Genomic DNA, 55,520 nt, shown 5'->3' on the forward strand with positions numbered 1-55,520 from the left:
GACAGTGATGTGTCCCGGGGGCTTTTTTGTGTCTGTAATCTTCGGTGTTTGTAGCGGCCCCTTCGCGAGCAGGCTCGCTCCCACAGGGGAATGCATTTCAAATGTGGGAGTGAGCCTGCTCGCGATGAGGCCATAACAGGCCAGACAAAAAAATGCCCGATCACAGGACCGGGCATTTCTTCATTCGGGCAAGCGCTTACGGATACTGCTGAACCGTACCCGGCTGCTGTTGCTGCTGACCACCATACTGCTGACCCGGAATCGCCTTCAGGTTGACTTCAACGCGACGGTTCTGCGCCCGGCCATTCACGTCACCGTTACTGGCAACCGGGTTATCCGGGCCGGCACCACGGGCGGAGAGGTTGGCACCGCTGACACCTTGCGAGGTCAGGTAGGTCGCCACGCTCTGCGCACGACGCTGGGACAGGTCCATGTTGTGCTGGCGGCTACCGGTACTGTCGGTATAGCCAACGATCTCGATCTGGTTCTGGTTGAACTCTTTCAACGAGCCCGCGAGGTTGTTCAGCGGCTGGTAGAAGCTTGGCGCGATGTTCGCCGAATCAGTGGCGAACGTAATGTTGCCCGGCATGATCAGCTTGATCTGATCGCCTTGGCGCTGCACTTCAACGCCAGTGTTGGCCATGCTCGCGCGCAGTTTCTTTTCTTGCTGGTCGGCGTAATAACCGTAACCGGCGGCGGACGCACCCACCACCGCCGCACCGATCAAGGCACCTTTGCCGCGGTTGTCGTGACCGATGGCGGCACCGGCCAGTGCGCCGGCGAGTGCACCGAGGCCGCCGTATTTGGCGGTTTTGCTCATGCCTTGCGAGCCACCGTCGGCCTGGCCCTGATTGTCATACGGGTTAGGCGAGGCGCAGCCGGACAGCAAGGCCACGGCAGTAGCGACAATAATCAAACGACGCGTGGTGAACATGGAGAGCTCCTACTTTTTTTGCATTCTGTGGTGCAGCGGCCACTAAGTAATGGACCTGTGCGGGCGTTGGATCATGACAATGCACAAAAATTCCGCGGAGCACTCGTGACAAAATATTCAGGCGCGCACAAACGGGTTTTCGCGCATTTCATCACCCAGACGCGTATCCGGCCCGTGACCGGTCACCACGGTCGCATCCTCGTCCAGCGTATATAGCCGCTGCTTGATCGAACGCACGATGGTCGCCTGATCGCCGCCCCATAAATCCGTGCGCCCTACCCCGCGACGAAACAACGTGTCGCCGGCTATCAACAGCTTAGCCTCGGAAAACCAAAAGCTCATGGAACCGGGTGTATGTCCCGGCGTGTGCAGGGCAACACCGCAACCGCAGGCCAGTTCCTCATCGTCGCTCAACCAGCGATCTGGCGATGGCACCGGTGTGTAGGGCACACCGAACATCTGGCACTGCATTTCGAGGTTGTTCCAAAGGAATTGGTCCTCCTTGTGCAAATGCAGGGTCGCGCCGGTTTTTTCCTTCATCTGCCCGGAAGCGAGAAAGTGATCGAGGTGCGCGTGGGTGTGAATGATGCTGACGACTTTCAGGCCATGGGCATCAAGGCGCGCCATGATCAGGTCAGGATTACCACCCGGGTCGACGACGATGGCTTTTTTGGTGATCGGGTCGCCGATGATGGTGCTGTTGCACTGGAGCGGACCGACGGGAAAGGTTTCGCGGATGAGCGCTGTGTTCGGGGTTTGCATGGTTTTGATCCTGATGCCAAGGCGTGCCACTGCGGTTGTGATGCGCAAAATTGATGGGGTATCCTCGCGCCGTGCCAATTTTGAAACAAGACGGCAGGAAGCCAATGCCCCACTCTATGGAACACGTGCTCGTCGATAAAAGCGTCCTTTTACTGGACCCGGACATTATCAACCGCATTCGCGCCAGGAATGGTTTGCCTTTTATCGCCCATTCCGATCTTCTGAAGCTTCAGTCACTGACCGAGGGAAAAGAGCAGGTCCACCGCAACGCACGGGATTTTTTTCGGTACTTCATCGGCAAACCGTCTCGGCCGCACCGTGCGCTCCCTAAAGGTACAGCGCTGCATCCCGGCGATCTGCTGGCCGAATGCTCGTTCAATGGCCAAGCGATCTTCGCGCTCAAACGCACGACCACGCCACTGGAGCAAAGCCCGTCGGGAGAAGTCGTCGACTTGTGCCGCCATTACGATCTGCTGCTACTGACATGCGACGAATCGCAGCTCGCGCAGTGCAAAGCCGCGCAGGCCAGAGCCCAGCGCTGGACCGGACCGGCACCCTCGCTACCACCTAAAAGTGCACCTGCACCTGCACCTGCACCGATCGTGCCTTTCGACATGCCGGCAACCCCGCTCCTCACTGCCGACATGGTTATTCGCAACCAAGGTGAACGTGTCGCGCAAGGCTCGGTGGTGACCACCTCGAGCGGTCGTCAATTGACCCTGGATAAAGCCATCAGCGCCGGCGGAGAAGGAACGATCCATGCCGTGGCTGGCAACGCAGAAGTCTGCAAGATCTATCACATTGAAAAACTCACGACCCGGCGCCGCGAGAAAATCAGCCTGATGGTGACGCGTAAAATCGCCGAACCCGGCATTTGTTGGCCGACCGAGCTTGTGTTCAATGCGCAAAAGGAGTTCGTGGGTTATGTCATGCCTCGCGCGGATGGCAGAACACTCCACAGCACGGTATTCGTCAAACAGGTACTGCTGAAGACCTTCGCGAAATGGACGCGGCGTGACCTGGTGAATGTCGCGACCGCCTTTTTGAAACAGGTGCACTATCTGCACTCGCTGAATATCATCGTGGGCGACATCAATCCGATGAACCTGCTCGTGACGGCAGACAGCAACAAGGTCTGGATGGTCGATACCGACAGCTTCCAGATTGGACATTTCCCCTGCGAAGTGGGCACGGTGCCGTTCACCGCGCCGGAAATCCAGGACGAAAAATATGGCGACTACCTGCGCACAAAAAATCACGAGCTGTTCGCCATCGCCACCATGCTGTTCATGATCCTGCTGCCAGGCAAACCACCCTATTCTCAACAGGGTGGCGGAACGGCTTCCGACAACATCAAGAACATGAACTTCCCCTACCGATTCAAAAAGGGCAGCGGCATCGGCCGGGCAAGCGTCGCGCCGGTGGGCGTCTGGCAGCATATCTGGAGTCATTTGCCGTATCCGCTTAAACAGGCATTCAGCAATACTTTCGAAGACAATCAGCGACGCCCCATCGATGACTGGCTAAAACTGCTGACTCAGTACGGCGAAGGGTTACGCAAAGGCAAACATTGCGATGATTTGTTTCCTGCCGCGTTTCATATCAAAGATCCCGTTGAAGACGTCTGTGGCAGTTGCAAAAAGCCCCACAAGGTGGCCAAGGACTGGTTTGAAAAAATGAAGGCGGCAGGCAAGCCGACCATATGCTCGGACTGCCAGAAAACAGCGAAACTGAAAAAACTGGCCAGTGAGAGCCAAAAGAAAATCGAGCAGGCCGGCCAGCGTGCGGCGCCACCTCCGGCGCCCATCGTGCCTCGCCCAACGCCGCCTCCGCCTCCCAAAGTGGCGGCACCGGCTCCGAAACGTCCTGCGCCCGCGGCTGCACCTGCAACCGCTCGCCCGACAGTGGCAAGGCCGCCGCAGCAACCGACATCCGCTCGACCGCAACCCTATCGACCATTGCCAGTGCACGCGAGCAATCCGCAAAACATCGTTTTGCGCTGGTTCAAACGACTCTTGAAGCGTTGGCTGTAACGCTCACCCCACAAGGACAATTCCATGCCAGACAACTATCTCCTCAGTCAGGAAGAACTTGCTGAGAACCCGACCACACGCGTACCCGTCTGCCTCGTGCTGGATGTCAGCGGATCAATGGAAGGCGAACCTATTGCAGAACTGCACTCGGGCGTTCAGCAGTTTTTCGAAGCAATCAAGGACGATGAAATAGCGCAATATGCCGCTGAAATCTGCATCGTGACTTTTGGCGGAACAGCGCAGAAAGTCATGGATTTCGGCTCCATCAGCCGTCAGGACGTACCGCCGCTGGTCGCTTCCGGCATGACTCCGATGGGGCACGCCGTGGGCATCGCTCTGGATTTGCTGGAAGCGCGCAAAGAGGATTATCAACAGGCTGGCGTGGATTACTTTCAGCCGTGGATGGTTCTCATGACGGATGGCGAGCCGACCGATGACATTAGCGAAGCAGCCACTCGCGTCAGCGACATGATCAGCAAACGCAAACTGACCGTGTTCCCCATCGCAATCGGTAAAGCCGCGAACGTACAATCGCTGGCTCGATTCTCGCCGTCACGCCCGCCACTGCGCCTCAAAGGCCTGCGCTTCAACGAGTTTTTTGCCTGGCTGAGCAAAAGTGTTTCCCGTGCCTCACAGTCGACACCCGGTGACGCAGTGCCACTGGATATCAAAGGCATCGAAGCCTGGGGACAGGTCTGAGCCATGTCTGACCTCCCAGACTTCACCTGTAAAACCGCTTTCGCGTCGGTCGCGGGGCGCTCGCACCTGAAAACTCAAACACCTTGCCAGGACTATGTCGCGGCAAGAGAGTCCAACGGCGTGACCTGCATAGCCCTGGCTGACGGTGCGGGCTCCAGAGCCCGGTCGGACATTGGCGCCCAGGTCGCGGTCACCGCGACACTCGCCTACGTCTGCAAGAATTTTGAAAGCCTTTGGCAAAATATGGAAAAAATCCATGCGAAGGCAGCCCAGCGTCTGGTCAATCGCTGTCTGGACGCATTCAGGCGCAAATCCGCCAAGCACGGCGGCGACATCAACGATCTGGCGTGCACCCTGTCGTTCGTTGCTTACTCGCAGGGTCGCTACATGGCCGGGCACTTGGGCGATGGTGTCATCGCAAGCATTGATTCGGACGGGCAACTCCAGACTCTCTCGCCTCCAGAAAACGGTGAATACGCCAATACCACCTGGTTTCTGACTGACCCTAAAGCGATATCGAAGCTACGGTTGTACCGCGGCCACATCGACACGCCAACCGGCTTTGCGATCATGAGTGACGGCAGCGCAGAAAGCCTTTATCAAAAATCCAGCGGATTACCTGCACCGGCAGTCAAGACACTGCTGGGGTGGAATGCGACGCTGCCTGGGAAAAAATTCAAAGCTGTGCTGAGCGAGAACCTGCAACAGTCCATCGCCAGCAAAACTAGCGATGATTGCGCCTTGGGCCTGATGTCGATTCTTGAACGTGAGGGGTCGATAAACGGCGTGGACGCTGACGAAGCGAAGTAATCGACAACCTCTGGCCCAAGGTTCGCCTTGCGCCAGAGGCATCCAGCTCCGGTTACTGCAACACCCCCAATTCTTTCGCCCGGGCCACCGCTTGCGTGCGCCGCTCGACCCCCAACTTGCTGTTTATGTGGCTGGCGTGGGTTTTCACGGTATGCAAAGAGATAAACAACTGTTCGCTGATCTCCTGATTCGAACAGCCTTGGGCGATCAGGCGTAGTACCGCCAGTTCGCGGCTGCTGAGTTGCTCAGCCACTGCGCAATCCACAACCGGGCGAGACGTCGCTGGCGGGAAGTGATCAAGCAGTTGCTGTCCTGTGAGCGCCGGCGAAGTCTGCAATTGGCTTCGCAGCCAATTCTCGTGCCCCTTCATCAAGGCATCGAACGGCTGCAGCACGCCTCCGGCGGCTGCTTCCAGCGCCTGACCCAATGCCTTGCGCGCTTCAGGCTCGCGGCCACCTGCCAGCAACAGCGCCACCTTCTGCGTCAACGCCATCACACTGAGCAACTGCCGGCCGGTTTGCTGGCCGTTTTCATGCAACACGTTCAAACGCCCTTCGGCGAGCATCGGTTGCCCCTGAATAATGTCCAGCAACGCCTGTTGCAGTTCCACATGCAGCGGCAGTTGTGGATGGAACTCCGGCGGCGCAGCGGCGCGTTCGCCGGTGTAGGTCTGGCCCAATCGCGCCAGCCACGCTTCGGCCAGATCAGTACGGCCCTGCGCCAGCCATAGTTCACATTTGACCAGCGTGATCATCGCCAGGTAGTAGATCGGCGGCACGTCCCAGATGTGCATCAGGCGTTCGGCTTCGGCGAGTTCGGCAAAAGCCTTGGCGAATTCGCCACTGCTGCCGTCCAGACGAGCGATGACACAATGGCCGATCAATACGCTGATATCGCGACAGGCTCGTGCCTCGCTGATCCCGGCCAACAACCGCACGCGTGCCGCCTGAGGCTGCAAGCGCATGGCCAACAGAAAACCCTCATACAACGTCAGCCGAGCGCGCACCGCGTACAGACGTTGTGGCGACAAACCACGCAGTCGCTCAAGGCCCTGATGGACTTCATCGAGTGCGCGCAGGATTTCGCCACGCGATTGCAACACCCGTGCACGGTCGTAATGGGCCAAAGCTTCGAACAACGGATTGCCGACCCGCTGCGCCAGCTCCAGGGATTCGCGGTTAAGACCGCGTGCACGCCACAGATCGCCATCGGCAATGGCCAGATTGGACAAGGTCGATAGACACATCAGCCGTTGGCCATAACGTTTGGCCGGCAGGCTTTCCAGGGCCTCGGTGCAATATCTGATCGTCAGCTCACGGTGCCCACGCCCTCGAGCGATAATCCCGCTCAACGCCAGCCATTGCGCCAGCATCGACTTTTGCGCGGTAGCGGAAGGCGCCGGCAGGAAACGGCTCAGATGGCTGGACAACTCTTCGGCGGCATCGAGCTGACAGGCCAGCCCCAGCGCCCAGCTGTACAACACGATCAAGCGCGGGGTGCTGATCAACAGGCTGTCTGGCAGGTCCATTTTCCAGCGCAGCAGCATGCCGACGTTTTGCTCGGCCAGCAGTTGCTCCTCCGAGAGGTTCTGTACCAGATTTGCCGCAACATCCAGGTGACCGGCGCGCAACGCCTGCTCCACGGCTTCATCCAGCAGCCCTTGTGCGTTGAACCAGCGACAGGCACGCAGGTGCAGCGTTGCAGTCGGCACCATCGCCTGAGCAATCGGCCGACTGCGCAACAAATCCGAAAATAAATGGTGATAACGATACCAGTGACCGTGCTCGTCCAGCGGCACCAGAAAGACCTGATGGGCCAACAGGAAACGCAGGATCTCGGCGCTGTCGTGGGCTTCGCGAACGGCGTCGCACAACTCGCTGCAAAAGCGTTCCTGGGGGGCGGTGTCGTACAGAAAGGCTTGCACCTCGGCCGGCAGGCAGTCGATGACCTCTTCCAGCAGATAGTCGCGGATCAGCCCTTCCCCCCCGTTCAACGCTTGCGGTAGCGCCGCATCGCTGCCGGCCTCAGACACCGCGAGCAGCCAGAACCGCAAACCGGCGACCCAGCCTTCGCTGCGTTGGATCAGGTTTTCCAGCGCTTCACCGCGCAGCGAACTGCTGTGGCGATCGAGCAAGGTCAGGGCTTCGTCGTGAGTCAGGCGCAGATCCGCTTCATGTAACTCCAGCAACTGCCGTGACAGACGCAAGCGCGCCAGATGCCAGTCCGGGCGCTGGCGACTGGTGACCATCACCAGCAAGCCATCGGGCAAATGGTTGAGGAAAAACTGCAGGCAGCGATCGAGCACCGGGCCTTGCGCAAGATGGTAATCGTCGAGCACCAACAGCAGCGGCGCATCGGGATCGAGGTGCAGGGTCAGTTCATCGAGCAGGCCGTCGAGCCATTCTTCGAAGGCGAAGGGCTGATGGCGTTGGCGCATTTTCAGCAGGCCGAGTGCGCGACTGCCCAGTTGCGGAAAGTAGTCCTGCAAGCCTTCGAGCAGACGTTCGAGAAAGCGCCCCGGGTCGCTGTCGCGAGGACTCAGGCCCAGCCAAAGGCTTTGCCAGTGTGCCGGCAGACTCTGACAGAACTCCACCGCCAGCGAACTCTTGCCAAACCCGGCAGGGGCACTGACCAGCAACAGACGCCCACCGAGCCCGGCCTGCAGGCGCTCGCAAAGGCGTGGTCGCAAGACGTAGCCGTCGGGCAGCGGCGGGCGGAAAAAACGCCCGTCCAGTGCCGCGACGGCAACACTTGCGGGACCCGGAAGTGGGGACAGATCAGTCATGGCCGGCTCTTGTTCGAATTGCTGTTGGCGGCATTGCAGATGTCCGCAGACTAGCCTTAAACGAACCGGTTATGAAGGTTGCTGCTACAAATGGCTACAAAAAGGCTACACGCAAAAAAACGCCCCGAACCAGTCGGGGCGTTTTCACGAGGATGCGGCCTCGGGTTACAGCGGGTTAGCGAACGCCATCCTGACGCAGTGCGGCCGGGGTGAAGTCGCTGGTGGTGGCGGTGAAACCGAAGTCATACGCACTCTTCTCTTCGTTCTTCATGCCCAGTGCCAGATAGCGGCCGGACTGCAAGTCGTAGAGGGTTTCCAGGGCATACCACGGCACTTGCTTGTCGTAGTAGTTCTCGGCATGCGCTTCGGCGACGCGCCACAGTTGGCCGCGACCGTCGTAGTGGTCGATCACCGCTGCTTGCCAGGTGTCTTCATCGATGTAGAAGTCACGTTTGGCGTAGATGTGACGCTGACCTTCTTTCAGGGTGGCAACCACATGCCAGACGCGGCGCAGCTCGTAACGCGCCAGATCCTGGTTGATGTGACCGGCCTTGATGATGTCGGCGTACTTCAGTTTCGGATCGTCGAGCTTGTAGCTGTCGGAGGCGATGTACATCTCTTTCTTGCCTTCGAGCTTCCAGTCGTAGCGATCCGGCGCACCGTTGAACATGTCGAGGTTGTCGGAGGTACGCAGGCCATCCGCCGCAGTACCCGGACCGTCATAGGACACTTGTGGCGCACGACGCACACGACGCTGGCCGGCGTTGTAGACCCACGCCGAACGTGGTTCCTTCACCTGATCGAGAGTTTCGTGCACCAGCAGCACACCACCGGCCAGACGTGCCGGCGCGGTCACTTTCTGCTTGAAGTAAAACAGGATGTTGCCCGGGTTCGCCGGATCGTAGTCCTTCATCTTGTCGCGGAACACGAACTGATCCTGGAAGTACACCAGGCTGTACGAGCCGTTCGGTTGCGGCGTGGCCTGAGTCACCAGACGAGTCACGCTGCCGCCGCGATAGCGGGTGATGTGGTTCCAGATGACTTCCACACCGGTTTTTGGAATCGGGAACGGTACAGCGGTATCGAAGTTTTCCAGACCGTTGCCGCCGGACACCAGGTTGGTGGTGGTGGCGTTTTTCTTGATCGCTGCGAACACGTCATCCGGCACGGTCGCACCACGATGGGACGGGTAGACCGGCATCTTGAAGGTGTCCGGGTAACGCTTGAACATCGCGTACTGACCTGGCGCCAGCTTGTCCTTGTACTTGTCGACATCTTTCGCAGTGATGGTGAACAGCGGTTGCTCACTGGCGTATGGATTGGACAGGAAACCCTTGCTGTCGACCGAGCCGGCATTCTTCGGCAGCGGCTTCCACGCCGGGATCGAACCGTCGGCATTACCGGCCATTTCCGCTCCCATCGGCGTCAGGCTCTTGCCCAGTTTGTCGGCTTCGGCAGCAGGCACGGCGGCCATGACGCCGGTCGCCAGCAGCGACAGGCCCAGAACACCGGCGTGGAACAGACTCTTTGTTATTTTCATAAATTCGTTCGTCCTGAAATGCAGTGCTTAGAAGTTCACGCCGAAGCTGAGCGCAACAAAGTCGCGGTCATCCACAGTGGTGTACTTGCCGTCGAAGAAGTTGGTGTACGCCAGGCTCGCGGTGTAGGTGTTCTGGTATTCGGCATCGACGCCCAGGCTGACCGCTTTGCGACCTTCCTCGAAGTTGCCGCCAGGGCCTGGCGAGTAACCGCTGACGTCGTGGGACCAGGCCACGTTCGGCTTGAGGTTCACACCGGCGAAGACGTCGTTGTATTCCCAGATGGCGCGACCGCGGTAGCCCCACGACATCGAGGTGGTGAAGCCGTCGTTGTCGCAATTGCGGCTGCGGTTGTTCTGCGGTGAGCCCGGCCCGGCACCATTGATGGTGCTGGCGTTGAGAATATTGGCGCAGGTATTCACACCGCCAGTGGCCGGCAACTCACCCGGGCCGTACACCGGATCGCGGCCATAGCGCTTGTCGGAACGGCTTTCCAGCCCGCCGACGTAGGTCGCGCCGACTTCGCCGACGAGGGTCAGACGGCTGGCGCCCATGACCTGATCGAAGAAGTGCGTGAACGTGGTCTGGATCTGGGTGATTTCCTTGCGCTCGTAACCGTGCAGATCCTGACCCGGCACGCCATTGAGGATCGAAGCGTTGGTCAGTGCCCCGCCGATCGGACGCACACCGGCGAACAGGATGTCGGTGGAGTTCAGTTGTACCGGCGCGTTCGGACGGTAGCTGATCTCACCGCTCCACGCGGTACCGGTAGGCAGGGTGGTGGAGAAGCTCAGACCGTAGAGGCGAATGTCTTCAGGGTACTCAATGAAGTAATTCGAGTTGCCCGCGACCAGCAATGGCGCAAGTGCCGCAAACGGCCCCGGCAGCGCGCGCGCGGTGTTGTAGACCGATTGCGGAGCACCGGTGGCGCTGAAGATCGGCGCACGGCTGTGGTAGTTCATGAAGTAGGCGCCGAACTCGGTGTCCAGCGGTTCGTACATGTACTTGAAGGACGCGCCCCACTGGCCGCTGTCACGGGCATCACGATCCGGACCGCGGCGCACCAGAACGCCTTCTTCGTTGACGTTGACACCGTTGGCCGCCAACGGCCCCAGGGCGATGGCCGGGATTTGCGAACGCTTGTTCAGCACGCGCAGGTTGTCGTTGCAACCGTCGGCAACGATGTCTGGCTGCGAGAAGAACGTGCCGCAGTTATCGACGACGGTCTGGTCCCATTCCAGCTGATAGAACGCTTCGGCCGAAAGGTTTTCGGTCAGGCTCTGGGACACGTAGAACATGTTGACCGGGATCAGGCCTTCCTTGATCTCGGCGCCCGGACGACGGAACGCGGAAACGTCGATCGGGTTGATCGAGTTGATGCCGCCACCGATGAAGGTACTTTCACCCCAGCTCACCACCTGCTTGCCCAAACGCACGGAGCCCGGCTGATCGGCGATCGCGTAGTTGTGGTAGACGAAGGCGTCGAGGATCTGCCCGCCGGACGACTTGGCGCCCTCTTTGCGGCCCGAATCGCTGATGTCCTTGAACTCGCGGCTTTCGTCCTTGAGTTCGAAGTCGTACCAGTATTTGCCACGGACAAACACGCCGGTGTCGCCGTACTTCAGTTCAAGGTCATGAATGCCCTTGAAGATTTTCGAAAAGGTTTCACCGCTCTTGAAGTTGGCGTGACCGTCATCGGACGTTTGCGACAGGCCGTGGCCGCCGTTGTTGACGCCGATGAGGTTCTTGTTCGGGCTCTGAGTAGACCAACTGGCACCGATCGACAGGGATGAGTCGAACTGGCCTTCGATTTCACCGACGTTGAAACTGACGCCGAATGCGGGCCCGGCGAGCGAAGAGGCAAGACTGACTGCCAGAGGCAGTTTCGCCCGGCGCCAGAACTGGTTTACTGAGGTCATCGACGCTACTCCATGTGCATTATTGTTATGGCAGTGAGTACTTTTAAAAACGCCTGAAGGACCGGGTGCCAGAGACAACCCGAAATCACTCCAAAAATGCATCGCCCCGTTTTGTGCGTGTGCCCCGTTCTTAAAAATCCTTGAGCGGACTATAGCCAGCAGGTGGTACTGCTTGATCCCTCTAAAGTGTGATTTGCAGCTGCCAACCACTCTGGAACAGTCCTTTCGCCAGTCCGACGCATGTCGGCACGGCAAGGATGGCTGATTTTTTCGATTTCACAAGCCAAGCGCTTGCTTGGTGGGTCTGGCGCGCCGGTTTCGGCGCGCCAGCAGACACTCAAAGTGTCGAGAGGAAGGTGCTGTTGTTGGCCTGCCATTCGGTGATGTCGAGGCGGATGCGCTTCTTGTCGAGCTTGCCGACACTGGTCTTGGGAATTTCGGTAACAAGGGCGATCTGACTCGGGATCGCCCACTTGCTCAGGTGCCCCAATTCCACGAACGGCTTGAGGTGTTCCTTGAGCTCGCGTGCCCCGATCACATGCCCTTCACGGATTACCAGCAAGGCAAACGGACGCTCGCCCCACTGCGGATCGGCGATGCCCACCACTGCTACTTCGCGTACCGCAACGTGACGGCTGATCAGGTCTTCGAGATCCAGCGAAGAGATCCACTCGCCGCCGGTCTTGATCACATCCTTGATGCGGTCGCGGATGTCGATCACGCCCATGCTGTCGAGTGTGGCAACGTCGCCGGTGTGCAACCAGCCACCAGCCCAGAGCTCGGCGCCCTTCTGCGGTTCGTTGAAATAGCCTTCGGTGAGCCATGGCGCACGCAGTACCAGTTCGCCCTGGGTCTCGCCGTCGGCCGGGAGAAAGTTACCCTCGGCATCGACAATCGCCGCTTCCACCAGCGGCCCCGGCACGCCGGCCTTGATCCGGTAGGTGGTGCGTTCGTCTTCAGTGCCGGCCATCAACTCATCATTGAGGTGCGCACAGGATACAAGCGGCCCGGTTTCCGACATGCCGTACGCAGCGGTGAGCTGAATACCCCGCGCCTTGGCGGTTTCATACAAGGTGCGATTGAGCGCGCTGCCGCCGATGACAATTTTCCAGCCGCCGAAATCGGTGCCCTGCGCGCCTTTGGCGTTGAGCAGCATTTGCAGGATGGTCGGCACGCAGTGGGAGAAGGTAACCTTCTCCTTGCGCCACAACTCGACGAGAAACTCCGGATCGTAGCGCCCCGGATAAACCTGTTTGAGGCCAAGCATGGTCGCCACATACGGCAGGCCCCAGGCGTGTACATGGAACATCGGTGTGATCGGCATGTACACGTCGTTGGTGCCGAGCAGGCGCACGCTGTCGATCGCGCCCATGATCGTCGACACACCCATGGTGTGGAGGACCAGTTGCCGATGGGTGAAATACACGCCTTTCGGGTTGCCGGTGGTGCCAGTGGTGTAGAAGGTGGTGGCGACCGAGTTTTCGTCGAAGTCCTGGAAGTCGTACTGCGGGCTCGCGGCGGCCAGCAGTTGTTCGTACTCACCGACCAGGTTCGGCAGCTCGGCGGTTTTTTCCGGCAGATCAGTCAGCAGCAGGGTTTTCTCGACCGTGCTCAGGTGCGGTGCGATTGCCTGGTAAAGACCGACGAACTCGCTGTTGACCAGCACAAAGCGGTCCTCGGCGTGGTTCATGGTGTAGAGGATCTGTTCCGGCGACAGGCGCACGTTGATGGTATGAATCACCGCGCCAATCATCGGGATCGCAAACATGCATTCCAGGTAACGATGGCTGTCCCAGTCCATCACCGCCACGGTGTCACCGGCCTTCACACCGGCCGCCGTGAGCACGTTGGCCAACCGCGCCACACGCTCGATCAGGGTCGGGTAGCTATAGCGGATCTGGTCACGGTAAATGATCTCGCGGGTTTTCTCGTAACGGGCGCCGGACATCAGCAGCCGTTTGATCAGCAATGGATACTGGTAGGCCCCATCGGCCGGGGGAATGACGCGAGTCTGCAACATAAGAATCCCTTTTCTGACTGCACGGTGTTGGCGTAGAGATCGGTACTCTAGAACCCTTATACGCCAGCCAAATCAGCCAAAGGAATGATTTGCAAAGCCGTACAAATGCTAGCTTTGCGCCAGCATTTGCCGGTTTTCGCTATTGATCAGGCTGTTTGCCCTACAGCCTCCTCGGAAGGCGTCCGTGGGAATACGACTGCTGCAAGGAAGGTCAAAGCGCCGAAACCCGCAAGAATCAAGTACAGGCCTACAAAACCATGGCGCGGTTCGACATAGGAAATCAGCGGAATCGCCGTCGCACTGGCACCGAACGATAAACAGTAACGCAGGGCGAACACCCGTGATTGCCATTGCGGGGCGACGAAGTTGGCGACCATCGCATCGTTGACGGTGACCTGACCGAAGACCACGAACATGAACGCTGCGCCGAGGGCGATCACCGCCCAGCCGTCGGCATAGGCCAGCGCAAACAGCAGCGGTGCCTGGCACAGCGTCAGGACAATGAACGGCCATTTCAGGCTGAGCCGATGCAACACCCGACCAATGCTCAACTGTGCAACCGCACCAAAGGCATAGGCCAGACTGACCACCACACCAAGGGTTTGCGGCGAGGCAAACAGCTCATGCAAACGCTCCTGAAACAGCTTCGGATAGGTCATGGTGGTGGCGTTGAACACCACGCCGCCAGTGGCCGTCGCCAGCGCCAGCACGCCGAACACCATGAGCATGGAAATACGCTGGCCAGCGGCCCCCTTGAGTGGCGTGTGCGCACGCTTCGGAATCGGCTCTTCACGCACGTGCAAGGCGAAGCCAACCCCCAGCACAATCGCCACTGCGCCCGGTATCAGAAACGCCGAGCGCCAGCCGAATTGCGCCACCAGCAAACCGGTGATCAGCGCCGAAAACGCCACACCCAGATTCCCCCACATACCGTTGATGCCGATTTCCCGGCCGCGATTTTGTGCATAAGCGACCAACATCGCCGTGCCGACCGGGTGATAAATCGCCGCAAAAATACCGATCAGGGTCAGACCGATCACCAGCATGGCCGGGCTGCTGCTCAGGCCAGTGAAAATCGCTGAAGCGCCGATGCCGAAGAAAAATACCAGCATCATCTGCCGCCGACTCCAGTGATCGCCCAGCCAACCAGCGGGTAGCGAACACGCGCCGAAGGCAATGAAGCCGCCCAGTGACAGGCCGATTAGCGTGGCGTAGTCGAGACCGAAGGCTTGCGTCATACCGAGCACGGCGGCGGGAAATATCAGCATGAACATGTGATCGATCACATGGGCGGCGTTGATATAGCGAATGACGTTTCTGGATTGATTCATGGCGGCACGCTTTACGTTGTTGTGTGGCGCTATGCTAAGTTGGCCACAAAGCGCATTCCTGCCAGACAAGTCATCGAATCAGACATGTTGATCAGCCATTTCGAACACGGCCCGGTGAGCGCCTACCCCCGGGATTATCTGGATGGCGCGCACCAGCCGCTGCACCTGCATCGTGAGGCGCAGTTGTTGTATGCCGTCAGCGGGATCATGCGCGTGGTCACGGACTCGGGTGCATGGGTGATTCCGCCAAGTCGCGCGGTGTGGATTCCGCCAGAAGTGGCGCACGAGATTTTCATGAGCGGCGACGTGCAGATGCGCTCGCTGTTCATCGCCCCAGAACTGTCACCCGCCAGCCTGCAACAGTGCTGCGTATTGGCGGTGACGCCGCTGCTGCGCGAGCTGATCCTGCGTGCCGTGCAAGGGCCGCCGCATGCCGACAATCCGCTGATTCAGCAGTTGATGCTGGAAGAGCTCGCCGGTCTGGAAAACCTGCCGCTGCACATTCCGATGCCAACCGACCGGCGCCTGCAAAACATTTGTCTGGCACTGCTGCACACCCCCGATCACACCAATACGCTGGAAGACTGGGCGCAGCAGGTCGGCGCCAGCTCACGCACGCTGTCGCGGCTGTTTCAGCAACAAGTGCAGATGAGTTTCAACGCCTGGCGTCAGCAACTGCGCCTGATGGAAGCCCTGCCGCGCCTGCTCGCTGGGGACAGCGTGCAGCGTGTGGCGCAGGACTTGGGTTACGGCAGCGCACGGGCGTTCAGCGCGATGTTTCGCCGTTTGCTGGGAGAGAATCCCCGCGACTACCTGAACACCCTGAGCAAACTCAGCGAACTTGTGTAAGGCCCTTTGGGAGCGAGCCTGCTCGCGAAAGCGGTCTTTCAGCCACCAATAATGTCGACTGACCCAACGCCTTCGCGAGCAGCCTCGCTCCCACAGATTTAAGTCGCGGTTCTGAGATCAGTGCATCTCGGTGAACGCGATTTTCACGCCGAGAGCGATCAGCACCGCGCCCATGGTGCGGTCGAACCAGTGGCCCATGCGGGCAAAACCGGCACGCACCCGCTGCTGACTAAACAACATCGCCACCAGACAGAACCAAAACGCAGTCGCGACCGCCAGGTAAATCCCGTAACCGGCCTGCACCGCCAGTGGCGTGTGCGGGTTGATCACCACGGTGAATAGCGACAGGAAGAACAGCGTGGCTTTCGGATTCAGACCATTGGTCACGAAGCCTGACGTGAACGCGCCGCGCGCCGTGCGTACGCCGGCCTCTTTGTGCAAGTCATCGGCCACGGCTTTCGCTGGTTGCGCGCGCAATGCCTTGAAGCCGATGTACAGCAAGTAAGCCGCCGCCGCCCATTTCAACGCGTTGAACAACACGATCGATTGCGACACGATCAGGCCGATACCGAGCAGCGAATAACCAACGTGCAGGAAAATCGCCGTGCCCACGCCCAGCGCGGTCCAGGTGCCGGCGCGGCGACCGTGGGTCACGCTCTCGCGCACCACCACGGCGAAGTCCGGGCCGGGGCTGGCGACGGCCAGCAAGTGGATCAGTGCAACGGTCAAGAACTCGGTCCAGTACATGGGGGCTCCTTTCGGCCAAGCGTATCAATTTGTTTCATCTGGTAGGCTCGGCAGATTACGCCCTACGCTCACAGCACGAAAGGTACAGTTGATGACCAACACGCACCGCGCGGTATTCCTTGATCACCCTTCGCTGGATCTCGGCGACCTCGACCTCAGTCCGCTGCGCGAGTGTTTCAGCGATCTGCAGCTTTTCGCCCAGACCTTGCCCGAGCAGGTTGCCGAGCGCCTGCAAGGGGCGACGGTGGCGATCACCAACAAGATCATGATCAACGCTGCCGCCATGGCCGCCAACCCCGCTCTGAAACTGATCCTGATCACCGCCACGGGCACCAACAACGTCGACCTCGTCGCCGCTCGTGCTCAGGGCATCACCGTGTGCAACTGCCAGGGTTACGGCACGCCGTCGGTGGCGCAACACACGATCATGCTGTTGCTCAACCTCGCCACGCGTCTGGCCGATTATCAAAAAGCCGTTGGCGAAGGTCGCTGGCAGCAAGCCAAACAGTTCTGCCTGCTCGACTATCCGATTGTCGAGCTGGAAGGCAAAACCCTCGGCCTGCTCGGTCATGGCGAACTCGGCGGCGCTGTGGCGCGATTGGCCGAAGCGTTCGGCATGCGCGTGTTGCTCGGGCAGATTCCCGGGCGCCCTGCTCGTCCGGATCGTTTGCCGCTGGATGAACTGTTGCCGCAGATCGACGCCCTCACCCTGCACTGCCCGCTGAACGAACACACTCGCCATTTCATCGGTGCTCGCGAGTTGGCGTCGATGAAGCCCGGTGCGTTCGTGGTCAACACCGCGCGTGGCGGTCTGATCGATGAACAGGCGCTGGCCGAAGCCCTGCGCAATGGTCACCTTGGCGGCGCGGCCACCGATGTGTTGAGTGTAGAGCCGCCGACCCAAGGCAATCCGTTGCTCGCGGCGGACATCCCACGCCTGATCGTTACGCCACACAACGCCTGGGGCAGCCGCGAGGCTCGGCAGCGCATCGTCGGCCAATTGACCGAAAACGCTCAGGCGTTCTTCAGCGGTAAGGCGCTGCGGGTCGTCAGTTGATAAACTGCGGCACTTTTTTTTGAGGAGCAGTTATGGATCCGCGCAGTGAAGTACTGCTTCGTCAGCCCGAGTTATTTCAAGGTTCGCTGTTGTTGGCCGGTTTGCCTGCCGACGATTTGCTCGGGCGCCTGCCCAACGCATTTGGCTGGTGCTGGCATGCCGGCGACCAGGCCGCGCTGGACGCACGCTTTGAAGGCCGTAGCCATTTTGGCGTGAACATACCCGAGCGAGAATTCGACAGCGCCGTGGTGTTTCTGCCCAAGTCCAAAGACCTCACCGACTACATCCTCAACGCCCTGGCTTCGCGTCTGGCCGGGCGTGAAGTATTTCTGGTCGGGGAAAAGCGCAGCGGCATCGAAGGCGCATCCAAGCAGCTCAACCCGTTCGGCAAGCCGCGCAAACTCGACAGCGCGCGTCATTGCCAGCTCTGGCAAGTCACCGTGGCTAACGCCCCTGAAGTGAAATCCCTGGAAAGCCTGGCGCAGACCTATGAATTGCCTTTGGCCGAGGGTCCGCTGAAAGTTATCAGCCTGCCGGGCGTGTTCAGCCACGGTCGCCTGGATCGCGGCAGCGCCCTGCTGCTGGAGCATCTGGACAAATTGCCGAGCGGCCATCTGCTCGACTTCGGTTGCGGTGCCGGTGTTCTGGGCGCTGCGGTCAAGCGTCGCTACCCACACAATCAGGTGACCCTGCTTGATGTCGATGCGTTCGCCGCCGCCAGCAGTCGCCTGACATTGGCGGCCAATGGTCTGGAAGCTGAAGTGCTGACTGGCGACGGTATCGATGCCGCGCCGATGGGTTTGAGTGCGATTCTGAGCAATCCACCGTTCCATGTCGGCGTGCACACCGATTATTTCGCAACCGAGAACTTGCTGCGAAAAGCGGCCAAACATCTGAAAAATGGCGGCGAACTGCGCTTGGTGGCGAACAGCTTCCTCAAGTATCAACCGCTGATCGAAGAGCATCTGGGCGTCTGTGCAATCAAGGCCGAAGGCAATGGTTTCCGGATTTACCGGGCCAAGCGCGGCTGAAAATTTGTTCTTGCTCAATCGGATTTGCGAAGGCAGAATCCGCTCCGTCCTAGGGGAGTAGTCTCCCACGAGCGCCAAGCTCGTCCGGCATACGTCAACATACTTGATCCTCAGATCATGGCGTATGCGACCCAAGCGTCCGCAGCAGACGGATCGCAGGGTTTGACAAGACCTATGACACGCACACCTTACCCGGGGCGGGAAGGCTGTACGTGTCATAGCCGTGTCGACCCGCCCCTTAGGAAATCCTGATGCTGGACTCGTTACTCGTTCCCACCGCAATCGTGGCCTTGGCCGAAATCGGCGACAAGACGCAACTGCTCGCGCTGATTCTCGCCGCTCGCTTCCGCAAACCCTGGCCGATCATTGCCGGTATTGTCGCCGCGACCCTGGCCAACCACGCAGCAGCCGGTGCGGTAGGCGCCTGGTTTGGCAGCTTCTTCTCGAATGCCACGCTGCACTGGATTCTCGCCGCAAGCTTTACGGCCACTGCGCTGTGGACACTGGTCCCGGACAAAATGGATGACGATGAAACCAGCACCGCACGCAAGTTCGGGCCGTTCTTGACCACGCTGATTGCGTTTTTCCTCGCAGAAATGGGTGACAAGACTCAGGTCGCGACGGTGATGCTCGCCGCGCAATATCCGGAACTGTGGCTGGTGATTATCGGTACCACGGCGGGCATGTTGATTGCCAACGTGCCGGTGGTGCTGGCAGGTAACTTCGCCGCAGACAAACTGCCACTGACCTTGATCCGTCGCCTCGCCGCTTCGGCATTCATGATTTTGGCGATTGTTGCGGTGTACAAGGCGATGCAGAGCAGTGGCTGGGTTTAATCCTCAGAGAAGGATCGTTCCCACGCTCTGCGTGGGAATGCAGCCGGGGACGCTCTGCGTCCCGCTTGGAACGCGGAGCGTCCCTTGAGGCATTCCCACGCAGAGCGTGGGAACGATCACCGACTCAGGATTTAGGAGCTTTTTCGTACAACGGCATAACCTTCGGAATTGCCGCCTGCAACGAGGCAATCCGGCTGGTCGAAGCCGGGTGAGTGCTCATGAACTCCGGCGGCGAACCTTCCGATGCCTTGCTCATCTTGTTCCACAAAGTGATCGCGGCGTTCGGGTTGTAACCGGCGCGTGCGGCCAGTTCCAGACCGATCAGGTCGGCTTCGTTTTCGTTGGCACGGCTGTTCGGCAGGGTCATGCCGTAGTTGGCCACGGTGTCGGCCAGCGCCAGACTGTCCTGACCCAGACCGAGCAATGCACCTGCGCCCTGCTTGGCCATTTCAATCCCGTACGCCTTGGACATCGCTTCACGACCGTGTTCGCGCAGGGCATGCGCGATTTCATGGCCCATGACCGCAGCGATTTCATCGTCGGTGAGCTTCAGGCTGTCGATCAGCCCGGTGTAGAAAATGATCTTGCCGCCGGGCCCGCAGTTGGCGTTGAGTTCATCACTCTTGATCAGATTGACTTCCCACTGCCATTGCGCCGCATCCGGACGGAAGTTCGGCGCCTGGGCGATCAGGCGGTTGGCAATCGCCTGAACCCGCTTGGCCTCGGGGCTGGTCTTGTCCAGCACACCTTTGCTGGACGCCTCGCCGACGGTCTTCTGATACGACTGGGCATACATCTGGTCGACCTCTTGCGAGGACAGCATGCTGAACATGTACTGCTTGCGCTCCACCCCCACGGCGCCGCCGCTGGTGGTGTTGACCGACTGACAACCGACCAGCAACAGCGCTGCGCTCAGTGCACTTACAACCAATGTCTTGTTCATTCAAAAGCTCCCTGAAAACCTGCGCGTATCCTAGGCGGGTAATTGTATCGACGCCAGATACAACGGACGTGTTGCAGCGACTTTCAGACGTTTCCCACCAGAGCTGTCGCAAAAAATTCACAGCGACCGCCAAGTCCCGTGCAACTGCGTCGCGCACTGATCCATTTGCGACATTAGCTTTCAATTGCTCCGGCTCGCACTCATGGCCCAATGCCCGCTGCCGATACATCAGCGCAGACGTCCTCTTGCGTGCGGAGCTCCCATGAAGTTCAAGTCGATCCAGTTTTCCGTCGCCGCCCTGGCCGGCGCCATCGTGCTCAGTGTGGTCGCCGCGCTGGTGCTGTATGCGCTGTTCTCCGGTGCGCGCACGCAAGAAATGGTGCAACAACGCACCCAGGCGCAATTCGAGCAAGTCATCGAACAGCGCCTGACCTCGCTGGCGCAAACCCAGGTCAGCCAGATCCAGCGCGAGCTCGAGGCGCCGCTGCTGATTGCCGGCGGCCTGGTGCGAGTCAACGCCCTGCTCGGCACGCCGGGCGCCGATGGCCAGCCACGCCTGAGCGTCAGCCGCGAGCAACTGATCAGCCTGATCAAAGAAAACGTCGAGAAGAACCCGAAGATTCTCGGCACTTACATCGGCTGGGAAAAGAACGCCCTGGACCACAATGACGCGGCCTACGTCGGCACCAGCGTCGTTGGCATCGATGCCGCCAACGGGCGCTTCCTGCCGTGGTGGTTCCGCAACGATGACGGCACCCTCGGCCTGGACAAACTGGTCGACGTCGACGACCAGAAAACCCTGTCCACCGGCGTGCGCGCCAGCGAGTACTACTTGTGCTCGAAGGAAACGAAGAAAGCCTGCGTGATCGATCCGGCGCCGTACAAGGTCGGCGACAAGATCGTCATGCTCGCCTCCTTTATCGAGCCGATCATGCTTAACGGTGCCTTCCAGGGCATTGTCGGCGCCGACCTGTCGGTGAACTTCATTCAGGAAATGCTCCTCGGCGCCAACCAAAAGCTGTACAGCGGCGCCGGGCAAATGGCCCTGATCGGCGGCAACGGCCGGATCGTCGCGTACACCCAAGACCCGAGCAAATTCGGCGAGAAAGTCAGCGACATCCTCGACGCCGGGCAGACCGCCAACCTGGCCAATCTCAAACGCGGCGAAGTGACTTACTCGGTCAACAAGGACAAGGGCCGCATCGAGTTGTACCTGCCGTTCGGCATCGGTCAGACCGACGCGCGCTGGACATTGATGCTGCAACTGCCGCTCAACGCCGTGATGGCGGATCTGCAAAAACTGCAGGCCGACCTCGATGCGCAACGCAAATCCGACACCTTCGGCATGGCCATGGTCGGTCTGCTGATCGCCGGCCTCGGCCTGCTGGTGATCTGGCTGGTCGGCCACGGCATCGCCCGACCGCTGAAACAGATGGTCGCGATGCTCAATGACATCGCTCAGGGTGAAGGTGATCTGACCCGACGCTTGAGCAGCGATCGCAGTGATGAACTGGGCTCGATCGCCAAGGGCTTCAACACCTTTTTGGCTAAGTTGCAGGCGATGATCACGCAGGTGGTGACGTCGGTACAGAGCGTCAGCGATTCCTCGGAACACACCGCTGACATCGCCATTCGTACCAACATCGGCATTCAAAAACAAATGGCCGAGATCGATCAGGTCGCCACGGCGGTGCAGGAAATGACCGCCACCGCGCAGGATGTCGCGCGGAACGCGACGCAGGCGGCACAAGCGGCCAGTCATGCCGACCAGGCCGCCAGCCAGGGCATGCAGATTGTCCGCGATACGTCCAATTCGATTGGCGTATTGGCAGTGGAAATCGGCAAAGCGGTGGATGTGGTACAGACCCTGGCCAAGGACAGCGAGAACATCAACGCCATTCTCACCGCCATTCGCGGCATCGCCGAGCAGACCAACCTGCTGGCCCTGAACGCGGCGATCGAGGCGGCGCGTGCCGGTGAACAGGGTCGTGGGTTTGCCGTGGTGGCCGACGAGGTGCGCAATCTGGCGCAGAAAACCCAGAAAGCCACTGAAGAAATCCAGAGCATGATCCAACAACTGCAACAAGGCACCCGCGATGTCGTGCGGGTCATGGAAGACAGCCAGAACCGCACCGATGAAAGCGTGCAGCATGCGGCGAAAGCGGCTGAGGCGCTGGAAACGATCACCCAGGCGGTTTCGGTGATCAACGACATGAACACGCAGATTGCCAGTGCGGCGGAAGAGCAGAGTGCGGTGGCCGATGACATCAACCGCAATGTGATCAACATCGGGCAAGTGGCCAATGAAGTGGCGGGGGGCGCGGATGAGTCGAGTTCGGCAAGTGCCGATTTGACCAAACTGGCAGAGCAGCAGCGGCGGTTGATCAATCAGTTCAAGGTCTGAAAAGCGAAAAGCCCCTCACCCCAGCCCTCTCCCGGAGGGAGAGGGGGCCGACCGAGTTGTCTCCCGTCATACATCGACCTGAAAAATCGTGGCGATTATGGATTCGGTGAAAAGCTTTCAAGTCGGTGTGTTTCGTCAATATCCCGCGGTCAGTCCCCTCTCCCTCTGGGAGAGGGCTAGGGTGAGGGGCTTTTGATCTGCAGGCTTTAGCCCGGGGTCAAACACTCCGGCCCGTTGAGCTTCGGATCATTGATCAGATTCGCCAACACCCGCTCACGCAGCGCCGCGGGTTCACTGGCCAGCAACCCCTGCAACACATGCAACGGCGTCTCGGGATCGAGCCACGCCGCCTGCCCCGCCTCATCGAGAATCAACGGCCGGCGCTGACTCGACGCCGGCTGAGTAATCACCGCCGTACTCAACCACACCTGTTCCTGCACCGGATAAGCCTCCCAGATCGCCGCGAAAAACAGCGAAGAACCCTCCCCCGGCGTCAGCCAGAACGGCCGCTTGCGCTGGGTCCCGCGCCATTCGTAAAAACCATTCGCCGGTAGCAGGCAACGACGCTGGCGCAGCGCCTCACGAAACATCGGCTGCTCAGCCACGGTTTCCGCCCGGGCATGTGCCGGGGTTTTCGACAGATCGGTCAGCCACGGCGGCGTTAATCCCCAACGGGCGCGGGCCAGGCTGCGCTGGCCATCTTCACTGGCACGCAGCATCAGCACCGAATCATTGGGGGAAATGTTCCACTGCGCCTGCTGATCGGCGGGAAAACCAGGCAGGGCCGCGAAGTCGCGGTTCCAGCGAAACAGGGCATAACGTCCACACATGGGGCAACACGACTCTGAAGTAATACGAAGCTCAGCCTAACAGACCAGCGTCCCGGGGAAGCTCTCCGGTTCATCGCCGGGCAGCGGCAGCGCGGCATTGTACGCGGTGATCAGCTCACGGGCGTATTCGGCCTGATCGTTATCCACAGATAAGCCCAACAGACCGAAGATCGGCAGCTCGCCCGTTCCACCGAGCAAATCGCGGCCAATCAAATGCGCCTCGATGCCTTCGCTGGCGAGCATGCCCTTGAGCATTTCACCTTCCATCAGATTTTCCGGCTCGTAGATTCGCTGCATGGGCGCCCCTTATTCGTTCTCACTGAAAACTTCCAGAAACCAGTCCTCTCCATGGACCTGCAATACGAACGTTATTGGCCGACAACACACCTGACAGTCCTCGATATAGGTCTGATCGCCGGCGGACAAGTCCACCGACGTCTCAACAAGCTCCCCACAATAAGGACATTCGTATTCAGCGGTTTCCAGCATCGCGGTCTCCCAAGTGACTTGTGCGTATAATCGCCGGTCTATTTGCAGGGCTATTTTTGTCTGGCTACTTTTTCAGACCGTGCCCCGCGGGTTTTCGATCAAAACCTTTACTTACCCTAGCCGTTTCCAACAAGAGAGCATGATGGGCGAATTCGATGCCATCCGACCTTACGACGACAGCGAAGTACCTGTGGTACTGGCAAGACTGCTCGGCGACAAGGCGTTTCTAGATATCCTCACCCACTTCCGCTTCCCGCGTTTTGCCGGTGCCTTCGGCTGGATGCTCAAACCACTTATAGCCCATCGGCTGCGTCGTGAGTTCGCCGACGTGACCTCGGTGGCGACGTTGCAGGACAAGGTCGAGTCCTACGTCGACCACACCATCGAGCGCGCCACCGACGGCGTGACCTACACCGGTGTCGAGCAATTCAAGTCCGGCAGTGCCTATCTGTTCATCGCCAACCACCGCGATATCGTCATGGACCCGGCCTTCGTCAACTACGCCGTGTACCACGCCGGCCTGCCGACGCCACGCATCGCGATTGGCGACAACCTGCTGCAGAAGCCGTTTGTCAGCGACCTGATGCGCCTGAACAAGAGCTTTATCGTTCATCGTTCGATCACCGGCCGTCGCGAGAAAATGGCCGCGTATCAACTGTTGTCGGCGTACATCAACCACTCGATCCGTAACGATTGTGCGTCGATCTGGATCGCTCAGGCCGAAGGTCGGGCGAAGGACGGCGACGACCGCACCGAGTCAGCGATCCTCAAGATGTTCCACATGAGCCGCAAGGACGAACCGTTCGGCGAAGTCATCCGCTCGCTGAACGTCACCCCGGTGTCGATCAGCTACGAATATGACCCGTGCGACCAGGCCAAGGCTCGCGAGTTGTACATCCGCGCCACCACCGGCACTTACGCGAAAGCGCCGGGCGAAGATGACGTGAGCATCGCCAAAGGCATCACTGGCTACAAGGGCCGGGTGCACGTGAACTTTGCCGCGCCGATTACCGAGCTGTTCGAAGACACCAAGCAATTGGCGATCGAGATGGACAAACAAATTCTCGGTGGCTACCGGTTGTTCCCGGTGCACTACCTGGCGTACGCCCAGTGGGCCGATGCCGATCCGCAGTTGAATGTGCCGAAAGCTGCCGAGGTGTTCCCGGCGGATGAGCTGGCCAAGGCGCAGCAAGAGTGGCAGGAACGCTTGGATGCGTGCCCTGAGGAGCATCGTCCGTATCTGGTGCTGCAATATGCGACGCCGGTGCGTAATCAATACCGGGTCAAGGCTGGGTTGCCGTTGTAAAGCAACGGCAAGATCAAAAGATCGCCGCCTGCGGCAGCTCCTACAGGGGATTCGTGTAGGAGCTGCCGAAGGCGGCGATCTTTTGCTTTTAATAGCGCGTGCTGATCCAGGAGACGATCAGGGCCAGCCCGAGGCAAGCAAAACCAAAACGATAGAAAAACCGGTTCATGCGCAAGGTCGCCCAATCAAGGATTGGTTCGGCATTCGGTTGCGCCTGGCGCTGAGCGGCAATGCTGGCCATCGCACGTTGTTCACGGCGACGAGTGGCGTGCAGCAGCCAACTCCCCGGAAACGCCAACAACAACGCGAGCAAGTTGATCAACTTGGCGGGATGGGCGGTAAACAGCGTCATCAAGTGCAGCGACATCACAGACCTCTATCTGAACCGGTGTGGCAGACGCCAGATCGACGACTGCGGCGCGGATTCTAACCAAACCTGCCGGTTCACCCCCAGTCTTTGCGACAAATAACCTGACAATCGACCGATGGCTGTCCTGTGTCACGGCATCGTCATGTGGATACACCAAGATGCGCGCCTCGAAACGCACATGGAACGCGACATGCTTCACGCTGAAAACCAGGATCGTCTGTACCTCATTAGCCCTTACGACGAGCAACAAAGCCTTGTCGGCAGCCTCGCCTTCAATGTCCAGGATCGCCATTGGCTGGTGTATTGCGCGCTGGGCGGGCATCAGCATGCGGATTTGCCGGAGACGGATTTGTTGACGGGTGTTAGCGTGCTCGACTTTTATTCCCAGGCTGCCTAAAAGCAAAAGCACCCTCACCCTAGCCCTCTCCCGGAGGGAGAGGGGACTGACCGAGGTGTTTTGTCGAGGTACATCGACCTGAAAGTCCGAGGTGAATGTAGATCTCAAGAACAACGCAAATCGACCTGAAACTCCGAGATGAATGCAGATCGCAGGCACAACACAGATCGGCTCCCTTTCCCCCTCGCCCCCTTGGGGGAGAGGGCTGGGGTGAGGGGGATCGATCTCCCATACGATACAAATCCCAAACCTGACACCCACAAAAAAGCCCGAAACCATCACTGGCCCCGGGCTTTTTCACATCCGCCGAAAACTTACTCAGCCAGAACCTGACCCACCGTCGGGTCCTTGAACAGACGCGTCAGCGCATCGCTCAAGACATCGCTGACCAGTTTGGTGTTGGTTTCCTGGTTTGGCGCCATGCCGAAACGCTGGTCCAGCGAGGCACCGTAACGGCCGCTATAACGGCGGTTGGCGTTCTGCACATCGGAGCGGAAGGTTGCGCCAATGGTCGCTTCGGTCACGTACATACCTTCTTTCGGCGACTGATACTTCAGCTCGGCCAGGGTCACGGTCAATTGCGGAGCGTTTGGCGCGTTGTTGGTCGGGGTGAAACCCAACAAGCGCACGGCAGCTTCAGCCTGAGCCTGCAACTTCGGCAGGATCTGCTCGCGCTGCACGGTGATGGCGCTGGTTTCCGGGTACAGGCCGCCACGGGTGCCCAAAGTTGGCGACGGACGACCGTCAACCACACGCACGACGACTGGCTGGCCACGGCCGACCGCTGGCAGCTGAGTGGTCAGCTTCGGCTCCGGGCTCAGTTGTTGCGGGCTGTGGGCGCAGCCGGCCAGGGTCAAACCGGCCACAGTGATCAAACCGAACAACAGGCGTTGCAACATGCTCTTCTCTCCAGAATCAGGCACAAACAGGCCGGCAGTATAGCGGTGGGCCACTGCGGGTAACCAGCGCCCGGCAGCGAATACTGAAATGTCTGACAAACCCGTGGGAAAGCGGTTCCTGTCACAGATTATTCACCCGGCATACACGTTCACGTCACGGCGCCTTGGCAACCTTGCAATCAGTCCCCCACAAGGTACTCAATCATGCGTTATCTGATCTCGTTGTTCGCGCCACGCCCGTTGCACCGCAGCTTCGCCCTGCTCGACCGCAATGGCCATTGCCAGGCATTCAAGCAGTGCAGCCTGCAGCCGATGGGCGACGGTTGGGTGGAAATCGAAGAAATCCGCCTCAACTGGTTGCACCAGCCACTGCCCGCCAGCGCCCGCGTCATAGCGTCGCAGCCCCGTGCACGGGTGCAAGCGATGTTGAGCATCTGACCGGATGCCTAATAAAAGTCATTAAACACGAGCAACTGCCCGCATTTCTTCGATACAATCTCCCCCCGATTATAAGGACGTCTCCTGATCGGGCCCCGCAACAGCGTCAATGCGCATGCATCGACACCCAAAATCGCCCACAGAGAGCCGCCCACACAGATCGAGTGAAGTTGGCGCGCTTGCCTGTTCTTCCGGCAAAAACCCCGCTTTTCGCGAATCTGCAGAGCTGTCATGACGCTCGGCCACCGCGTTGTTTTGCCTTTGCGGGCAAGGTGCCAGGCCTGGACAGCCCTTTTTTGAGGTTCACGTCTTCAAAAGAGCGTGAAAAAAACGGGTTTTCACAACTTCACAAGAGTGTGGCGAGCAAATGAAAAGTTTTGCGTCTGAACATGCACCATTAGCGTCTGAAACAGCCCAACGACACAGGACCGGGTATACCTCGAATATCGGAGCCTGAAGCCTGTCCGCTACGGATTTGGTTGCACAAAAACGGATGTCTCGACCATAAGTCGAATTGCCAGCTGCGTGCTGAAATGAGTTCATGTAGCTCTTGAAAGCCAAGCCGCATACATCCGTCGAAGTTGCGAAAAATTGCGAAGATTCGGACATGGCGAACCTGACCATGGATAGCCTGGACATCACTGACCTGTCCCGGAACGCCTGGCAGCCATGCCGACAATTTGGTGCTGCAGATTTTGGAGACGCGTTAAATGGCGCATAACGAAGCAGTCGACGTAGTTCTGGTTGGGGCGGGCATCATGAGTGCCACCCTGGCCGTGCTGCTCAAAGAGCTCGACCCCGCGATCAAGCTGGAAGTCGTCGAGCTGATGGATTCCGGTGCTGCCGAGAGTTCCAACCCATGGAACAACGCCGGCACCGGTCACGCTGGCCTTTGCGAGCTGAACTACACGCCGCAAGCCGCCGATGGCACCGTCGACATCAAGAAAGCCGTGCACATCAACACCCAGTTTGAGGTGTCGAAGCAGTTCTGGTCGTACCTGACCAAGAAAGGCACGTTCGGCTCGTGCAAATCCTTTATCAGCCCGGTGCCGCACCTGAGTTTCGTTCAGGGCGACAAAGGCGTTTCCTTCCTCAAGGAACGTTTCGACGTCCTGCACAAGCATCACGCCTTCTCCGACATGGAGTACACCGAGGACAAGGCCAAGATGGCCGAGTGGATGCCGCTGATGATGCCGGGCCGCTCGCCGGACGAAGTCCTCGCTGCCACTCGCGTGATGAACGGTACCGACGTCAACTTCGGCGCCCTGACCAATCAGTTGCTCAAGCACCTGACCAGCGCTCCCGACACTCAAGTCAAATACTGCAAGCGCGTTACCGGCCTCAAGCGTAACGGCGCTGGCTGGACCGTCAGCATCAAGGACGTCAACAGCGGCAGCAGCCGTGAAGTCGACGCCAAGTTCGTTTTCCTCGGTGCGGGCGGCGCGGCGCTGCCGTTGCTGCAGGCCTCGGGCATCGAAGAAAGCAAAGGCTTCGGCGGCTTCCCGATCAGCGGCCAGTGGCTGCGTTGCGACAACCCGGAAGTGGTCAAGCATCACCAGGCCAAGGTGTACAGCCAGGCCGCGGTGGGTTCGCCACCGATGTCGGTGCCGCACCTGGACACCCGCGTGGTCGACGGCAAGAAATCCCTGCTGTTCGGGCCATACGCCGGTTTCACCACCAAGTTCCTCAAGCACGGCTCCTTCATGGACCTGCCGTTGTCGGTTCGCGCCGGCAACATCGGGCCGATGCTGGCCGTGGCGAAAAACAACATGGACCTGACCAAGTACCTGGTCAGCGAAGTGATGCAATCGATGGAGCAGCGTCTGGATTCCCTGCGCCGCTTCTACCCTGAGGCGAAAGCCGAAGACTGGCGCCTGGAAGTGGCCGGCCAACGGGTACAGATCATCAAGAAAGACCCGAAAAAGGGCGGCATCCTGCAGTTCGGTACCGAACTGGTGTCGGCCAAGGACGGCTCCCTCGCCGCCCTGCTCGGCGCTTCGCCAGGCGCGTCGGTGACCGTTTCGATCATGCTGGAACTGATCGAGAAGTGCTTCCCGGCCAAGGCCAAGGGTGAGTGGGCTGGCAAACTGGCGGAGATCTTCCCGGCCCGTGAAAAGGTCCTGGAAACTGATGCTGCGCTGTATCGCAAGATCAACACGCAGAACAACATCGCGCTGGAACTGGTTGAAGAAAGCAGCGAAACCCCAAGCTACGCTTGATCTTGCCGCATAAAAAAACGCCCCGTACTCAGTGAGTGCGGGGCGTTTTTTTATGGCCTTGAAAAGCAAAAGATCGTCCGATCGCGGCCCGAGCCTTCGGCAGCTCCTACAGGGTAAACACAAACTCTCTGTAGGAGTTGCCGCAGGCTGCGATCTTTTGATCTTAGCTGCGGGCCTTGTCGATCAGCCCGATGTACTCGGCCGCGTTGCGCTGATCCTTGATCTGAGCAACGAACGTCTGACCGTGCTCGTCCTTGCCATCCACGTCATAACCGGCGGCAACGAAGAACGTCAGAAACCGCTCGAAATCATCAATGCGCAGGCCACGGTAAGCCTTGATCAGTTTGTGCAGCGACGGCGAAGTGGCGTCGACCGGCTCAAAATCGAGGAACAGCTTGATCTGCTCATCGCCGATCTCGTCACCAATCACTTGTTTTTTATCTTTACGCATTGCCGACTCCAGCTCGCAGACATTACACGGGGCGGGCAGTTTACCCCTGCCCGGCCGCCCGGCTCAACGCGATCGCACCGCCCCGGTGTGCAAATCGGCCCAGATATGGCCATTGGCGTAACTGAGGAACTGCACATACACAGTGTCGTTGCGCAGCAGATCGATGATCACGCGGTATTGGGCCTGTGGATAAAACAGTGTGAGGGTTTTGCTCTTGTCGTCATAAACCGGCTTTTTCAGGCTTTTGCTTTCACCGTCGAAATTGACCAACACCTGAGTAATGGTCGCGCCTTTGTTGAGGGATTTGCCCTTGAGGCGAATCATCAATGGAGACGTGACCGGAATCGGTTGTTGATTGGACTGGCGTTGCGCGCCGACGACCACGGAATAATCAGTGACCTGCAGCAATTGCTGCTGCTCGGGCTCGGCATCGCGCACGGTCAGATCGTCCGGCGGCAGGAATTGACTGTGCATCGGCGCGGCGGAAAGAGGCAGGCAGAAGATCAAGGAAAACGCGGCGAGGCTGCGGATCAAGAGGCGCATGACAGGCTCCGGAAGGCGGGGCCGAGCACTCTAGCATGGGTATCGTGCAAACAAATGTAGGAGTGAGCCTGCTCGCGATAGCGGTCTGTCAGCAACGTTGATGTTGGCTGATACGACGCTATCGCGAGCAGGCTCACTCCTACAGGGGGTAGTGCTGGGTTCTTACATGCCTTTAACGGCAAAGATCCCGTTGGCGTTGCGCCAGTAGCCTTTGTAGTCCATGCCGTAACCGAAGATGTAGCGGTCGATGCACGGCAGGCCGACGAAATCGGCTTTCAGGTCTGGACGCGCCTTGCGGTCGTGATCCTTGTCGATCAGAACGGCGGTGTGCACTTTGCGCGCACCGGCGTGTTTGCAGAAGTCGATGATCGCGCCGAGGGTGTGACCTTCATCGAGGATGTCGTCGATGATCAGCACGTCGCGGTCGATGAACGAAACTTCCGGCTTGGCTTTCCAGAACAGGTCGCCGCCGCTGGTTTCGTTGCGATAACGGGTCGCGTGCAGGTAGGAGGCTTCCAGCGGGAACTGCAGATGCGTCAGCAGTTTGCCGGAGAAAATCAGCCCGCCGTTCATCACGCAGAACACTACCGGATTGCTGTCAGCCAGTTGTTCGTTGATTTGTGCACCGACGCGGGCGATGGCGGCCTCGACTTCAGCTTCGGTGTACAGGCAGTCAGCCTCTCGCATGATTTGACGGATATGCTCGAGATCAGCGGACATGGCGCTCTCCAGGGGGGATGTTTTCGGAAAAGCGGGCAAAGGTACGCATCCATTGAGGCCGAATCAAGCCTTTATGGACTAACGTACAGAATGTCCTATAGGACATCACCCTCGGATAGATTAATCTAGGCCGGTTTTTTTGCCCGCCGCCGGAGTTTTTCCATGCCCATCCTCGAGATCCGCCATCCGCTGATCCGTCATAAACTCGGCCTGATGCGCCGCGCCGATATCAGCACCAAGAACTTCCGTGAGCTCGCTCAGGAAGTCGGCGCCCTGTTGACCTATGAAGCTACAAAAGATTTGCCGCTGGAGTCCTACGATATTGCAGGCTGGTGCGGCACCGTGTCGGTCGAGAAGATCGCCGGCAAAAAGATCACCGTCGTGCCGATCCTGCGCGCCGGCATCGGCATGCTCGAAGGCGTGCTGAGCCTGATCCCGGGTGCCAAGGTTTCCGCTGTGGGCGTTGCCCGCAACGAAGAAACCCTGCAAGCGCACACTTATCTGGAAAAACTGGTTCCGGAAATCGACGAACGGTTGGCGATGATCATCGACCCGATGCTCGCTACCGGCAGCTCGATGGTTGCGACCATTGATCTGTTGAAGAAAGCCGGCTGCAAAGACATCCGCGCCATGGTGCTGGTGGCCGCGCCGGAAGGTATTGCCGCTGTAGAAAAGGCTCACCCGGACGTGACCATCTACACCGCGTCCATCGATGAGCGCTTGAACGAGCACGGTTACATCATCCCAGGACTTGGCGACGCCGGTGACAAGATCTTCGGCACCAAGCAGAAGGACGCGTGACCATGCAGCAAGAGTTCAACGATCCGCTCTGGCGTACGGTGTTGTCCGGCGCCCAGATGCTGTTCGTGGCTTTCGGCGCCCTGGTGCTGATGCCGCTGATCACGGGCCTGGACCCGAACGTGGCACTGTTTACCGCGGGTCTGGGGACGATCCTGTTCCAGATCGTCACCGGGCGTCAGGTGCCGGTGTTTCTAGCGTCGAGCTTCGCTTTCATCACCCCGATCATTCTCGCCAAGGGCCAGTTCGGCCTTGCTGCGACCATGGGCGGTGTGATGGCAGCCGGTTTCGTCTACACCTTCCTCGGTCTTGCCGTGAAGATCAAAGGCACCGGATTTATCGACCGCTTGCTGCCACCGGTGGTGATTGGTCCAGTGATCATTTCCATCGGCCTGGCCATGGCGCCGATTGCCGCGAACATGGCGATGGGCAAGGCTGGCGACGGTTCGGAACTGATCCACTACCAGACCGCAATGATGATCTCGATGCCGGCGCTGCTCACCACGCTGATCGTCGCTGTGTTCGGTAAAGGCATTTTCCGTCTGGTGCCGATCATTTCCGGCGTGCTGGTCGGTTTTGGTATGGCGTTCTATTTCGGTGTCGTTGATACCGCGAAGATTGCCGCAGCGCCATGGTTTGCGATCCCGCACTTCACCGCGCCGGAATTCAACTGGCAGGCGATTCTGTTTATCGTTCCAGTGGCATTGGCTCCGGCCATTGAACACATCGGTGGCGTGATTGCCGTCGGTAGCGTGACCGGTCGCGACTATCTGAAGAAGCCCGGCCTGCATCGCACCCTGCTCGGTGACGGCATTGCCACCACCGCCGCCGGTCTGTTCGGCGGCCCGCCAAACACCACCTACGCGGAAGTGACTGGCGCAGTGATGCTGACCAAGAACTACAACCCGAAAATCATGACCTGGGCGGCGATCTTCGCTATCAGCCTGGCGTTCATTGGCAAGTTCGGCGCGCTGCTGCAGAGCATTCCGGTGCCGGTGATGGGCGGGATTCTGTGCTTGCTGTTCGGCTCGATCGCGGCGGTGGGGATGAACACCCTGATCCGTCACAAGATCGATCTGGGCGAGGCGCGCAATCTGGTGATCGTGTCGGTGACGCTGGTGTTCGGCATTGGCGGTGTGCTGGTCGGCACCGGCACCGGTCCAGACGACTTCGGCCTCAAAGGCATCGCGTTGTGCGCGGTGGTGGCGATTGCGCTGAACCTGATTCTGCCGGGCAATGATGGCTGGAAGAACAAGAAGGCGGATGAGCCGCTGATCTAAGCCTTTAGATCTGATCGTTCCCACGCTCTGCGTGGGAATGCCTCTAGGGACGCTCTGCGTCCAGTGACGCGGAGCGTCACGGGCTGCATTCCCACGCAGAGCGTGGGAACGATCATCACAGGGCCAGCGGCGCTCTTTCGCAGAGGGTTGCCAACGCCTTAGCCCATTGCCGGTCGTCATTCAGGCACGGCACCAGCACCAACTCTTCGCCCCCCGCTTCGCGGAACTGTTCCTTGCCGCGATCACCAATCTCTTCCAGCGTCTCGATGCAATCGGCGACAAACGCCGGGCACATCACCAGTATTTTCTTCACGCCGCTTTTCGCCAGCTCATCCAGCCGTGCCTCGGTGTAGGGTTCGATCCACTTGGCCCGGCCCAGACGCGACTGAAACGATACCGACCATTTGCCATCCGGCAGGCCCATGCGCTCAGCGAACAACGCCGCAGTACGCAGGCATTGCGCGCGATAACAGGTCGCCAATACCGCAGGCGAGGCGTTCTTGCAGCAGTCTTCATTCTTGAAGCAATGATTGCCGGTCGGATCGAGTTTGGTCAGGTGCCGCTCAGGCAGACCGTGGAAGCTCAGCAGCAAGTGATCGTAATCCTGCTGCAGATGCGGCCGGGCGCTTTCGACCAGCGCATCCAGGTATTCCGGCTGATCGTAGAACGGCTGCAGCACCGACAGTTGCACGTCGAGTTTCTTTTCGCGGATCACCCGCTTGGCTTCTTCGATCACTGTGGTCGTGGTGCTGTCGGCGAACTGTGGATACAGCGGTGCCAGCGTGATGCGCTTGTGCCCCGCCGCCACCAGTTTCAGCAGGCAGGTTTCAATCGACGGCTCACCATAACGCATCGCCAGCTCCACTGGCCCCTGCTTCCATTGCGCCTTCATCTGCTCTTGCAGGCGCCGGCTGAGCACCACCAGCGGTGAACCTTCGTCCCACCAGATCGACGCATAGGCGTGGGCCGACTGCTCCGGGCGCTTGATCAGGATCAGCGACACCAGCAAACGCCGCACCGGCCACGGCAGGTCGATCACGTACGGGTCCATCAGGAATTGATTGAGGTAGCGGCGCACATCGGCCACTGAGGTTGAGGCCGGGGAACCCAGGTTGACCAGAAGCAAGGCGTGATCGGTCATGCAACGTCCTATTTCAGAGGCGGCTGGAAAGATCGTCCAGGGCCGCGCGTAAATCCGTGAACTGGAAAGTGAAACCCGCTTCCAGCAAGCGTGCCGGCATTGCCTTCTGGCCGCCGAGCAACAGCAATGACATCTCACCGAGGCCGACCTTCAGCGCCAGGGTCGGCATCGGCATGAACGCCGGGCGGTGCAACACGCTGCCCAGTGTCTTGGCAAATTCGCGATTGCGCACAGGTTTCGGCGCGCACGCATTATAAGGACCACTGGCCTGATCACGATGCAGAAGAAAATCAATCAGGGCGATTTGATCGTTGATATGAATCCACGGCATCCACTGCCGGCCATTGCCCAAAGGCCCGCCGAGCCCGAGTTTGAACGGCAACAGCAAGCGCGACAAAAAGCCGCCCTCGGCCGACAGCACCAGACCCGTTCGCACCAGCACCACGCGAATGCCTTGTGTCTCGGCACGCTGTGCGGTTTCCTCCCAGGCAATACACAACTGACTGGCGAAGTCGTCGATCACCGGCGGCGAATCTTCAGTCAATTCGCGCTCACCGCCATCGCCATACCAGCCAATGGCTGATCCGGAGATCAGCAACGCTGGTTTCTGCGCGCGCGTGTCGAGCCAGGTCAACAGGGTTTCCGTGAGCGTGATACGGCTGCTCCACAGCAACGCTTTGCGTCGATGGGTCCACGGCCGATCGGCAATCGGCGCACCGGCAAGATTGATGATCGCGTCCACAGGCTCTTCGCCAAGGTCTTCCAGACGCGCAATACCCCGCACCTGCGCACCACAGATTTTCGCGACTTTCTCCGGTTTGCGGCTCCACACCGTCAAGCGATGCCCCTGCTCCAACCAGTATCGGCAGAGCGCACGTCCGATCAAACCAGTACCGCCGGTCAGCAATATGTGCATGACATCTTCCTCGCGTGGCGTTTAACCCGGATCACTAGTCTATTTTTAAAAGCAGGGATCTTTTCTATCGGGCAGGCTCTATTGTTTAACCATAGGCCAAGCTGTCAGATCGAGAACGCTAGAAGTTATACCAAAAAACAAAATTGTACAGGTTTCATCCACGGCGTAGTCTGTACAGAAAGGTAAACGAGGCCCCTATGACTGTACCTATCGCAATCATCGGCACCGGCATCGCCGGACTTTCCGCCGCCCAGGCTCTGACAGAGACCGGGCATACCGTGCAATTGTTCGATAAAAGTCGCGGCAGCGGCGGGCGCATGTCGAGCAAGCGCAGCGACGCTGGCTCGCTGGACATGGGCGCGCAATATTTCACCGCGCGTGATCGGCGCTTCGTCACCGAAGTGCAGCGTTGGCAAAGCCTGGGCTGGGTCGCCGAGTGGACACCGCAGCTCTACACGTATCAGGGCGGGCAACTGAATCTGTCGCCGGACGAGCAGACGCGCTGGGTCGGGACGCCACGCATGAGCGCCATCACTCGTGGACTGCTCGATGGCTTGGAAGTGCACTTTGCCTGCCGCATCACCGAGGTCTTTCGCGGTGAAGAACACTGGCATCTGCAGGACGCCGAAGGCTTCACCCATGGCCCGTTCAGCCACGTGGTGATCGCCACGCCGGCCCCTCAAGCGACAGCCTTGCTGGCCGCAGCCCCGAAACTTGCCGGGGCCGCCGCCGGGGTGAAAATGGACCCGACCTGGGCTGTCGCCCTCGCCTTCGACACACCGCTGGATACGCCCATTGAAGGCTGCTTCGTGCAGGACAGTCCGCTCGACTGGCTGGCACGCAACCGCAGCAAGCCCGGACGTGACAACAGCCTCGACACCTGGGTGCTGCATGCGAGCAGCGCGTGGAGCCGGCAGCACATCGATCTGTCCAAGGAAGCTGTGATCGAGCAACTGCACGGTGCTTTTGCCGAATTGCTGCACAGCGCCATGCCCGCGCCAACCTTCAGCCTCGCCCACCGCTGGCTCTACGCACGTCCGGCGACGGGCCACGAATGGGGGACCCTGGCCGATGCCGATCTGGGTTTGTATGCTTGCGGCGACTGGTGCCTGTCCGGGCGCGTCGAAGGCGCTTGGCTCAGTGGCCAGGAAGCTGCGCGACGCTTGCACGAACACCTGCAATGAACCGCATCAATCCGCGTAAATTGCTGCTGTCGAAATGGACAGCAGCCCACCCGCAGAATCGTGAAAAACACTTTCTGGTGACCGAGCTGTTTCGCGACGAGGAAGGCACGGTGCTGGAAGTTGAGTTGCAGGCGGTGTTGACCCAGCGTGCGGAGCGACTCGATTGGCAGACACTACAAAACAACGCTGAATGGCTGCAGGGCTGGAAGTAAATACCGTCCCCTGTGGGAGCGAGCTTGCTCGCGAAAACGGTGTGTCAATCAATGAATTTGTTGAATGTTAATCCGTATTCGCGAGCAAGCTCGCTCCCACAATGAACCGCGCTCAACCGAAAAAGTTATACAAACCATTTGACTTGTACACCCATGAATCTATGCTGAGCAAAGTTGTACAGAGATCAACCTCTGTACAGGTATGGATTCGAGGTGCCCATGTCTGACTCTTGCGCAGCCAAACCCAAAATCGCCATCAGCGCCTGCCTGCTGGGCGCCGAGGTGCGCTACAACGGTGGACACAAGGAATCCCGCCTGTGCAGCCGCACCCTCACCGAACATTTCGATTTCGTCCCGGTGTGTCCGGAAGTCGCGATCGGTATGGGCATCCCGCGCGAGCCGATCCGCCTTGTCGGCGAGGCCGAGCATCCGCAAGCGGTCGGCACGGTAAACCCGTCGATCAACGTCACTCAGCCATTGGCCGAGTACGGCACAAAAATGGCCGCCGAGCTGAATGACATCTGCGGCTACATCTTCATGCAGCAGTCGCCGTCCTGCGGCCTCGAACGGGTCAAGGTCTACCACGCCAATGGCGCCCCGGTGAACGGCGGCGGGCGCGGGATTTACGCCCAGGCGTTCTGCGCACAGCACCCGGATCTGCCCGTGGAAGAAGCCGGGCGCCTCAACGATCCGGTACTGCGTGAGAACTTCATCACCCGTGTGTTCGCCTACAGCGAATGGCAACAGGTCCTCGCCAATGGCCTGAGCCGTCGCGCCCTCACCGAATTCCATTCGCGCTACAAATACTTGCTGATGGCGCACAACCCACTGCAATACAAAACGCTGGGTAAGTTGTTGGGCAATATGGCCGACACCGATCCCGCCGAACTCGGCCCGCGCTATTTCAGCGAACTGATGGCCGCCCTGAAGAAATGTGCCACGCGCGGCACTCACAGCAATGTCCTGCTGCACATCAGCGGTTATCTGAAGCAGGCGATCAGCGCCGAAGACAAACAGGAAATGCAACACGTCATCGGCCAATACCGCCAGGGCATCGTGCCGCTGGTGGTGCCGTTGACGTTGCTCAAGCATCACTTTCGCCTCCATCCGGATTCCTACATTGCGCAACAGGTTTACCTGCAACCGCACCCGGAAAACCTCAGCCTGCGAAACGCAATCTAATGAACGACAAAATGGATACCAGCGCCCAGGAAGACCTTGGCGCGGATTTTAAGAAAGCCCTCGACGAGGGCTGGCTACCGATTCGCGAAGTCGCGCGGCAGACCGGCGTCAACGCGATCACCCTGCGCGCGTGGGAGCGCCGCTACGGGTTGGTCGTGCCACAACGCACGCCCAAGGGCCACCGACTATATTCGGCCGAACATGTGCAGCAAATCCTGACCATCCTCACCTGGCTTAATCGTGGTGTTGCCGTCAGTCAGGTCAAGCCGCTGCTCGACGCACCACAGGCGTTCAGCGAATCGGTGGAAAACGACTGGCAGCATTTGCGCCAGACATTGCTGGCGGCCGTCACGCAGCTCAATGAACGCAGCCTCGACGACAGCGTCAATCAGGCCATGGCGCTCTACCCGCCACGCACGCTGTGCGAGCAATTGCTGATGCCGCTGCTGGCGGAACTGGAGCAGCGCTGGCAAGGCCAGTTCGGCGCGCAGATGGAGCGGGTGTTCTTTTATTCGTGGCTACGCAGCAAATTCGGCACACGCATCTACCATAACAATCGTCAGCTACATGGCGCCCCGCTGTTGTTGATCAATCACTCCGACCTGCCACTGGAACCTCATCTGTGGCTGTGCGCGTGGCTGATCAGCAGCGCCGATTGTCCGGTGCAAGTGTTTGACTGGCCGCTGCCGGCCACCGAACTGGCGCTGGCGGTCGAACACCTGCAGGCCCGTGGCGTACTGCTGTATTCCAGCAAAGCCATGAACCTTGCGCAGTTGCCCAAGCTGTTGAACGGAGTCAGTTGCCCAAAAATGCTGGTCGGACCAACGGTATGCATCCACCACGCCGAGTTGTCCGTAAAAACCTCCGAGATGGCTGATGTGTTCCTGGCGGAAGACGCGCTTCTTGCGCACCAGGAACTCGTTCAGCGCGGGCTGATTTAATGGACGCCGTGAGTGCCGACATGCAATTGATCTGGCTGCGCAGCGACTTGCGCCAACATGACAACACCGCCCTCGCGGCCGCCGCAGCGCGCGGCCCGACAGTCGCCGTGTACCTGTTGAGTCCGCAGCAGTGGCTGGAACATGACGATGCGCCGTGCAAGGTCGACTTCTGGTTGCGCAACCTCGATGAGCTGAGCAAAAGCCTCGCCGCGTTGAATATTCCGTTGCTGATCCGTACTGCCGCGCATTGGGATCAAGCCCCAGCGGAACTGCTCAAGCTCTGTCGGCAACTGAAGATTGAAGCCGTCCACGTCAACGAAGAATATGGCGTCCATGAAAGCCGTCGCGATGCAGCGGTGGCGGACATGCTGAAGGCCGAGGGCATCACGTTTCACAGCTACCTTGATCAGTTGCTGTTCAAACCCGGCAGCGTGCTGACCAAGACCGAGAGTTACTTCAAGGTGTTCAGCCAGTTCCGCAAAGTCTGTTATGAACGCTTGCACCGCTCGATGCCTGCGTTGGTCAAGGCACCAGGCAAACAGGCAAAACTTGCCATCGACAGCGACCTGATTCCCGACTCCGTCAAAGGCTTCGCCACACCGAGCCAAACCCTGCGCGATCTGTGGCCGGCCGGCGAACAGGAAGCCCGGCGCCGTCTCGACACCTTCACCGACGCGCAGATCGACTACTACCAAAGCGAACGCGACTTCCCGGCCAAGCCCGGCACCAGTCAGCTCTCGGCATACCTCGCTGCCGGGGTGATTTCGCCGCGCCAATGCCTGCACGCCGCCCTGCAAAGCAATCAGGGCGAGTTCGAGAGCGGCAAGGTCGGTGCGGTTACCTGGATCAACGAGCTGCTGTGGCGCGAATTCTACAAGCACATTCTGGTCGGCTATCCACGGGTCTCGCGGCACCGCGCGTTTCGCCCGGAAACCGAAGCGCTGGCCTGGCGTGATGCACCGGACGATCTCGCCGCGTGGCAAGAGGCGCGCACCGGTCTGCCGATTATCGACGCGGCCATGCGCCAATTGCTCGAAACCGGCTGGATGCACAATCGCCTGCGCATGATCGTGGCGATGTTCCTGACCAAAAACCTGCTGATCGACTGGCGCGAAGGCGAGCGTTTTTTCATGCGTCACCTGATTGATGGCGACTTGGCGGCGAACAACGGCGGCTGGCAATGGAGCTCGTCGACGGGCACCGATTCGGCTCCGTACTTCCGCATCTTCAATCCGTTGAGCCAGTCGGAAAAGTTCGACAGCGAAGGCCTGTTCATCAAGCACTGGCTACCGGAACTGGCGGCTCTCAACAAGAAAGAAGTGCACAACCCGGCCGACGTCGGTGGTTTGTTCGGCGTGGCGGACTACCCGTCGCCGATCGTCAACCTCAGCACTTCGCGCCAGCGCGCATTGGCCGCCTTCAAGAACCTGCCTTCGCGTACGTCTTCCGGAGGCGATGATGAGTGAATTCCTGCGCCGCTTCGCCCGGCAATTTTCAGCGTTGAACAAAGACAACCTGCAAAACCTCGGCGAGCTGTACAGCGATGACATTGACTTCACCGACCCACTGCACGAGGTGCAAGGGTTGGCGCAATTGCGCGACTACTTCGGCGAGCTGTACGCCAACGTCAGCGAACTGCGTTTCGATTTTCATGGTTTCGACCAGATCGGCGACTGCGAAGGCTACCTGCGTTGGGTCATGAGTTATCGCCATCCGCGCCTAGCGGGTGGCCGTGTGATTCGTGTCAGCGGCTGCTCGCATCTGCTGTGGCACGACAAGGTTTATCGCCATCGGGATTATTTCGATGCCGGGGCGCTGCTGTATGAACACTTGCCAGTATTGGGCCGGGTCATCGCCTGGCTGAAAAGGAGAATGGGATGAGTCGTACACCTCCACGGCGCTATTGGTTGACCGGGGCCAGCAGTGGCATCGGCGCGGCGCTGGCTGAAGAGATCCTGAAAACCGGTGCGCACCTGGCGGTCAGTTCCCGTCAGATCGCACCGCTCAAGGTCTTGTCGCAACGCTATCCGGGGCAAGTTCTGGTGGTGCCGGGGGACCTGACCAACAGCCAGACGGTTCGCGAAATCGGCGAGCAGATCGCCACGGATTGGGGTTCGCTGGATTCGGTGATTCTCAACGCCGGCACCTGCGAGTACGTCGATGCCAAGCAGTTCGACGCCTCGATCATCGAGCATGTGGTGCGCACCAACCTGCTCGCCAGCAGCTACTGCATCGAGGCCGCGCTGCCGCTGCTGCGCAAAGGCACCGCGCCGCATCTGATCGGCGTGGCCAGTTCGGTCACCTACCTGCCGCTGCCACGGGCCGAAGCCTACGGCGCCTCGAAGGCCGGATTGCGTTACCTGTTCGAATCGCTGCGCATCGATCTGGCCGACGAAGGCATTGAAGTCACCGTGGTCAGCCCCGGTTTTGTGGAAACACCGCTGACCGCGAAAAACGATTTCCCCATGCCGTTGAGCTGGCCTGTGGATAAAGCCGCGCGGCACATCTTCGCCAAGCTCAAAGATCGGCCATTGGAAATCGCCTTCCCGGCGCTGTTCATGGCCGCGCTGTGGCCGCTGTCGAAACTGCCGGCACGCGTGCAACTGGCCATCGGCAAGCGCATGGTGCGCAAGTCGCCTCCGCTGACGGATCCGACATGAAAATTGCCATCGTCGGCAGCGGCATCGCCGGGCTTACCTGCGCTTACCTGCTCAATCGCCGCCATGAAGTGACGGTGTTCGAGGCGGGCGACTGGGTCGGTGGCCACACGCACACGGTAGACGTCACCGTCGCAGGGCAGCCCTACGCCGTGGACACCGGCTTCATCGTGTTCAATGACTGGACCTACCCGAACTTTATCCGCCTCCTAGGCCAGCTTGGCGTGGCGTTCAAACCGACCGAAATGAGTTTTTCGGTAACCGACCCGGACACCGGCCTGGAATACAACGGCAACAACCTCAACAGCCTCTTCGCCCAGCGCAGCAATCTGTTGTCGCCGGGGTTCTGGGGCATGTTGCGCGACATCCTGCGCTTCAATAAAGAAGCCCAGCGTGACCTCGTCGAACTGCGCATTGCCGCCGACACCACCCTCGACGAATACCTCAAGGCCGGCGGCTACGGCGAACGTTTCATCCTGCATTACATCGTGCCGATGGGTTCGGCGATCTGGTCGATGCCGATGGCGGAAATGCTCAACTTCCCCCTGCAGTTTTTTGTGCGGTTCTTCAAGAATCACGGGCTGTTGTCAGTCAGTGATCGGCCGCAATGGCAAGTCATCGAAGGCGGCTCGAGCGCTTACATCGCGCCACTGACGGCCGCGTTCAAGGACAGGATTCGGCTCAATTGTCCGGTCACCCGGGTCGATCGCGATGTGCATGGCGTAGTTATCCACAGCCCGGCAGGCCTCGAGCATTTTGATCGGGTGGTGTTCGCCTGTCACAGTGACCAGGCGCTGAAACTGCTGGCGGTGCCCAGCGAAGCCGAACGCGCGATCCTCGGTGCCCTGCCCTATGCCGACAACGAAGTAGTGCTGCACACCGACACGCGTTTGCTGCCAACGCGCAAACTTGCCTGGGCCAGCTGGAACTATCGACTCAGCGGCGCTGGCCATACTCACGCCGCCGTCACCTACGACATGAACATTCTGCAGGGCATTCAGAGCGACACCACGTTCTGCGTCAGCCTCAATCAGAGTGCCGGCATCAGCCCCGACAAAGTGCTTGCCCGCTACACCTACGCCCACCCGCAGTTCAGCCTCGCGGCCGTGGCCGCGCAGCAGCGGTGGGGCGAGCTGGATGGCGCGCAACACACACATTATTGCGGCGCCTATTGGGCCAACGGTTTCCATGAGGACGGTGTCGTCAGCGCCTTGCGCGTGGCCGCCGCGTTCGGGGAAAGCTTATGAACAGCGCCCTGTATAGCGGCTGGATCGGCCATCGGCGTTTTTCGCCGCGCCGCCATGAATTCCGTTACCGGATCGGCTTGCTCTACCTCGATCTCAGCGAACAGGACGCCGTGCTTGCACTGTCGCCGCTGGCCGGACGCAGTCGCTTTGCGCCGTTTTCATTTCGCGAGACTGACTACCTGAAGACCTTTACCGGCCGTGGCATACGCCTGATCGATGCCGTACGCCAGCAGGTCGGCATCGCCATCGGCCACGAACCGCAAGGCTCGATCTGCCTGCTGACCCAGGCGCGCAGTTGGGGGCTGTCGTTCAACCCGGTGAGTTTCTTTTACTGCCATGAGGCGGACGGGCAACTGGCGGCGATCGTCTGTGAAGTCACCAACACGCCGTGGGGCGAGCGCTATCACTATGTGTTGCCGGCGCGCCCGCCGGTCAATCTGCAGGATTTCCATCAGCACTTTGCCGTGGCCAAAGCCTTTCACGTTTCGCCGTTTCTGCCGCGCGATCTCGAATACCGCATGAGCTTCAGCCCCGCCGCGCAAAAACTCGGCGTGCACATGGCTGACTGGCAGGGCGAGCACAAACTGTTTGACGCGACGCTCAATCTGCAACGCGAAAGCCTCGACCGGCGCAGCCTGCATCGTTACCTGCGGCGCTTTCCGTGGATGACCGCGAAAACCGCCCTGGCCATTTACTGGCAAGCGCTGCGACTGCTGCTCAAACGCGCACCGATTTTTGCTCATCAGACTGCCGACGGCAGTTTTCAAACAGCCACTGTGCCTCCCAAGGAGCACCGCCATGAAATCCTCTAGTCTGTCGGTCAGTCGGCTCAGCACCAACGGTTTGACCGGGTCGCTGCTGCGCCGTGGCGTGCTGCGCCAATTGGCTCAGTTGAAAAACGGGCAACTGTTGGTGGTCGAGGACGGCGAACGCCTGATGTTCGGTACCCCGGGCAGTGCTTTGCTCGGGGAAATCCATGTGCTCGATCCGGCCGTCTGGGGCATGGTTGCCGGGAACGGTTCGATTGGCGCCGGCGAGGCCTTTATCCACGGCTACTGGAGTTCGCCGGATCTGACGGCCGTGGTCCGCGTGTTCGTCAGCAACCTCGACGTGCTCGATGCCATGGAGGGCGGTCTGGCCCGTCTCAGCCGGCCGTTGGTGCAAGGTCTGCACTGGCTCAACCGCAACACGCGCAAGGGTTCGCAGAAGAACATCGCCGCGCACTACGACCTTGGCAACGATCTGTTCGAGCAGTTTCTCGACCCGACCATGATGTATTCCGCAGCGCAATTCCTGACCCCGGAAGACAGCCTCGAACAGGCACAACTGAACAAACTGGAGCGGATCTGTCAGAAGCTCGCGCTGCAACCCAGCGACCATTTGCTGGAGATCGGCACCGGCTGGGGCAGCATGGCGCTGTATGCCGCGCAACATTATGGCTGCCGCGTGACCACCACGACCCTGTCGAAAGAGCAGTACGCGTTTACCGCGCAACGCATCGAACAACTGGGTTTGCAGGATCGCGTCACGCTGTTGCTCAAGGACTACCGCGACCTGACCGGCGAATACGACAAACTGGTGTCGATCGAGATGATCGAAGCCGTCGGCCACCGCTTCCTGCCGACCTACTTCAAACAGTGCGCGCAGTTGCTCAAGAGCAACGGCCTGATGTTGATCCAGGCGATCACCATCCGCGAGCAGCGTTACGAACAGGCCAAGCGCGGCGTCGATTTCATCCAGCGCTACATCTTCCCCGGCGGCGCCCTGCCTTGCGTGCAGAAAATGCTCGAAGTGGTCGGCCGCGACACCGACATGAACCTGCTGCACATGGAAGATTTCGGCCTGCACTACGCCCGCACCCTGCGCCTGTGGCACGAGAACTTCCGCCGCGCCCATGGCCGCTTGAGCGAACTGGGCTATGACGATTATTTCCTGCGGCTGTGGGAGTTTTACCTGTGTTACTGCGAGGGCGGTTTCCTCGAACGCACCATCGGCACCGCGCAGTTGCTACTGGCCAAACCCGCCGCAATGACTGCGCCGCTGCTCGGACGCTTCGATGCTTGAGCGTGTCGCCAATGCCGTACTGTTCCAGATCGGCTGGCTGACTTGCGTGCTCGGCGGCAACAGCCTGTGGTTGCTGGTCGCGCTGGCGGTGCTGGTGATCCATCTGTGCTGGGTCAGCAGTTGGGCGGCTGAGGGGCGTTTGATCCTCAGCGTGGTGATTGTCGGCACCGCTGTCGACAGTGTGTTGCGCGGTGCCGGGGTGTTCGCGTTTCAGGATCAGTCGCCGCTAATTCCGTTGTGGCTGATGTTGCTCTGGGCGTTGTTGGCGACCACCTTGCGCCATTGCCTGGCTTGGAGCGCGCGGCCCTGGTGGCTGGCGAGCTTACTCGGCGCTGTCGGCGGCGCGCTGTCGTATTACGCTGGCGGGCGCCTGGCCGGGGTGCAATTTCCCTATGGCGAACTGCCGACGCTGATCGGTATCGGCCTGCTCTGGGCGCTGCTGTTTCCGTTGCTGCATACGATGGCTCGGCGGCTGGCGCACTGAGCGTCTGTCAGACCTTTCACACGTGTGCCGGCCACTGCCTTACACTGCCGACCATGAAGACCATTCCCCACCAACAAATCACGGAACCGGCGGTCACTTGCTCGACCTGCGCGGCGTGTTGTTGCCAGCTCGAAGTGATGCTGATCACCGACACTGGCGTGCCTGATCGCTTTATCGATACCGATGAGTGGGGCGGCGAAGTGATGCTGCGTCTGGATGACGGCTGGTGCGCGGCGCTGGATCGCGACACGATGATGTGCACGATCTATGAGAAGCGTCCGCTGATCTGCCGCGAGTTCGAGATGGGCGCGCCGGAGTGCATTGAAGAACGCAAAGGCATCACGACTGCCTACCGCTGATCACAAGAACACCCCAAAACAAATGTAGGAGTGAGCCTGCTCGCGATAGCGGTCTTTCATTCAACATCTTCGTTGAACATGAAACAGCTTTCGCGAGCAGGCTCGCTCCCACAGGGGTCAAGCGTTTAGCCGTTAGAGCGGCATCGTGTAATGCAGCGAGTAACTTTCTACACCGTCGTTGTCACTGGCCAGACCGGCGTTGGAATAGTGTGTCGCACGAATCCCGACTTCATGCCCGCCATTGAAACGCAGACCAAAACCGAAACGGTCTTCGAACTGGAAAGAGCCGCCGAGATTGTTGGATTCGTACTTGGTATTGGAGAAAGCCGCGACACCAATCCCCGCCTCCACATACGGTTTGACCGATTGACCGGCAAACTCGTAAACAAATACCGGCGAGAACGACAGGCTGTTGTTACTGGAGGTCTTGTCACCTTCCCAGTAAGTGTAAGCCCCGCTCCAGTAACCGGTCAGGCGACCGACGTCACTTTGCAGCCAGCTCTTGTCCCAGTCGAAATTCATGCCCAAGCGGTACGTCATGGTCGAGTCGCTGGTGGCCCCCACCGCAAACTCAACACCTGCCGCTTGTGCAGTAATACTTTGCCCCATCAGTGCGGCCGCAATCGCGGCCAAGCAGAATAGTCGCTTCACGTTGAAACTTCCTTTTCCGGAACGATCGTTTGGTTTTCTAGATAACTCTTCGCTATAGAAGCTGGCGCCTACTTAGAAGTTCAGCTGATTTTTTAGTTATTTCACAATTTTTTTACAAGTCGAAGTTTTGCACTTCGCCAGCGTTTTGTCCGAGCAGTGGCAGGATGTTTTTGAAGTACTCAGGATCGGCGCTGGTCCAGAATCTGACCGGTTGGTTCGGGCCGACAGCGAGCAAATCGCGCTCCGCCAAAAGCCGCTGAAGTTGCCGCGCCACAGCAGCGCCAGTATCGATCAGGCTAATGTCCGCGGGGATCATCGACTTGAGCATCGGCTTGAGAAAGGGATAGTGGGTGCAGCCCAAAATGATCGTGTCGCAACCGCTGGCCAACAGTGGCTCGACATACCCTTGCAGCAACTGGCGCAACTCGGCGCTGTGCAGATCGCCGCTTTCAATCAGCTCGACCAGACCGGGACATGGCTGAGTAATCACACGCACGTCGGTGGCAAAGCGATCAAGCAGTGCGGCGAACTTGGCGCTCTGCAACGTGCCGGTGGTGGCGAGCACACCGACCACTCCGCTGCGGGTCGCGGCAGCGGCAGGTTTGACCGCAGGCTCCATGCCGACAAGCGGCCAGTCAGGGAAATCACGGCGTAGATCGGCGACACCCGCGACCGTCGCAGTATTGCACGCGATGACCAAGGCCTTGGCGCCTTGCTCGCGGAAAAACCCGGCCATCACGCTGCAGCGCTGGCGAATGAATTCAGGGGTTTTCTCACCGTAGGGAATGTGCCCGCAATCAGCGACATAGAGCAGCGATTCATTGGGTAGCAAACGCTGGATTTCCGCCAGCACCGACAAGCCGCCGACGCCGGAGTCGAACACGCCGATCGGCGCTTCACGCATGGCGCGGACCACAGACGCTGCAACCCGGATCGCGTTTGACCCGCAACTCGCGGAAACGCGAACCGAGGGCATCGATCAACAACAAGCGCCCCACCAGTGGTTCGCCAAAACCGACCAAAACCTTCAAGGCTTCCAGTGCTTGCAGGCTGCCAACCAGGCCGACCAGCGGCCCGACCACACCGGCTTCGCTGCAAGTCAGTTCGGCTTCGCTGCCGTGCCCATATAAACAGTGGTAACACGGACTCTCGGCACGACGCGGGTCGAACACCGACAACTGCCCTTCCAGCCGAATCGCCGCGCCACTGACCAAAGGTTTGCACGCCGCCACACACACGGCGTTGACCGCTTCGCGGGTGGAAAAATTATCGGAACAGTCGAGCACCAGATCCACCGCCGCCACGGCAGCAGCGAGAGAATCCTCGTCCAGTGCCTGACGATGAGCGATCAGTTGGATTTCTGGATTGATCGCCGTCAAACGCTTGAGCGCCGAGTCGACCTTGCTCATACCGACGCTGTCGGTGTCGTGAATAATCTGGCGTTGCAGGTTGGTCAGATCGACCGTGTCGAAATCTGCCAGATGCAATTCACCGACACCCGCCGCCGCGAGATACAAGGCAACCGGTGCACCGAGACCGCCGAGGCCGACGATCAACACGCGACTGTCCTTGAGCTTCAGTTGCCCATCGATGTCGATGTGTTGCAGCAGAATCTGCCGGCTGTAGCGCAGCAATTCCTGATCATTCAGCACGGCAGGCGCCCCAGACTGATGCGTTGATGGCCGCCCAGATCGGTGCGGCTGTGGACCTCTTCAAAACCGCGCGTGAGCAGCAAATCGCGCACGGCTTCGGCTTGATCATAGCCGTGTTCGAGCATCAGCCAGCCAGCGGCCTCCAGATGTTCCGGAGCCTGCGCGACGATCAAACGCAGATCGTCGAGTCCATCCTCACCGGCAACCAGCGCACTGGCCGGTTCGAAGCGCACATCGCCCTCGACCAGATGCGGATCGGCCGCAGCGATGTACGGCGGATTGCTGATGATCAACTGGAAACGCTGACCTTCCAGCGCGCTGAACCAATGACTGCTCAGCACCGTGGCGTTGTTCAAATGCAGACGCTGACGATTGCGTTCGGCCAAGGCCACGGCTTCGAGTACGCGATCCACGGCAGTGACTTTCCACGCCGGACGTTCGCTGGCCAAGGCCAACGCAATTGCGCCACTGCCAGTGCCGAGGTCGAGCACTTTGGCCGGCGTCGCGGGGAGCAACTCCAGCGCCGCTTCCACCAGCAATTCAGTGTCAGGACGCGGAATCAGCGTGTGCGGCGCGACTTCAAGATCGAGTTTCCAGAAGCCCTGCTGCCCGAGAATATAAGCCACCGGTTCACCGCTACGGCGGCGTTGCAAGTACTCGGCAAAAGTCAGCGCCGCTTCGCTCGGCACGATGCGCTCGGGCCAGGTGTGCAGAAAACTGCGCGATTTGCCCAGTGCAGCGGCGAGAAGCAACTCGGCATCCAGACGCGCAGTCGGTGAATCCGGCAATTCCGCGGCACGCAACAGGCTGGCAATGATGGTCATTTATTCACCTATCGCTGCGAGTTGGTCAGCCTGGTATTCGGCCAGCAATGGCTCGATCACCGCTTCAACGCCACCGGCAAGAATTTCGTCAAGGGAGTACAGGGTCAGGTTGACGCGATGGTCAGTGACCCGGCCCTGAGCAAAGTTGTAGGTACGAATTCGCTCGGAACGGTCGCCCGAGCCAACCAGCAATTTACGCTCGCTGGCGATCGCGTTGGCCGCCGCTGCGGTTTGCTGATCGTTGAGTTTGGCCGACAGCCAGGCCATCGCCCGAGCGCGGTTCTTGTGCTGGGAACGTTCTTCCTGACACTCGACGACAGTGCCGGTCGGTATGTGCGTGATGCGGATCGCCGAGTCGGTGGTGTTAACGTGCTGACCGCCGGCCCCGGAGGAGCGGAACGTATCGACGCGCAAATCCGCCGGGTTGATCTCGATGGCTTCGCGCTCGTCCGGCTCGGGCAATACCGCCACGGTGCAGGCCGAGGTGTGGATACGGCCCTGTGATTCGGTAGCAGGCACGCGCTGTACGCGGTGCGCACCGGATTCGAATTTCAGCTTGCCGTAAACGTTGTCGCCTTCGATGCGGGCGATGACTTCTTTATAGCCACCGTGTTCGCCTTCGTTTTCCGACAGGATCTCGACACGCCAGCCGCGCCGCTCGGCGTAACGCGAGTACATGCGGAACAGGTCGCCGGAAAAGATCGCCGCCTCGTCGCCACCGGTGCCGGCACGGATTTCGAGAAAGACGTTACGGCCGTCGTTGGGATCCTTGGGCAGCAACATGCGTTGCAGGTCGGCTTCCAGGGTGATCAGCAATTCCTTGGCTTCGCGGACTTCTTCCACGGCCATTTCACGCATGTCCGGGTCGCTGTCCTTGAGCAGCGCCTGCGCGCCTTCAAGATCGCTTTGTACGCTGAGCAGCTTTTTATAGCCTTGTACCACCGGCTCAAGTTCGGCGTATTCCTTGGAATAAGCGCGGAATTTGGCCTGATCGGCAATGACTTCGCCGTCGCCGAGCAGCGCGGTCAGTTCCTCGAAACGGTCCTGGAGGATGTCCAGCTTATTGAGCAGTGACGCTTTCATTGCGGTTTTTTATCCGAAAAGCTATCCGGTGAGCCCTCGAGGGCAAAGAGTTCCTGGGCCATGGCCAGCGCATCGAGGCGGCCTTCGGCAGAAAGCTTTTTCAGTTGCACACTGGGCGCATGCAACAGTTTATTGGTCAGGCCACGGGCCAGTTGTCCGAGCACGTCTTCGGCGTTGCCGCCATTGGCCAGCAGGCGCAGGGCTTTTTGCAGCTCCTCGTCGCGCAGGCGTTCGCTTTGTTGACGATAGGCCTTGAGCACGTCGACCGCCGCCAGTTCGCGCAGGCGCACCATGAAATCGTCAGCGCCGACCGAGACCATCTCTTCGGCGGCTTGCGCTGCGCCTTGGCGGCTCTTGAGGTTTTCGGCGACCACTTCGTGGAGATCGTCAACGCTGTAGAGGTAAACGTCGTCCAACTCGCCGACTTCCGGCTCGATATCCCGGGGAACGGCGATGTCGACCATAAAGATCGGTTTGTGCTTGCGCAGTTTCAATGCGCTTTCCACCGCGCCCTTGCCAAGAATCGGCAACTGACTGGCGGTTGAACTGATGACGATATCGCTGCGCACCAGTTCGGCCGGGATGTCCGAGAGCAACACCGCGTGAGCACCGAACTGCTCGGCCAGCAGACTGGCCCGTTCCAGAGTGCGGTTGGCAACGACGATGCGCTTGACGCCCAGTTCGTGCAAATGGCGGGCGACCAAAGTGATGGTCTCGCCGGCGCCGATCAACAAAGCCTGACTGCGCTGCAAATCACTGAAAATCTGCTTGGCCAGGCTGACGGCGGCAAACGCCACTGATACCGGGTTTTCACCGATGGCGGTGTCGGTGCGTACCTGTTTGGCGGCATTGAAGGTTGCCTGAAACAGCCGCCCCAGCAGCGGCCCGATGGTGCCGGCCTCGCGGGCCACGGCGTAGGCCGATTTCATTTGACCGAGAATTTGCGGCTCGCCCAGCACCAGCGAGTCGAGCCCGGAGGCGACGCGCATCATGTGACGAACTGCCGCATCATCTTCATGCACATAAGCACTCGCGCGCAGCTCATCGAGGCTTAAATGGTGATAGTCGGCCAGCCAGCGCAGCACGATATCGGCCGAAAGCTGATCCTGTTCTATATAAAGCTCACTGCGATTGCAGGTGGAGAGGATCGCAGCTTCGCGGCTGTCGGTCAGTCGGCAGAGCTGCTGCAAGGCCTCCACCAGCTGTTCAGGAGTAAAAGCCACGCGCTCGCGGACGTCTACTGAAGCAGTCTTGTGGTTGATACCGAGTGCAAGGAAGGCCATTCAAGGTCGCTGATGGTGACGTGAAGCCGGCAATTGTCCACCTTCGAAAGATTCAGAACAACTACCGCTGACTATTGTCCCAATCGTCAGCCCCTATAATGGGCACAATTGAGTCTCGGTTATGTTTGGCCGAAGGCTTGTGTCATGATGATCCGACCGCAGGTTAGTCGTCCTCTTCCTATATGAATAGATCTTCCGCGTTGCTCCTCGCTTTTGTCTTCCTCAGCGGCTGCCAGGCCTTGGCGCCCGTTTCGCCGGACGGTACGCCTTCGGTCGAAGACACCACGCCCGCGCCTGAAAAGCCCAAGGTTTACAGCTCGTTCAGCGAGGAAACCGTTTTCAGCCTGTTGAGCGCCGAACTCGCCGGCCAGCGCAATCGTTTCGACATTGCCCTGGATAACTACGTAACCCAGGCCATCAACACCCAGGATCCGGGTGTCTCCGAGCGTGCGTTCCGTATCGCCGAATATCTGGGCGCCGATCAACCGGCCCTCGATACCGCGCTGATCTGGGCGAAAAACGCCCCGGACGACCTCGAAGCGCAACGCGCCGCGGCCGTGCAACTGGCGCGTGCCGGGCGTTATGACGACTCGATGGTCTATATGGAGAAAGTCCTGCAGGGTAAGGGCGATACCCATTTCGACTTCCTCGCGCTGTCGGCCGCCGATACCGATCAGGAAACCCGTAACGGCCTGATGAAAAGTTTCGACCGTTTGTTGCAGCGCCATCCGAACAACAGCCAGCTGATTTTCGGCAAGGCCCTGTTGTTGCAACAGGACGGCGACAACAAAGCCGCACTGGCATTGCTCGAAGACCACCCGCCGGAAGAAGGCGAGATCGCCCCGATTCTGCTGCGCGCGCGCCTGCTGCAATTGCTGAACCGTGGCGACGAAGCGCTGCCCCTGCTGCAAAAAAGCATCAAGAAGTACCCGGACGACAAACGCCTGCGCCTGACTTACGCGCGCATGCTGGTTGAGCAAGACCGCATGGACGACGCCAAGGCCGAGTTTTCCAGTCTGGTTCAGCAATACCCGGAAGACGACGAACTGCGTTACTCGCTGGCCTTGGTCTGCCTGGAAGCCAAGGCCTGGGACGAGGCCAAGGGTTATCTGGAAGATTTGATCGCCCGCGAAAGTCACGTCGATTCGGCGCACCTGAACCTCGGTCGCATCGCTGAAGAGCGCAACGACCCGCAAGGCGCCCTTATCGAATACGCCCAGGTTGGCCCGGGCAATGATTACCTGCCGGCGCAATTGCGTCAGGCCGATATCTTGATGAACAACGGCAAGACCGCTGAAGCGCAGAGCAAACTCGCCGCCCAGCGCGACGAGCAACCGGATTACGCGATTCAGCTCTATCTGATCGAATCGGAAACCCTGTCGGCCAACAAACAGGACGACAAGGCCTGGAAAGTCTTGCAACACGCCTTGCAGCAATACCCGGACGACCTGAATCTGCTCTACACCCGGGCGATGCTCGCGGAAAAACGCAATGATCTGGCACAGATGGAAAAAGACCTGCGCCTGATCATCAAGCGCGATCCGGACAACGCCATGGCGCTTAACGCGCTCGGCTACACCTTGTCCGACCGCACCACACGCTACGCTGAAGCGAAAGCGCTGATCGAGCAGGCGCACCAGATCAATCCGGAAGACCCAGCCGTACTCGACAGCCTCGGCTGGGTGAATTACCGCCTGGGCAATCTGGATGACGCCGAGAAATATCTGCGTCAGGCGCTGGAGCGCTTCCCTGATCACGAGGTCGCCGCGCACCTCGGTGAAGTGTTGTGGACCAAGGGCAACCAGCGTGAAGCCAAACAAATCTGGGGCAAATTCCTCAAGGATCAGCCCGACAGCACCATTCTGCGCAGCACCATCAAGCGCCTGACCGGATCCGAGACTCTCTAACCCATGTTTTCGCGCCACGTTATTGTTTTCAGCTTCATCGCCCTGCTCGCCGGCTGCTCGGGTTTTGGTACCCGCGAATCGGTCGAGGGCCACGGCAGTCCGGCTCAATGGGCCGCTAACAAACAACAGCTGACCGGCCTTGATGGCTGGCAGATCGACGGCAAGATTGGCATCCGCGCGCCGAAAGATTCCGGTAGCGGCACGCTCTTCTGGCTGCAACGTCAGGACTATTACGACATTCGCCTGTCCGGCCCGCTGGGTCGTGGCGCCGCGCGACTGACCGGGCGTCCGGGCAAAGTGTCGCTGGAAGTCGCGAATCAGGGGCGCTACGAATCGCAGTCCCCGGAAGCCTTGCTCGAAGAACAGCTTGGCTGGAAACTGCCGGTGTCGAATCTGGCCTGGTGGGTGCGTGGCCTGCCCGCTCCAGACAGCAAAAGTCGCCTGAACCTGGACGCCGACAGCCGTCTGGCCAACCTGGAACAGGATGGCTGGAAGGTCGAATACACCGCTTACACCGAACAAAACGGTTACTGGTTGCCCGAGCGCATCAAACTGCACGGCACTGACCTCGACGTGACGCTGGTGATCAAGACCTGGCAACCGCGCAAGTTGGGGCAGTAACCCATGACCGCTGCACGCCTGACCCTGCCGTCGCCGGCCAAACTCAACCTGATGCTGCACATTCTCGGTCGCCGTGAAGACGGTTATCACGAGTTGCAGACGCTGTTTCAGTTTGTCGATTACGGCGATGAAATCACTTTTGCCGTGCGTGATGACGGTGTGATTCAACTGCACACCGAGTTCGCCGGCGTGCCGCATGACAGCAACCTGATCGTGCGTGCAGCAAAAATGCTCCAGCAACAGTCCGGTTGCACGCTCGGCATCGATATCTGGATTGATAAAGTCCTGCCCATGGGCGGCGGCATCGGTGGCGGCAGTTCGAACGCGGCGACGACTTTGCTCGGCCTTAATCATTTGTGGCAGTTGAGCTGGGATGAAGATCGCCTGGCCGCACTGGGCCTTTCGCTGGGGGCCGACGTACCGGTTTTCGTCCGTGGCCACGCGGCGTTTGCCGAGGGCGTGGGCGAGAAACTCACCCCCGTGGATCCCGAAGAACCGTGGTATCTGGTGCTCGTGCCGCAAGTCTCTGTAAGTACGGCAGAAATTTTTTCCGATCCTTTGTTGACACGTAACACGCCGCCCATTAAAGTGCGCCCCGTTCCCGAGGGAAACAGTCGAAATGACTGCTTGCCGGTGGTTGCAAGGCGTTATCCAGAAGTACGTAACGCATTGGATTTGTTAGGTAAATTTACCGAAGCAAAGCTCACCGGAACTGGAAGTTGTGTGTTTGGGGGCTTCCCAAGCAAAGCTGAAGCTGATAAAGTCTCGGCCCTTCTGACAGAGACCCTTACAGGGTTTGTAGCCAAAGGCAGCAACGTTTCGATGTTGCACCGCAAGCTGCAAAGTCTGCTCTAAAGGAACCAAGTGCACGGCACTTGATGCAACAGATACAGGGGCGTCGCCAAGCGGTAAGGCAGCAGGTTTTGATCCTGCCATGCGTTGGTTCGAATCCAGCCGCCCCTGCCATTTTCTATACTCATCCAGGTTACCCTCAGCCTCTAGGTACTGCGCGTGTCCAAGATGATGGTCTTTACGGGGAATGCTAACCCCGATCTGGCTCGGCGTGTTGTACGTCAGCTGCATATCCCTCTCGGTGACATCTCTGTCGGTAAGTTCTCCGACGGCGAAATTACTGCCGAGATCAATGAAAACGTTCGCGGTAAAGACGTTTTCATTATTCAGCCGACTTGCGCCCCGACCAACGATAACCTGATGGAACTGGTAGTGATGGCTGATGCCTTCCGCCGCTCCTCGGCTACTCGTATCACTGCTGTTATTCCTTATTTTGGTTATGCCCGTCAGGATCGCCGTCCGCGTTCCGCACGTGTGGCTATCAGCGCGAAAGTCGTTGCTGACATGCTTACCGTAGTCGGCATCGACCGTGTTCTCACGGTTGATCTGCATGCTGACCAGATTCAGGGTTTCTTCGATATTCCGGTAGATAACATCTACGGCTCCCCGGTTCTGGTGGATGACATTGAAGATCAGCGCTTCGAAAACCTGATGATCGTATCCCCGGACATTGGTGGCGTCGTGCGTGCACGTGCCGTTGCCAAATCCCTGGGCGTGGATCTCGGGATCATCGACAAACGCCGTGAGAAAGCCAATCACTCTGAAGTGATGCATATCATCGGTGATGTCGAAGGGCGTACCTGCATTCTGGTCGATGACATG

At 59.5% G+C, this 55,520-nt stretch carries 55 protein-coding genes, 1 tRNA gene, 1 pseudogene and 1 riboswitch (1 of these 58 cut by a window edge); of the genes and pseudogenes, 32 read left to right on the plus strand and 25 right to left on the minus strand.

Going from position 1 to position 55,520, the window contains the following annotated elements; translation table 11 throughout:
- Positions 1-196 precede the first annotated feature (196 nt).
- Positions 197-934, minus strand: coding sequence for an OmpA family protein (locus tag ACOYXH_RS20340; RefSeq protein ID WP_095050641.1), 738 nt, complete (start codon positions 932-934; stop codon positions 197-199).
- A 117-nt stretch (positions 935-1,051) separates the two neighbouring features.
- Positions 1,052-1,696 (minus strand): MBL fold metallo-hydrolase, encoded by a 645-nt coding sequence (locus ACOYXH_RS20345; protein ID WP_460409915.1) that lies wholly within the window; start codon positions 1,694-1,696, stop codon positions 1,052-1,054.
- Between the two features lie 116 nt (positions 1,697-1,812).
- On the opposite strand from ACOYXH_RS20345, the gene ACOYXH_RS20350 reads away from it, so the two are divergent.
- From ACOYXH_RS20350 to ACOYXH_RS20360, 3 genes are read left to right on the plus strand one after another with little or no spacing between them, the layout of a single operon-like run.
- On the plus strand, positions 1,813-3,729 hold the full coding sequence (locus ACOYXH_RS20350; RefSeq protein WP_460065984.1) for a protein kinase domain-containing protein: 1,917 nt from the start codon (positions 1,813-1,815) through the stop codon (positions 3,727-3,729).
- Between the two features lie 24 nt (positions 3,730-3,753).
- Positions 3,754-4,428, plus strand: a complete 675-nt coding sequence (locus ACOYXH_RS20355) for a vWA domain-containing protein (RefSeq protein ID WP_095050638.1) — start codon at positions 3,754-3,756, stop codon at positions 4,426-4,428.
- Between the two features lie 3 nt (positions 4,429-4,431).
- Positions 4,432-5,238 carry a PP2C family serine/threonine-protein phosphatase gene (locus ACOYXH_RS20360; protein WP_220556977.1) on the plus strand — a complete coding sequence of 269 codons (807 nt, stop codon included), beginning with the start codon at positions 4,432-4,434 and terminating at the stop codon, positions 5,236-5,238.
- Positions 5,239-5,290: 52 nt separating this feature from the next.
- Here ACOYXH_RS20360 and ACOYXH_RS20365 read toward each other — a convergent pair whose 3' ends face one another.
- The 5 genes from ACOYXH_RS20365 to ACOYXH_RS20385 form a co-directional block, all read right to left on the minus strand.
- The gene (locus ACOYXH_RS20365; protein WP_095125775.1) at positions 5,291-8,023 is read right to left on the minus strand and encodes a LuxR C-terminal-related transcriptional regulator; all 2,733 of its coding nucleotides are present in this window, start codon (positions 8,021-8,023) and stop codon (positions 5,291-5,293) included.
- 175 nt (positions 8,024-8,198) lie between these two features.
- Positions 8,199-9,563 carry a DUF1329 domain-containing protein gene (locus ACOYXH_RS20370; RefSeq protein WP_095050635.1) on the minus strand — a complete coding sequence of 455 codons (1,365 nt, stop codon included), beginning with the start codon at positions 9,561-9,563 and terminating at the stop codon, positions 8,199-8,201.
- Between the two features lie 27 nt (positions 9,564-9,590).
- Positions 9,591-11,480: a DUF1302 domain-containing protein gene (locus tag ACOYXH_RS20375; RefSeq protein ID WP_016985157.1), complete on the minus strand. Its 1,890-nt coding sequence runs from the start codon at positions 11,478-11,480 to the stop codon at positions 9,591-9,593.
- Positions 11,481-11,817: 337 nt separating this feature from the next.
- Positions 11,818-13,500, minus strand: a complete 1,683-nt coding sequence (locus ACOYXH_RS20380; RefSeq protein WP_220556978.1) for a fatty acid--CoA ligase — start codon at positions 13,498-13,500, stop codon at positions 11,818-11,820.
- A gap of 146 nt (positions 13,501-13,646) precedes the next feature.
- Positions 13,647-14,831, minus strand: coding sequence for an MFS transporter (locus ACOYXH_RS20385; RefSeq protein ID WP_220556979.1), 1,185 nt, complete (start codon positions 14,829-14,831; stop codon positions 13,647-13,649).
- A gap of 84 nt (positions 14,832-14,915) precedes the next feature.
- Between ACOYXH_RS20385 and ACOYXH_RS20390 the strand changes: the two genes are divergently transcribed.
- On the plus strand, positions 14,916-15,680 hold the full coding sequence (locus ACOYXH_RS20390) for an AraC family transcriptional regulator (protein WP_095050632.1): 765 nt from the start codon (positions 14,916-14,918) through the stop codon (positions 15,678-15,680).
- Positions 15,681-15,797: 117 nt separating this feature from the next.
- Here ACOYXH_RS20390 and ACOYXH_RS20395 read toward each other — a convergent pair whose 3' ends face one another.
- Entirely contained in the window at positions 15,798-16,427 is a 630-nt protein-coding gene (locus ACOYXH_RS20395; protein WP_093441294.1) for a LysE family translocator, read from the minus strand.
- A 91-nt stretch (positions 16,428-16,518) separates the two neighbouring features.
- On the opposite strand from ACOYXH_RS20395, the gene ACOYXH_RS20400 reads away from it, so the two are divergent.
- The 3 genes from ACOYXH_RS20400 (at position 16,519) to ACOYXH_RS20410 (ending at position 19,351) form a co-directional block, all read left to right on the plus strand.
- Positions 16,519-17,484 carry a 2-hydroxyacid dehydrogenase gene (locus ACOYXH_RS20400; RefSeq protein WP_095050631.1) on the plus strand — a complete coding sequence of 322 codons (966 nt, stop codon included), beginning with the start codon at positions 16,519-16,521 and terminating at the stop codon, positions 17,482-17,484.
- A 32-nt stretch (positions 17,485-17,516) separates the two neighbouring features.
- Entirely contained in the window at positions 17,517-18,515 is a 999-nt protein-coding gene (locus ACOYXH_RS20405) for a class I SAM-dependent methyltransferase (RefSeq protein ID WP_095050630.1), read from the plus strand.
- A 39-nt stretch (positions 18,516-18,554) separates the two neighbouring features.
- A riboswitch (yybP-ykoY riboswitch) is annotated at positions 18,555-18,679 on the plus strand.
- An 87-nt stretch (positions 18,680-18,766) separates the two neighbouring features.
- Positions 18,767-19,351, plus strand: a complete 585-nt coding sequence (locus tag ACOYXH_RS20410; protein ID WP_077574495.1) for a TMEM165/GDT1 family protein — start codon at positions 18,767-18,769, stop codon at positions 19,349-19,351.
- A gap of 124 nt (positions 19,352-19,475) precedes the next feature.
- Here the strand turns inward: ACOYXH_RS20410 and ACOYXH_RS20415 are convergent, their stop codons facing one another.
- On the minus strand, positions 19,476-20,294 hold the full coding sequence (locus ACOYXH_RS20415) for a M48 family metallopeptidase (RefSeq protein ID WP_095050629.1): 819 nt from the start codon (positions 20,292-20,294) through the stop codon (positions 19,476-19,478).
- 1,351 nt (positions 20,295-21,645) lie between these two features.
- On the opposite strand from ACOYXH_RS20415, the pseudogene ACOYXH_RS20420 reads away from it, so the two are divergent.
- A pseudogene (locus ACOYXH_RS20420) lies at positions 21,646-21,843 on the plus strand (HAMP domain-containing protein); the annotation flags it as partial.
- A gap of 111 nt (positions 21,844-21,954) precedes the next feature.
- Complete coding sequence (locus ACOYXH_RS20425; protein ID WP_371857753.1) at positions 21,955-22,698, plus strand: methyl-accepting chemotaxis protein; 744 nt, start codon at positions 21,955-21,957, stop codon at positions 22,696-22,698.
- Between the two features lie 206 nt (positions 22,699-22,904).
- Here the strand turns inward: ACOYXH_RS20425 and ACOYXH_RS20430 are convergent, their stop codons facing one another.
- Genes ACOYXH_RS20430 through ACOYXH_RS20440 form a run of 3 tightly spaced genes read right to left on the minus strand, consistent with a single transcriptional unit; the run spans position 22,905 to position 24,017 of the window.
- On the minus strand, positions 22,905-23,528 hold the full coding sequence (locus tag ACOYXH_RS20430) for an SOS response-associated peptidase (protein ID WP_095050627.1): 624 nt from the start codon (positions 23,526-23,528) through the stop codon (positions 22,905-22,907).
- Positions 23,529-23,564: 36 nt separating this feature from the next.
- On the minus strand, positions 23,565-23,825 hold the full coding sequence (locus tag ACOYXH_RS20435; RefSeq protein ID WP_007912819.1) for a putative signal transducing protein: 261 nt from the start codon (positions 23,823-23,825) through the stop codon (positions 23,565-23,567).
- Between the two features lie 9 nt (positions 23,826-23,834).
- Positions 23,835-24,017, minus strand: a complete 183-nt coding sequence (locus ACOYXH_RS20440; RefSeq protein ID WP_095050626.1) for a CPXCG motif-containing cysteine-rich protein — start codon at positions 24,015-24,017, stop codon at positions 23,835-23,837.
- Between the two features lie 142 nt (positions 24,018-24,159).
- On the opposite strand from ACOYXH_RS20440, the gene ACOYXH_RS20445 reads away from it, so the two are divergent.
- Positions 24,160-25,323 (plus strand): 1-acyl-sn-glycerol-3-phosphate acyltransferase, encoded by a 1,164-nt coding sequence (locus ACOYXH_RS20445; protein WP_176471301.1) that lies wholly within the window; start codon positions 24,160-24,162, stop codon positions 25,321-25,323.
- 88 nt (positions 25,324-25,411) lie between these two features.
- Here ACOYXH_RS20445 and ACOYXH_RS20450 read toward each other — a convergent pair whose 3' ends face one another.
- Positions 25,412-25,690 (minus strand): hypothetical protein, encoded by a 279-nt coding sequence (locus ACOYXH_RS20450; protein WP_093441332.1) that lies wholly within the window; start codon positions 25,688-25,690, stop codon positions 25,412-25,414.
- A gap of 193 nt (positions 25,691-25,883) precedes the next feature.
- Here ACOYXH_RS20450 and ACOYXH_RS20455 point away from each other — a divergent pair, with 193 nt between their 5' ends.
- Entirely contained in the window at positions 25,884-26,090 is a 207-nt protein-coding gene (locus ACOYXH_RS20455; protein ID WP_095050666.1) for a hypothetical protein, read from the plus strand.
- Positions 26,091-26,404: 314 nt separating this feature from the next.
- Here ACOYXH_RS20455 and ACOYXH_RS20460 read toward each other — a convergent pair whose 3' ends face one another.
- Positions 26,405-26,989 (minus strand): YajG family lipoprotein, encoded by a 585-nt coding sequence (locus ACOYXH_RS20460; protein WP_007912832.1) that lies wholly within the window; start codon positions 26,987-26,989, stop codon positions 26,405-26,407.
- A 204-nt stretch (positions 26,990-27,193) separates the two neighbouring features.
- On the opposite strand from ACOYXH_RS20460, the gene ACOYXH_RS20465 reads away from it, so the two are divergent.
- Together ACOYXH_RS20465 and mqo are read left to right on the plus strand one after the other, a co-directional pair.
- Entirely contained in the window at positions 27,194-27,427 is a 234-nt protein-coding gene (locus tag ACOYXH_RS20465) for a hypothetical protein (RefSeq protein ID WP_007912834.1), read from the plus strand.
- A 710-nt stretch (positions 27,428-28,137) separates the two neighbouring features.
- Positions 28,138-29,646: a malate dehydrogenase (quinone) gene (gene mqo / locus ACOYXH_RS20470; RefSeq protein WP_095050624.1), complete on the plus strand. Its 1,509-nt coding sequence runs from the start codon at positions 28,138-28,140 to the stop codon at positions 29,644-29,646.
- A 163-nt stretch (positions 29,647-29,809) separates the two neighbouring features.
- Here the strand turns inward: mqo and ACOYXH_RS20475 are convergent, their stop codons facing one another.
- The 3 genes from ACOYXH_RS20475 to ACOYXH_RS20485 form a co-directional block, all read right to left on the minus strand.
- Entirely contained in the window at positions 29,810-30,097 is a 288-nt protein-coding gene (locus ACOYXH_RS20475) for a PA4642 family protein (protein ID WP_095050623.1), read from the minus strand.
- 63 nt (positions 30,098-30,160) lie between these two features.
- Complete coding sequence (locus tag ACOYXH_RS20480; protein WP_220556982.1) at positions 30,161-30,640, minus strand: hypothetical protein; 480 nt, start codon at positions 30,638-30,640, stop codon at positions 30,161-30,163.
- 162 nt (positions 30,641-30,802) lie between these two features.
- On the minus strand, positions 30,803-31,360 hold the full coding sequence (locus tag ACOYXH_RS20485; protein WP_008086142.1) for a hypoxanthine-guanine phosphoribosyltransferase: 558 nt from the start codon (positions 31,358-31,360) through the stop codon (positions 30,803-30,805).
- 162 nt (positions 31,361-31,522) lie between these two features.
- Here ACOYXH_RS20485 and upp point away from each other — a divergent pair, with 162 nt between their 5' ends.
- Complete coding sequence (gene upp / locus ACOYXH_RS20490) at positions 31,523-32,161, plus strand: uracil phosphoribosyltransferase (RefSeq protein ID WP_007912842.1); 639 nt, start codon at positions 31,523-31,525, stop codon at positions 32,159-32,161.
- A gap of 2 nt (positions 32,162-32,163) precedes the next feature.
- Complete coding sequence (locus ACOYXH_RS20495) at positions 32,164-33,438, plus strand: uracil-xanthine permease family protein (RefSeq protein ID WP_103306094.1); 1,275 nt, start codon at positions 32,164-32,166, stop codon at positions 33,436-33,438.
- 115 nt (positions 33,439-33,553) lie between these two features.
- Here the strand turns inward: ACOYXH_RS20495 and hemH are convergent, their stop codons facing one another.
- On the minus strand, positions 33,554-34,579 hold the full coding sequence (hemH, locus tag ACOYXH_RS20500; RefSeq protein WP_095050621.1) for a ferrochelatase: 1,026 nt from the start codon (positions 34,577-34,579) through the stop codon (positions 33,554-33,556).
- Positions 34,580-34,592: 13 nt separating this feature from the next.
- Entirely contained in the window at positions 34,593-35,495 is a 903-nt protein-coding gene (locus ACOYXH_RS20505) for a TIGR01777 family oxidoreductase (RefSeq protein ID WP_095125784.1), read from the minus strand.
- 197 nt (positions 35,496-35,692) lie between these two features.
- On the opposite strand from ACOYXH_RS20505, the gene ACOYXH_RS20510 reads away from it, so the two are divergent.
- From ACOYXH_RS20510 to ACOYXH_RS20565, 12 genes are all read left to right on the plus strand, one after another.
- Entirely contained in the window at positions 35,693-36,679 is a 987-nt protein-coding gene (locus tag ACOYXH_RS20510) for an NAD(P)/FAD-dependent oxidoreductase (RefSeq protein WP_095050619.1), read from the plus strand.
- On the plus strand, positions 36,676-36,891 hold the full coding sequence (locus ACOYXH_RS20515) for a TIGR02450 family Trp-rich protein (RefSeq protein ID WP_093441373.1): 216 nt from the start codon (positions 36,676-36,678) through the stop codon (positions 36,889-36,891). Before ACOYXH_RS20510 ends, ACOYXH_RS20515 begins: the two co-directional genes overlap by 4 nt.
- 219 nt (positions 36,892-37,110) lie before the next feature.
- Positions 37,111-38,073 (plus strand): YbgA family protein, encoded by a 963-nt coding sequence (locus tag ACOYXH_RS20520; protein WP_095050617.1) that lies wholly within the window; start codon positions 37,111-37,113, stop codon positions 38,071-38,073.
- Positions 38,073-39,014: a MerR family transcriptional regulator gene (locus ACOYXH_RS20525; protein WP_095050616.1), complete on the plus strand. Its 942-nt coding sequence runs from the start codon at positions 38,073-38,075 to the stop codon at positions 39,012-39,014. Before ACOYXH_RS20520 ends, ACOYXH_RS20525 begins: the two co-directional genes overlap by 1 nt.
- Positions 39,015-39,034: 20 nt before the next feature.
- Positions 39,035-40,480 (plus strand): deoxyribodipyrimidine photo-lyase, encoded by a 1,446-nt coding sequence (phrB, locus tag ACOYXH_RS20530; RefSeq protein ID WP_177409287.1) that lies wholly within the window; start codon positions 39,035-39,037, stop codon positions 40,478-40,480.
- Positions 40,473-40,895 (plus strand): nuclear transport factor 2 family protein, encoded by a 423-nt coding sequence (locus tag ACOYXH_RS20535; protein WP_258708813.1) that lies wholly within the window; start codon positions 40,473-40,475, stop codon positions 40,893-40,895. The genes phrB and ACOYXH_RS20535 overlap by 8 nt, the downstream gene beginning before the upstream one ends.
- Positions 40,892-41,674, plus strand: a complete 783-nt coding sequence (locus tag ACOYXH_RS20540; RefSeq protein WP_093441397.1) for an SDR family NAD(P)-dependent oxidoreductase — start codon at positions 40,892-40,894, stop codon at positions 41,672-41,674. The genes ACOYXH_RS20535 and ACOYXH_RS20540 overlap by 4 nt, the downstream gene beginning before the upstream one ends.
- Positions 41,671-42,918 (plus strand): NAD(P)/FAD-dependent oxidoreductase, encoded by a 1,248-nt coding sequence (locus ACOYXH_RS20545; RefSeq protein ID WP_095050613.1) that lies wholly within the window; start codon positions 41,671-41,673, stop codon positions 42,916-42,918. The genes ACOYXH_RS20540 and ACOYXH_RS20545 overlap by 4 nt, the downstream gene beginning before the upstream one ends.
- Entirely contained in the window at positions 42,915-43,730 is an 816-nt protein-coding gene (locus tag ACOYXH_RS20550; protein WP_095125790.1) for a DUF1365 domain-containing protein, read from the plus strand. Before ACOYXH_RS20545 ends, ACOYXH_RS20550 begins: the two co-directional genes overlap by 4 nt.
- Positions 43,717-44,982 carry an SAM-dependent methyltransferase gene (locus tag ACOYXH_RS20555; RefSeq protein ID WP_093441411.1) on the plus strand — a complete coding sequence of 422 codons (1,266 nt, stop codon included), beginning with the start codon at positions 43,717-43,719 and terminating at the stop codon, positions 44,980-44,982. Before ACOYXH_RS20550 ends, ACOYXH_RS20555 begins: the two co-directional genes overlap by 14 nt.
- Positions 44,975-45,466, plus strand: a complete 492-nt coding sequence (locus ACOYXH_RS20560; protein ID WP_095050611.1) for a DUF2878 domain-containing protein — start codon at positions 44,975-44,977, stop codon at positions 45,464-45,466. Before ACOYXH_RS20555 ends, ACOYXH_RS20560 begins: the two co-directional genes overlap by 8 nt.
- Before the next feature lie 53 nt (positions 45,467-45,519).
- On the plus strand, positions 45,520-45,825 hold the full coding sequence (locus ACOYXH_RS20565) for a YkgJ family cysteine cluster protein (protein WP_077574517.1): 306 nt from the start codon (positions 45,520-45,522) through the stop codon (positions 45,823-45,825).
- A gap of 132 nt (positions 45,826-45,957) precedes the next feature.
- Here the strand turns inward: ACOYXH_RS20565 and ACOYXH_RS20570 are convergent, their stop codons facing one another.
- The 6 genes from ACOYXH_RS20570 to hemA all read right to left on the minus strand — a co-directional run bounded on the left by ACOYXH_RS20570 (position 45,958) and on the right by hemA (position 51,318).
- A complete protein-coding gene (locus tag ACOYXH_RS20570) occupies positions 45,958-46,476 on the minus strand; it encodes an acyloxyacyl hydrolase (RefSeq protein ID WP_095114379.1) in 519 nt (172 codons plus the stop codon).
- A 112-nt stretch (positions 46,477-46,588) separates the two neighbouring features.
- Complete coding sequence (gene murI, locus ACOYXH_RS20575; protein ID WP_095050609.1) at positions 46,589-47,380, minus strand: glutamate racemase; 792 nt, start codon at positions 47,378-47,380, stop codon at positions 46,589-46,591.
- Complete coding sequence (locus tag ACOYXH_RS20580; protein ID WP_460066007.1) at positions 47,373-48,128, minus strand: molybdopterin-synthase adenylyltransferase MoeB; 756 nt, start codon at positions 48,126-48,128, stop codon at positions 47,373-47,375. The genes murI and ACOYXH_RS20580 overlap by 8 nt, the downstream gene beginning before the upstream one ends.
- Positions 48,122-48,952 carry a peptide chain release factor N(5)-glutamine methyltransferase gene (gene prmC, locus ACOYXH_RS20585; protein ID WP_095050607.1) on the minus strand — a complete coding sequence of 277 codons (831 nt, stop codon included), beginning with the start codon at positions 48,950-48,952 and terminating at the stop codon, positions 48,122-48,124. Before prmC ends, ACOYXH_RS20580 begins: the two co-directional genes overlap by 7 nt.
- Positions 48,953-50,035 carry a peptide chain release factor 1 gene (prfA, locus tag ACOYXH_RS20590; protein WP_095050606.1) on the minus strand — a complete coding sequence of 361 codons (1,083 nt, stop codon included), beginning with the start codon at positions 50,033-50,035 and terminating at the stop codon, positions 48,953-48,955.
- Positions 50,032-51,318, minus strand: a complete 1,287-nt coding sequence (gene hemA / locus ACOYXH_RS20595; protein ID WP_007951716.1) for a glutamyl-tRNA reductase — start codon at positions 51,316-51,318, stop codon at positions 50,032-50,034. Before hemA ends, prfA begins: the two co-directional genes overlap by 4 nt.
- A 182-nt stretch (positions 51,319-51,500) precedes the next feature.
- Between hemA and ACOYXH_RS20600 the strand changes: the two genes are divergently transcribed.
- From ACOYXH_RS20600 to ACOYXH_RS20620, 5 genes are all read left to right on the plus strand, one after another.
- Positions 51,501-53,225, plus strand: a complete 1,725-nt coding sequence (locus ACOYXH_RS20600) for a tetratricopeptide repeat protein (RefSeq protein ID WP_095050605.1) — start codon at positions 51,501-51,503, stop codon at positions 53,223-53,225.
- 3 nt (positions 53,226-53,228) lie between these two features.
- Entirely contained in the window at positions 53,229-53,846 is a 618-nt protein-coding gene (gene lolB, locus ACOYXH_RS20605) for a lipoprotein insertase outer membrane protein LolB (RefSeq protein WP_095050604.1), read from the plus strand.
- A gap of 3 nt (positions 53,847-53,849) precedes the next feature.
- A complete protein-coding gene (ispE, locus tag ACOYXH_RS20610; RefSeq protein ID WP_095050603.1) occupies positions 53,850-54,701 on the plus strand; it encodes a 4-(cytidine 5'-diphospho)-2-C-methyl-D-erythritol kinase in 852 nt (283 codons plus the stop codon).
- A 36-nt stretch (positions 54,702-54,737) separates the two neighbouring features.
- Positions 54,738-54,812, plus strand: a tRNA-Gln gene (locus ACOYXH_RS20615).
- A 45-nt stretch (positions 54,813-54,857) separates the two neighbouring features.
- Positions 54,858-55,520: the 5' portion of a ribose-phosphate pyrophosphokinase gene (locus ACOYXH_RS20620; protein ID WP_003171603.1), read on the plus strand. 279 nt of this gene lie beyond the right edge of the window; the window shows 663 of its 942 coding nt (coding positions 1-663); its start codon is at positions 54,858-54,860; its stop codon lies off the right edge, out of view.

It is taken from the genome of Pseudomonas sp. Mb7, assembly GCF_054790525.1.

Excerpts from the sequence above, each read along its gene's own strand:
- ACOYXH_RS20510 (WP_095050619.1), top strand. The coding sequence starts at position 35,693 with ATGACTGTACCTATCGCAATCATCGGCACCGGCATCGCCGGACTTTCC.
- ACOYXH_RS20550 (WP_095125790.1), top strand. The coding sequence starts at position 42,915 with ATGAACAGCGCCCTGTATAGCGGCTGGATCGGCCATCGGCGTTTTTCG.
- lolB (WP_095050604.1), top strand. The coding sequence starts at position 53,229 with ATGTTTTCGCGCCACGTTATTGTTTTCAGCTTCATCGCCCTGCTCGCC.
- ACOYXH_RS20425 (WP_371857753.1), top strand. The coding sequence starts at position 21,955 with ATGGCCGAGATCGATCAGGTCGCCACGGCGGTGCAGGAAATGACCGCC.
- ACOYXH_RS20540 (WP_093441397.1), top strand. The coding sequence starts at position 40,892 with ATGAGTCGTACACCTCCACGGCGCTATTGGTTGACCGGGGCCAGCAGT.
- ACOYXH_RS20345 (WP_460409915.1), bottom strand. The coding sequence starts at position 1,696 with ATGCAAACCCCGAACACAGCGCTCATCCGCGAAACCTTTCCCGTCGGT.
- ACOYXH_RS20485 (WP_008086142.1), bottom strand. The coding sequence starts at position 31,360 with ATGTCCGCTGATCTCGAGCATATCCGTCAAATCATGCGAGAGGCTGAC.
- ACOYXH_RS20365 (WP_095125775.1), bottom strand. The coding sequence starts at position 8,023 with ATGACTGATCTGTCCCCACTTCCGGGTCCCGCAAGTGTTGCCGTCGCG.
- ACOYXH_RS20380 (WP_220556978.1), bottom strand. The coding sequence starts at position 13,500 with ATGTTGCAGACTCGCGTCATTCCCCCGGCCGATGGGGCCTACCAGTAT.
- ACOYXH_RS20520 (WP_095050617.1), top strand. The coding sequence starts at position 37,111 with ATGTCTGACTCTTGCGCAGCCAAACCCAAAATCGCCATCAGCGCCTGC.
- ACOYXH_RS20360 (WP_220556977.1), top strand. The coding sequence starts at position 4,432 with ATGTCTGACCTCCCAGACTTCACCTGTAAAACCGCTTTCGCGTCGGTC.
- ACOYXH_RS20395 (WP_093441294.1), bottom strand. The coding sequence starts at position 16,427 with ATGTACTGGACCGAGTTCTTGACCGTTGCACTGATCCACTTGCTGGCC.
- prfA (WP_095050606.1), bottom strand. The coding sequence starts at position 50,035 with ATGAAAGCGTCACTGCTCAATAAGCTGGACATCCTCCAGGACCGTTTC.
- ACOYXH_RS20405 (WP_095050630.1), top strand. The coding sequence starts at position 17,517 with ATGGATCCGCGCAGTGAAGTACTGCTTCGTCAGCCCGAGTTATTTCAA.
- ACOYXH_RS20535 (WP_258708813.1), top strand. The coding sequence starts at position 40,473 with ATGAGTGAATTCCTGCGCCGCTTCGCCCGGCAATTTTCAGCGTTGAAC.
- ACOYXH_RS20480 (WP_220556982.1), bottom strand. The coding sequence starts at position 30,640 with ATGCGCCTCTTGATCCGCAGCCTCGCCGCGTTTTCCTTGATCTTCTGC.
- ACOYXH_RS20465 (WP_007912834.1), top strand. The coding sequence starts at position 27,194 with ATGCGTTATCTGATCTCGTTGTTCGCGCCACGCCCGTTGCACCGCAGC.
- ACOYXH_RS20460 (WP_007912832.1), bottom strand. The coding sequence starts at position 26,989 with ATGTTGCAACGCCTGTTGTTCGGTTTGATCACTGTGGCCGGTTTGACC.
- murI (WP_095050609.1), bottom strand. The coding sequence starts at position 47,380 with ATGCGTGAAGCGCCGATCGGCGTGTTCGACTCCGGCGTCGGCGGCTTG.
- ACOYXH_RS20555 (WP_093441411.1), top strand. The coding sequence starts at position 43,717 with ATGAAATCCTCTAGTCTGTCGGTCAGTCGGCTCAGCACCAACGGTTTG.
- ispE (WP_095050603.1), top strand. The coding sequence starts at position 53,850 with ATGACCGCTGCACGCCTGACCCTGCCGTCGCCGGCCAAACTCAACCTG.
- ACOYXH_RS20600 (WP_095050605.1), top strand. The coding sequence starts at position 51,501 with ATGAATAGATCTTCCGCGTTGCTCCTCGCTTTTGTCTTCCTCAGCGGC.
- ACOYXH_RS20385 (WP_220556979.1), bottom strand. The coding sequence starts at position 14,831 with ATGAATCAATCCAGAAACGTCATTCGCTATATCAACGCCGCCCATGTG.
- hemH (WP_095050621.1), bottom strand. The coding sequence starts at position 34,579 with ATGACCGATCACGCCTTGCTTCTGGTCAACCTGGGTTCCCCGGCCTCA.
- ACOYXH_RS20445 (WP_176471301.1), top strand. The coding sequence starts at position 24,160 with ATGGGCGAATTCGATGCCATCCGACCTTACGACGACAGCGAAGTACCT.
- ACOYXH_RS20475 (WP_095050623.1), bottom strand. The coding sequence starts at position 30,097 with ATGCGTAAAGATAAAAAACAAGTGATTGGTGACGAGATCGGCGATGAG.
- ACOYXH_RS20410 (WP_077574495.1), top strand. The coding sequence starts at position 18,767 with ATGCTGGACTCGTTACTCGTTCCCACCGCAATCGTGGCCTTGGCCGAA.
- ACOYXH_RS20545 (WP_095050613.1), top strand. The coding sequence starts at position 41,671 with ATGAAAATTGCCATCGTCGGCAGCGGCATCGCCGGGCTTACCTGCGCT.
- upp (WP_007912842.1), top strand. The coding sequence starts at position 31,523 with ATGCCCATCCTCGAGATCCGCCATCCGCTGATCCGTCATAAACTCGGC.
- ACOYXH_RS20515 (WP_093441373.1), top strand. The coding sequence starts at position 36,676 with ATGAACCGCATCAATCCGCGTAAATTGCTGCTGTCGAAATGGACAGCA.
- phrB (WP_177409287.1), top strand. The coding sequence starts at position 39,035 with ATGCAATTGATCTGGCTGCGCAGCGACTTGCGCCAACATGACAACACC.
- ACOYXH_RS20415 (WP_095050629.1), bottom strand. The coding sequence starts at position 20,294 with ATGAACAAGACATTGGTTGTAAGTGCACTGAGCGCAGCGCTGTTGCTG.
- prmC (WP_095050607.1), bottom strand. The coding sequence starts at position 48,952 with ATGACCATCATTGCCAGCCTGTTGCGTGCCGCGGAATTGCCGGATTCA.
- ACOYXH_RS20495 (WP_103306094.1), top strand. The coding sequence starts at position 32,164 with ATGCAGCAAGAGTTCAACGATCCGCTCTGGCGTACGGTGTTGTCCGGC.
- ACOYXH_RS20350 (WP_460065984.1), top strand. The coding sequence starts at position 1,813 with ATGGAACACGTGCTCGTCGATAAAAGCGTCCTTTTACTGGACCCGGAC.
- ACOYXH_RS20340 (WP_095050641.1), bottom strand. The coding sequence starts at position 934 with ATGTTCACCACGCGTCGTTTGATTATTGTCGCTACTGCCGTGGCCTTG.
- ACOYXH_RS20505 (WP_095125784.1), bottom strand. The coding sequence starts at position 35,495 with ATGCACATATTGCTGACCGGCGGTACTGGTTTGATCGGACGTGCGCTC.
- ACOYXH_RS20560 (WP_095050611.1), top strand. The coding sequence starts at position 44,975 with ATGCTTGAGCGTGTCGCCAATGCCGTACTGTTCCAGATCGGCTGGCTG.
- ACOYXH_RS20400 (WP_095050631.1), top strand. The coding sequence starts at position 16,519 with ATGACCAACACGCACCGCGCGGTATTCCTTGATCACCCTTCGCTGGAT.
- ACOYXH_RS20440 (WP_095050626.1), bottom strand. The coding sequence starts at position 24,017 with ATGCTGGAAACCGCTGAATACGAATGTCCTTATTGTGGGGAGCTTGTT.
- ACOYXH_RS20525 (WP_095050616.1), top strand. The coding sequence starts at position 38,073 with ATGAACGACAAAATGGATACCAGCGCCCAGGAAGACCTTGGCGCGGAT.
- ACOYXH_RS20390 (WP_095050632.1), top strand. The coding sequence starts at position 14,916 with ATGTTGATCAGCCATTTCGAACACGGCCCGGTGAGCGCCTACCCCCGG.
- mqo (WP_095050624.1), top strand. The coding sequence starts at position 28,138 with ATGGCGCATAACGAAGCAGTCGACGTAGTTCTGGTTGGGGCGGGCATC.
- ACOYXH_RS20450 (WP_093441332.1), bottom strand. The coding sequence starts at position 25,690 with ATGTCGCTGCACTTGATGACGCTGTTTACCGCCCATCCCGCCAAGTTG.
- ACOYXH_RS20435 (WP_007912819.1), bottom strand. The coding sequence starts at position 23,825 with ATGCAGCGAATCTACGAGCCGGAAAATCTGATGGAAGGTGAAATGCTC.
- ACOYXH_RS20455 (WP_095050666.1), top strand. The coding sequence starts at position 25,884 with ATGCTTCACGCTGAAAACCAGGATCGTCTGTACCTCATTAGCCCTTAC.
- hemA (WP_007951716.1), bottom strand. The coding sequence starts at position 51,318 with ATGGCCTTCCTTGCACTCGGTATCAACCACAAGACTGCTTCAGTAGAC.
- ACOYXH_RS20355 (WP_095050638.1), top strand. The coding sequence starts at position 3,754 with ATGCCAGACAACTATCTCCTCAGTCAGGAAGAACTTGCTGAGAACCCG.
- ACOYXH_RS20565 (WP_077574517.1), top strand. The coding sequence starts at position 45,520 with ATGAAGACCATTCCCCACCAACAAATCACGGAACCGGCGGTCACTTGC.
- ACOYXH_RS20370 (WP_095050635.1), bottom strand. The coding sequence starts at position 9,563 with ATGAAAATAACAAAGAGTCTGTTCCACGCCGGTGTTCTGGGCCTGTCG.
- ACOYXH_RS20375 (WP_016985157.1), bottom strand. The coding sequence starts at position 11,480 with ATGACCTCAGTAAACCAGTTCTGGCGCCGGGCGAAACTGCCTCTGGCA.
- ACOYXH_RS20430 (WP_095050627.1), bottom strand. The coding sequence starts at position 23,528 with ATGTGTGGACGTTATGCCCTGTTTCGCTGGAACCGCGACTTCGCGGCC.